The sequence below is a fragment of the Lentzea sp. NPDC051208 genome (assembly GCF_040682435.1).
GTDB classification, from domain to species: Bacteria; Actinomycetota; Actinomycetes; order Mycobacteriales; family Pseudonocardiaceae; genus Lentzea; species Lentzea kristufekii.
On sequence record NZ_JBFBAW010000009.1, the window covers coordinates 109737 to 165273 of the forward strand.

At 69.5% G+C, this 55537-nt stretch carries 55 protein-coding genes and 1 tRNA gene (1 of these 56 running past the window's edge); 38 read left to right on the forward strand and 18 right to left on the reverse strand.

The window, feature by feature from the left end:
* Window positions 1-202, reverse strand: the 5' end (the start) of a protein-coding gene (locus tag AB0M48_RS22970; RefSeq protein ID WP_319985365.1) for a MurR/RpiR family transcriptional regulator. It extends 719 nt beyond the left edge of the window; 202 of the gene's 921 nt are visible here — the first part of the coding sequence; its start codon is at window positions 200-202; the stop codon falls past the left edge of the window.
* Between the two features lie 70 nt (window positions 203-272).
* Window positions 273-722, reverse strand: a complete 450-nt coding sequence (locus AB0M48_RS22975; RefSeq protein ID WP_363845514.1) for a carboxymuconolactone decarboxylase family protein — start codon at window positions 720-722, stop codon at window positions 273-275.
* Window positions 723-771: 49 nt separating this feature from the next.
* Here AB0M48_RS22975 and AB0M48_RS22980 point away from each other — a divergent pair, with 49 nt between their 5' ends.
* Window positions 772-2109, forward strand: a complete 1338-nt coding sequence (locus AB0M48_RS22980) for a PLP-dependent aminotransferase family protein (RefSeq protein WP_363845518.1) — start codon at window positions 772-774, stop codon at window positions 2107-2109.
* A 42-nt stretch (window positions 2110-2151) separates the two neighbouring features.
* Here the strand turns inward: AB0M48_RS22980 and AB0M48_RS22985 are convergent, their stop codons facing one another.
* The 4 genes from AB0M48_RS22985 to AB0M48_RS23000 form a co-directional block, all read right to left on the reverse strand.
* Window positions 2152-3675, reverse strand: a complete 1524-nt coding sequence (locus AB0M48_RS22985; RefSeq protein WP_363845521.1) for a serine hydrolase domain-containing protein — start codon at window positions 3673-3675, stop codon at window positions 2152-2154.
* 7 nt (window positions 3676-3682) lie between these two features.
* Window positions 3683-4888, reverse strand: a complete 1206-nt coding sequence (locus AB0M48_RS22990; RefSeq protein WP_363845524.1) for a DUF1343 domain-containing protein — start codon at window positions 4886-4888, stop codon at window positions 3683-3685.
* Window positions 4885-6540, reverse strand: a complete 1656-nt coding sequence (locus AB0M48_RS22995) for a glycoside hydrolase family 3 N-terminal domain-containing protein (RefSeq protein WP_363845978.1) — start codon at window positions 6538-6540, stop codon at window positions 4885-4887. The genes AB0M48_RS22990 and AB0M48_RS22995 overlap by 4 nt, the downstream gene beginning before the upstream one ends.
* A gap of 629 nt (window positions 6541-7169) precedes the next feature.
* The gene (locus tag AB0M48_RS23000) at window positions 7170-7964 is read right to left on the reverse strand and encodes an HAD-IB family hydrolase (protein WP_363845527.1); all 795 of its coding nucleotides are present in this window, start codon (window positions 7962-7964) and stop codon (window positions 7170-7172) included.
* Window positions 7965-8413: 449 nt separating this feature from the next.
* On the opposite strand from AB0M48_RS23000, the gene ssd reads away from it, so the two are divergent.
* From ssd to AB0M48_RS23045, 9 genes are all read left to right on the forward strand, one after another.
* Window positions 8414-9448: a septum site-determining protein Ssd gene (gene ssd / locus AB0M48_RS23005; RefSeq protein ID WP_363845530.1), complete on the forward strand. Its 1035-nt coding sequence runs from the start codon at window positions 8414-8416 to the stop codon at window positions 9446-9448.
* Complete coding sequence (locus AB0M48_RS23010) at window positions 9445-9681, forward strand: hypothetical protein (RefSeq protein WP_363845533.1); 237 nt, start codon at window positions 9445-9447, stop codon at window positions 9679-9681. Before ssd ends, AB0M48_RS23010 begins: the two co-directional genes overlap by 4 nt.
* Window positions 9682-10306: 625 nt before the next feature.
* A complete protein-coding gene (locus tag AB0M48_RS23015; protein ID WP_363845536.1) occupies window positions 10307-11416 on the forward strand; it encodes a TadA family conjugal transfer-associated ATPase in 1110 nt (369 codons plus the stop codon).
* On the forward strand, window positions 11410-12180 hold the full coding sequence (locus AB0M48_RS23020) for a type II secretion system F family protein (protein WP_363845538.1): 771 nt from the start codon (window positions 11410-11412) through the stop codon (window positions 12178-12180). The genes AB0M48_RS23015 and AB0M48_RS23020 overlap by 7 nt, the downstream gene beginning before the upstream one ends.
* Entirely contained in the window at window positions 12177-12704 is a 528-nt protein-coding gene (locus tag AB0M48_RS23025) for a type II secretion system F family protein (protein WP_363845540.1), read from the forward strand. The genes AB0M48_RS23020 and AB0M48_RS23025 overlap by 4 nt, the downstream gene beginning before the upstream one ends.
* A gap of 9 nt (window positions 12705-12713) precedes the next feature.
* Window positions 12714-12875 carry a DUF4244 domain-containing protein gene (locus AB0M48_RS23030; RefSeq protein ID WP_084402016.1) on the forward strand — a complete coding sequence of 54 codons (162 nt, stop codon included), beginning with the start codon at window positions 12714-12716 and terminating at the stop codon, window positions 12873-12875.
* Between the two features lie 10 nt (window positions 12876-12885).
* On the forward strand, window positions 12886-13185 hold the full coding sequence (locus AB0M48_RS23035; protein WP_363845543.1) for a TadE family type IV pilus minor pilin: 300 nt from the start codon (window positions 12886-12888) through the stop codon (window positions 13183-13185).
* Window positions 13182-13607, forward strand: a complete 426-nt coding sequence (locus tag AB0M48_RS23040; protein ID WP_363845545.1) for an Rv3654c family TadE-like protein — start codon at window positions 13182-13184, stop codon at window positions 13605-13607. The genes AB0M48_RS23035 and AB0M48_RS23040 overlap by 4 nt, the downstream gene beginning before the upstream one ends.
* 197 nt (window positions 13608-13804) lie before the next feature.
* Entirely contained in the window at window positions 13805-14425 is a 621-nt protein-coding gene (locus AB0M48_RS23045; protein WP_090069862.1) for a bifunctional DNA primase/polymerase, read from the forward strand.
* A gap of 456 nt (window positions 14426-14881) precedes the next feature.
* Here AB0M48_RS23045 and AB0M48_RS23050 read toward each other — a convergent pair whose 3' ends face one another.
* Both AB0M48_RS23050 and AB0M48_RS23055 read right to left on the reverse strand, forming a co-directional pair.
* On the reverse strand, window positions 14882-15655 hold the full coding sequence (locus AB0M48_RS23050) for an aminoglycoside adenylyltransferase domain-containing protein (protein ID WP_363845548.1): 774 nt from the start codon (window positions 15653-15655) through the stop codon (window positions 14882-14884).
* Between the two features lie 179 nt (window positions 15656-15834).
* Window positions 15835-18132, reverse strand: coding sequence for a DEAD/DEAH box helicase (locus AB0M48_RS23055; protein WP_363845550.1), 2298 nt, complete (start codon window positions 18130-18132; stop codon window positions 15835-15837).
* A gap of 216 nt (window positions 18133-18348) precedes the next feature.
* Between AB0M48_RS23055 and AB0M48_RS23060 the strand changes: the two genes are divergently transcribed.
* From AB0M48_RS23060 to AB0M48_RS23110, 11 genes are all read left to right on the forward strand, one after another.
* The gene (locus AB0M48_RS23060) at window positions 18349-20658 is read left to right on the forward strand and encodes a sodium-translocating pyrophosphatase (protein WP_363845553.1); all 2310 of its coding nucleotides are present in this window, start codon (window positions 18349-18351) and stop codon (window positions 20656-20658) included.
* Window positions 20659-20720: 62 nt separating this feature from the next.
* Window positions 20721-21293, forward strand: a complete 573-nt coding sequence (locus tag AB0M48_RS23065) for a hypothetical protein (RefSeq protein ID WP_319985350.1) — start codon at window positions 20721-20723, stop codon at window positions 21291-21293.
* Between the two features lie 29 nt (window positions 21294-21322).
* Entirely contained in the window at window positions 21323-21877 is a 555-nt protein-coding gene (locus tag AB0M48_RS23070; protein ID WP_363845555.1) for a hypothetical protein, read from the forward strand.
* 80 nt (window positions 21878-21957) lie between these two features.
* Window positions 21958-22548 (forward strand): hypothetical protein, encoded by a 591-nt coding sequence (locus AB0M48_RS23075; RefSeq protein ID WP_363845557.1) that lies wholly within the window; start codon window positions 21958-21960, stop codon window positions 22546-22548.
* Between the two features lie 5 nt (window positions 22549-22553).
* Window positions 22554-23108 (forward strand): hypothetical protein, encoded by a 555-nt coding sequence (locus AB0M48_RS23080; protein WP_363845559.1) that lies wholly within the window; start codon window positions 22554-22556, stop codon window positions 23106-23108.
* Window positions 23109-23176: 68 nt separating this feature from the next.
* A complete protein-coding gene (locus tag AB0M48_RS23085) occupies window positions 23177-23749 on the forward strand; it encodes a hypothetical protein (RefSeq protein ID WP_319985346.1) in 573 nt (190 codons plus the stop codon).
* A 140-nt stretch (window positions 23750-23889) separates the two neighbouring features.
* Window positions 23890-26655 (forward strand): type I DNA topoisomerase, encoded by a 2766-nt coding sequence (gene topA, locus AB0M48_RS23090; RefSeq protein ID WP_363845562.1) that lies wholly within the window; start codon window positions 23890-23892, stop codon window positions 26653-26655.
* A 13-nt stretch (window positions 26656-26668) separates the two neighbouring features.
* Complete coding sequence (locus AB0M48_RS23095; protein WP_363845564.1) at window positions 26669-27097, forward strand: hypothetical protein; 429 nt, start codon at window positions 26669-26671, stop codon at window positions 27095-27097.
* 141 nt (window positions 27098-27238) lie between these two features.
* Window positions 27239-29206 carry an MFS transporter gene (locus tag AB0M48_RS23100; RefSeq protein WP_363845980.1) on the forward strand — a complete coding sequence of 656 codons (1968 nt, stop codon included), beginning with the start codon at window positions 27239-27241 and terminating at the stop codon, window positions 29204-29206.
* Between the two features lie 23 nt (window positions 29207-29229).
* Complete coding sequence (locus AB0M48_RS23105; RefSeq protein WP_363845566.1) at window positions 29230-30426, forward strand: DNA polymerase III subunit delta'; 1197 nt, start codon at window positions 29230-29232, stop codon at window positions 30424-30426.
* 4 nt (window positions 30427-30430) lie between these two features.
* On the forward strand, window positions 30431-30610 hold the full coding sequence (locus tag AB0M48_RS23110; RefSeq protein ID WP_363845569.1) for a hypothetical protein: 180 nt from the start codon (window positions 30431-30433) through the stop codon (window positions 30608-30610).
* Window positions 30611-30629: 19 nt separating this feature from the next.
* Here the strand turns inward: AB0M48_RS23110 and AB0M48_RS23115 are convergent, their stop codons facing one another.
* Window positions 30630-31982 (reverse strand): hypothetical protein, encoded by a 1353-nt coding sequence (locus tag AB0M48_RS23115; protein ID WP_363845571.1) that lies wholly within the window; start codon window positions 31980-31982, stop codon window positions 30630-30632.
* A 108-nt stretch (window positions 31983-32090) separates the two neighbouring features.
* Here AB0M48_RS23115 and AB0M48_RS23120 point away from each other — a divergent pair.
* Window positions 32091-32164 (forward strand) — tRNA-Thr (locus AB0M48_RS23120).
* 64 nt (window positions 32165-32228) lie between these two features.
* Window positions 32229-32573 carry a hypothetical protein gene (locus AB0M48_RS23125; protein ID WP_363845573.1) on the forward strand — a complete coding sequence of 115 codons (345 nt, stop codon included), beginning with the start codon at window positions 32229-32231 and terminating at the stop codon, window positions 32571-32573.
* Here the strand turns inward: AB0M48_RS23125 and AB0M48_RS23130 are convergent.
* Window positions 32557-33216 (reverse strand): HNH endonuclease family protein, encoded by a 660-nt coding sequence (locus AB0M48_RS23130; protein WP_363845575.1) that lies wholly within the window; start codon window positions 33214-33216, stop codon window positions 32557-32559. The genes AB0M48_RS23125 and AB0M48_RS23130 overlap by 17 nt on opposite strands.
* Before the next feature lie 185 nt (window positions 33217-33401).
* Between AB0M48_RS23130 and AB0M48_RS23135 the strand changes: the two genes are divergently transcribed.
* On the forward strand, window positions 33402-34220 hold the full coding sequence (locus tag AB0M48_RS23135; RefSeq protein WP_363845577.1) for an endo alpha-1,4 polygalactosaminidase: 819 nt from the start codon (window positions 33402-33404) through the stop codon (window positions 34218-34220).
* On the opposite strand, the gene AB0M48_RS23140 is transcribed toward AB0M48_RS23135, so the two are convergent.
* Window positions 34193-34933, reverse strand: a complete 741-nt coding sequence (locus tag AB0M48_RS23140; protein WP_363845579.1) for an SRPBCC domain-containing protein — start codon at window positions 34931-34933, stop codon at window positions 34193-34195. The genes AB0M48_RS23135 and AB0M48_RS23140 overlap by 28 nt on opposite strands.
* Entirely contained in the window at window positions 34930-35526 is a 597-nt protein-coding gene (locus AB0M48_RS23145) for a helix-turn-helix domain-containing protein (RefSeq protein ID WP_363845581.1), read from the reverse strand. The genes AB0M48_RS23140 and AB0M48_RS23145 overlap by 4 nt, the downstream gene beginning before the upstream one ends.
* 144 nt (window positions 35527-35670) lie before the next feature.
* Here AB0M48_RS23145 and AB0M48_RS23150 point away from each other — a divergent pair, with 144 nt between their 5' ends.
* On the forward strand, window positions 35671-35844 hold the full coding sequence (locus tag AB0M48_RS23150; RefSeq protein ID WP_363845584.1) for a hypothetical protein: 174 nt from the start codon (window positions 35671-35673) through the stop codon (window positions 35842-35844).
* Here the strand turns inward: AB0M48_RS23150 and AB0M48_RS23155 are convergent.
* The 3 genes from AB0M48_RS23155 to AB0M48_RS23165 all read right to left on the reverse strand — a co-directional run bounded on the left by AB0M48_RS23155 (window position 35826) and on the right by AB0M48_RS23165 (window position 38074).
* On the reverse strand, window positions 35826-36788 hold the full coding sequence (locus AB0M48_RS23155; RefSeq protein WP_363845586.1) for a TIGR03617 family F420-dependent LLM class oxidoreductase: 963 nt from the start codon (window positions 36786-36788) through the stop codon (window positions 35826-35828). The two genes, AB0M48_RS23150 and AB0M48_RS23155, sit on opposite strands and share 19 nt — an antisense overlap.
* A gap of 25 nt (window positions 36789-36813) precedes the next feature.
* Complete coding sequence (locus tag AB0M48_RS23160; RefSeq protein WP_363845588.1) at window positions 36814-37503, reverse strand: excalibur calcium-binding domain-containing protein; 690 nt, start codon at window positions 37501-37503, stop codon at window positions 36814-36816.
* Window positions 37504-37621: 118 nt separating this feature from the next.
* Window positions 37622-38074 (reverse strand): DUF4442 domain-containing protein, encoded by a 453-nt coding sequence (locus tag AB0M48_RS23165; protein WP_363845590.1) that lies wholly within the window; start codon window positions 38072-38074, stop codon window positions 37622-37624.
* Between the two features lie 174 nt (window positions 38075-38248).
* On the opposite strand from AB0M48_RS23165, the gene AB0M48_RS23170 reads away from it, so the two are divergent.
* Window positions 38249-38770, forward strand: coding sequence for a MarR family transcriptional regulator (locus AB0M48_RS23170; RefSeq protein ID WP_363845592.1), 522 nt, complete (start codon window positions 38249-38251; stop codon window positions 38768-38770).
* Window positions 38771-38772: 2 nt separating this feature from the next.
* Window positions 38773-40413, forward strand: a complete 1641-nt coding sequence (locus AB0M48_RS23175; protein WP_363845594.1) for an MDR family MFS transporter — start codon at window positions 38773-38775, stop codon at window positions 40411-40413.
* A gap of 55 nt (window positions 40414-40468) precedes the next feature.
* On the opposite strand, the gene AB0M48_RS23180 is transcribed toward AB0M48_RS23175, so the two are convergent.
* On the reverse strand, window positions 40469-40975 hold the full coding sequence (locus AB0M48_RS23180) for an inorganic diphosphatase (RefSeq protein WP_090070060.1): 507 nt from the start codon (window positions 40973-40975) through the stop codon (window positions 40469-40471).
* Window positions 40976-41099: 124 nt separating this feature from the next.
* Here AB0M48_RS23180 and dacB point away from each other — a divergent pair, with 124 nt between their 5' ends.
* From dacB to hpt, 4 genes are read left to right on the forward strand one after another with little or no spacing between them, the layout of a single operon-like run.
* Window positions 41100-43238, forward strand: coding sequence for a D-alanyl-D-alanine carboxypeptidase/D-alanyl-D-alanine-endopeptidase (dacB, locus tag AB0M48_RS23185; RefSeq protein WP_363845597.1), 2139 nt, complete (start codon window positions 41100-41102; stop codon window positions 43236-43238).
* 28 nt (window positions 43239-43266) lie between these two features.
* Window positions 43267-44310 carry a zinc-dependent metalloprotease gene (locus AB0M48_RS23190; protein ID WP_363845599.1) on the forward strand — a complete coding sequence of 348 codons (1044 nt, stop codon included), beginning with the start codon at window positions 43267-43269 and terminating at the stop codon, window positions 44308-44310.
* A complete protein-coding gene (gene tilS / locus AB0M48_RS23195) occupies window positions 44307-45218 on the forward strand; it encodes a tRNA lysidine(34) synthetase TilS (RefSeq protein ID WP_363845601.1) in 912 nt (303 codons plus the stop codon). The genes AB0M48_RS23190 and tilS overlap by 4 nt, the downstream gene beginning before the upstream one ends.
* 17 nt (window positions 45219-45235) lie before the next feature.
* Window positions 45236-45784: a hypoxanthine phosphoribosyltransferase gene (gene hpt, locus AB0M48_RS23200; RefSeq protein ID WP_319975994.1), complete on the forward strand. Its 549-nt coding sequence runs from the start codon at window positions 45236-45238 to the stop codon at window positions 45782-45784.
* Window positions 45785-45868: 84 nt separating this feature from the next.
* Here hpt and AB0M48_RS23205 read toward each other — a convergent pair whose 3' ends face one another.
* Window positions 45869-47566 (reverse strand): substrate-binding domain-containing protein, encoded by a 1698-nt coding sequence (locus tag AB0M48_RS23205; RefSeq protein ID WP_363845604.1) that lies wholly within the window; start codon window positions 47564-47566, stop codon window positions 45869-45871.
* Window positions 47567-47893: 327 nt separating this feature from the next.
* Here AB0M48_RS23205 and ftsH point away from each other — a divergent pair, with 327 nt between their 5' ends.
* Genes ftsH through AB0M48_RS23240 form a run of 7 tightly spaced genes read left to right on the forward strand, consistent with a single transcriptional unit; the run spans window position 47894 to window position 54435 of the window.
* The gene (ftsH, locus tag AB0M48_RS23210; RefSeq protein WP_363845606.1) at window positions 47894-50086 is read left to right on the forward strand and encodes an ATP-dependent zinc metalloprotease FtsH; all 2193 of its coding nucleotides are present in this window, start codon (window positions 47894-47896) and stop codon (window positions 50084-50086) included.
* Complete coding sequence (gene folE, locus AB0M48_RS23215) at window positions 50083-50730, forward strand: GTP cyclohydrolase I FolE (RefSeq protein ID WP_363845608.1); 648 nt, start codon at window positions 50083-50085, stop codon at window positions 50728-50730. The genes ftsH and folE overlap by 4 nt, the downstream gene beginning before the upstream one ends.
* Window positions 50731-50762: 32 nt before the next feature.
* Window positions 50763-51548 (forward strand): dihydropteroate synthase, encoded by a 786-nt coding sequence (gene folP, locus AB0M48_RS23220; protein WP_363845982.1) that lies wholly within the window; start codon window positions 50763-50765, stop codon window positions 51546-51548.
* Entirely contained in the window at window positions 51541-51933 is a 393-nt protein-coding gene (folB, locus tag AB0M48_RS23225) for a dihydroneopterin aldolase (protein WP_363845610.1), read from the forward strand. Before folP ends, folB begins: the two co-directional genes overlap by 8 nt.
* Window positions 51930-52424 carry a 2-amino-4-hydroxy-6-hydroxymethyldihydropteridine diphosphokinase gene (gene folK / locus AB0M48_RS23230; RefSeq protein ID WP_363845612.1) on the forward strand — a complete coding sequence of 165 codons (495 nt, stop codon included), beginning with the start codon at window positions 51930-51932 and terminating at the stop codon, window positions 52422-52424. The genes folB and folK overlap by 4 nt, the downstream gene beginning before the upstream one ends.
* A complete protein-coding gene (locus tag AB0M48_RS23235; RefSeq protein ID WP_363845614.1) occupies window positions 52421-52873 on the forward strand; it encodes a DUF3180 domain-containing protein in 453 nt (150 codons plus the stop codon). Before folK ends, AB0M48_RS23235 begins: the two co-directional genes overlap by 4 nt.
* Before the next feature lie 50 nt (window positions 52874-52923).
* Window positions 52924-54435: a DUF6779 domain-containing protein gene (locus tag AB0M48_RS23240; protein ID WP_363845616.1), complete on the forward strand. Its 1512-nt coding sequence runs from the start codon at window positions 52924-52926 to the stop codon at window positions 54433-54435.
* A 3-nt stretch (window positions 54436-54438) separates the two neighbouring features.
* On the opposite strand, the gene AB0M48_RS23245 is transcribed toward AB0M48_RS23240, so the two are convergent.
* On the reverse strand, window positions 54439-55524 hold the full coding sequence (locus tag AB0M48_RS23245; protein ID WP_363845618.1) for an NADH-quinone oxidoreductase subunit D: 1086 nt from the start codon (window positions 55522-55524) through the stop codon (window positions 54439-54441).
* Window positions 55525-55537 lie beyond the last annotated feature (13 nt).

The following is a 55537-nucleotide window of genomic DNA, read 5'->3' on the forward strand; positions in this document are numbered from 1 at the left end:
CGCCGATCGCCTTGCAGAACCGCGTCACCGTCGTCTCGCTGGTGCCCGCCTGCTCGGCGACCTCGGTGATGCTGCGGTGAGCGACGGTTCCGGGGTTCTCCAGCACCACCTTCGCGACGCGCTGCTCGGCGCGCGCGAGACCGGGCAGCAGCGACCGGATCTTCACCAGTGGACTGGACTCGGCAGTGCTTTCAGTGGACACGTGGGAAACTTACTAACCGCCACTGCGAGGGTCAACGGAGTGTGTCCGAAAGTCACTCTGTCGGCAGGTTCTAGTGGACGTCAGGCGCCTTCCGGGTGGAGACCGCGATCCGGTTCCACGCGTTGATGGTGAAGATCAACGCGATGAGCTGCGCGAGCTCCTCCTCGCCGAAGTGCTTCGCGGCCTGCTCGTAGACCTCGTCGCTGACGTACTCGTGGCTGCTCAGGACCGTGATGGCCTCGGTGAGCCGCAGCGCCGCCCGCTCCTTCTCGGTGTAGAGGTCGCCGGCCTCCTCCCACGCGTTGAGCAGGTAGATGCGGGCCTCGGACTCACCAGCCTTCCGGGCGTCGACCGTGTGCATGTTGAGGCAGTAGGCGCAGTGGTTGAGCTGGGAGGCGCGGATGCGCACGAGCTCGGCGAGCTGCTCGTCGAGGCCCTCGCGGGCGGCGGCGTCGAGAGCGATCATGGCGCGGTAGACCTTCGGCGCCTTCTTGGCGAGGTCGATGCGGTTCGTCGTCATGGCTAAAACCTATGGCGCTGATTGGACCTGTGCATGGTGCAATCTGATCGTGGAATCGTGGGCCAATCTCGACTTCCACCTGGACCTGTCCGGGCCGGGTGGTCTGCGGCACCGGTTGACGGCGTCGTTGCGGGAGGCGGTCCGGTCGGCGCGGTTGCCACCCGGCACCCGCCTGCCGGCCTCGCGCTCGCTCGCGCTCGACCTCGGGATCGCGCGCAACACCGTCGCCGAGGCCTACGCGGAACTGGTGGCCGAAGGCTGGCTGACGGCGCGTCAAGGGTCGGGAACCGTTGTCGCGCAACGAGTCGCGCCTCCTCCTCCGGTCACCCGACGGGCCGTGGACGCCGAGGTGCGGTTCGACCTCAGGGTTTCCACGCCGGACGTCACCGAGTTCCCGCGCGCGGAGTGGATCCGCTCGACGCGACGGGCGCTGACGGCGGCGCCCTCGGAGGCGTTCGGGCCAGGGGATCCGCAGGGCCGGATCGAGCTGCGGACGGCACTGGCCGAGTACCTGGCGCGGGCGCGGGGAGTGCGTGCCGATCCCGAGCGGATCGTGGTGTGCTCGGGGTTCGGGGGTGCGGTGCAGATGTTCGACCGGCTGCTGACACCGCCGGTCGTCGTCGAGGAGTACGGGCTGGGCTTCCACCGGTCGCTGTGGACGTCGACGGTGCCGTTGGCGGTGGACGACCACGGCGCGAACACCGAGCAACTGCCGGACGACCTGCGAGCGTGTGTGTTGACTCCTGCGCACCAGTTCCCGTTGGGTGGCCCGTTGCACCCACGGCGGCGTGCATCGGCCGTGGAGTGGGCACGGCGCGTGGACGGCCTTGTGCTGGAAGACGACTACGACGGCGAGTTCCGCTACGACCGGCAGCCCGTCGGCGCTGTGCAGGGGCTCGATCCGGAGCACGTCGTCTACCTGGGCACGTCCAGCAAGGCGTTGTCACCGGCGCTGCGGATCGCGTGGACGGTGCTGCCGGACCGGTTCGTGGACCCCGTGCTGGCGCTGAAGACCGATCGCGAACAGCACATCAGCATGCTCGACCAGCTGACGCTGGCCGACTTCCTGGAGTCCGGGGCGTACGACAGCCACGTGCGCCGGATGCGGTTGAAGTACCAGCGGCGCCGTGACCGGCTGGTGGAGGCTGTCGCGCCGTACGCGCCGGTGTCCGGCATCGCGGCCGGGATGCACGCGGTGCTCGACACGCCTCACGAAGCGGAGATCGTGCGGACCGCGCGTGAACGCGGGATCGAGGTCAGCCCTCTCTCGTGGTTCCGGCACGAGCTGAGCGACGACGACCGCACGGGGATCGTGCTGAGCTTCGGAGCGCCCGCGTTCCCACGGGCGCTCCCGCTGTTCACCGAGGTGCTAGGGCGTGTCCCGTAAGTCCGTTCGATGAGAGTCACGGTCGAGACTTTCGGGACATGCCTAGCGGCGTGCCACTGACCAGCCTTCGGCCGTGACGTCGCCGCGTGCGTGCACGTAGACACCGCGGCCGTTGTACTGGCCCGCCTTGGTGTAGACGAACCTGGTCTTCACGGGTTCCGTTGGCACCCAACGGCGTCCGGTCGTCGTGATGGTGCGCGCGTCCTGCCAGTCCGTGCCGTTCCAGTGCTGGACGGTCAGCTTGTCGCCCTTGTCGACGTCCACGAAGACCTCGACCGGGCGTTCCGCGGTGAGGGTGCCGCCGGAAGTCGTTGCGCGCCACTGCTTTCCGCGTGACTTGACGGCGAGAGCATTGGCCAGGCCGTCGGCGGCGGCGCGGCGGGCCGGGTTGACGCTGCCCCAGTCACGGCTCGGGTGCACGCGGTTGGTCAGCAGGATCGCGATCGAGCGCGAGGCCTTGTCGATCACGAACGACGTGCCGGTGTAGCCGGTGTGCCCCGCGGCTCCCTGGCCGCTCAGGGCGCCCATGTACCAGCGCTGGTCGAGCTCGAAGCCGAGGCCGTGGGCGTTGTCCGGGAACTGCTGGTTGAAGTTCGTGAGCATCAGCTCGACGGAGTGCTCGCTGAGGATCCGGTGGCCTTGGTAGGTGCCGCCGTTGAGGATCGTCTGGCCGAGGACGGCGAGGTCTTTGGCCGTGCCGAACACACCGGCGTGGCCTGCTACTCCTCCGAAGGACCACGCGTTCTCGTCGTGCACCTCGCCGCGGACGATGCCGCGTGGTGGTGTCGACTGGAACTCCGTCGCGGCCGTGCGGTCCTCGGCCTTCGGGTTGTAGCCGGTGTCCTTCATGTTGAGCGGCTTGGTGATGCCGTCGCTCACCGCCTGGTCGAGCTTCTTGCCGCTGACCTTGAAGACCAGCTCGCCGAGCGTGATCAGGTTCAGGTCCGAGTAGACGTACGTGGTGCCGGGCGTGGACTTCGGCTTCACGTCCATCACGGCTTTGAGGCGTGACGGGATGTCCGGGTACCTCTGCCACAACGGGATGAACGGTTCGAGGCCGCTCGTGTGGGTGAGGAGCTGCTTGACGGTGATGTTCTCTTTGCCGTTCACGCCGAACTCGGGCAGGTAGGTGGCGACCTTCTCGTCGATGCTCACCCGGCCCTGCTCGACCTGCTGGATCACCGCGATCGACGTGAACAGCTTGGAGATCGAGGCGAGGTCGAAGATCGTGTCCTTCTTCATCGGGACGCGATCGGCTTCCGGCAACTGGGTCTGCTGGTCTTCGTAGAGGACCGCGTAACCCGTGCGGTCGTGCGTGACGATCTTGCCGTCGTGCACGTACATCGTGACCGCGCCGGCGTACAGCGGCTTGCCGTTGGCCTGCGGCTTCGTGAAGTCGCGGAGCTGGCGCAGGGCCGTGTTGATCGGCTCCGGGTCGAGGCCTGCCCAGAACGGGTTCGACTCGCGCAGCGTCGTCCACTGGTGCGCGAAACCGTCCTGGGGCTGGTCGTAGTGGCCGGGGACCAGGGTCGTCACGAGTGCGGTGGCCAGGGCAGGGATGAGCATGGCGTCCTCACCGGTAGCGCAGGTAGGGCAGGCGGGTGCGGCGGAACTGCTGGAGCTCCTGCTGCCACGCGCCGACGACCTCGGCCAGGGGAGCCTGGGCGTCGATCATCCTGCGCAGCCGGTCGGAGCCGCTGAGCTTGTCGATCCAGTTGTCCGGGCGCCACGCGAACACGGCCGGGTACAACGACTTCGCGGTGATCAGCATGGCCACGGCGGCCCTGATGGCGTCGAACCTCCGCGGGTCGGTGACGTGCAGCGTGACACCGCCGCAGGTCTTGCCCTGGAACTTGTTGAACGTGGGCGAGAAGTAGGTCTCGCGGAACCGGACGCCCTCCAGGTTCAGGGCGTTCAGCGCCTCGGCCCAGCGCCAGTCGACGCCGGGCGCGCCGACGGTCTCGAACGGGCGGGTGGTGCCGCGGCCCTCGGACAGGACAGTGCCCTCGAACAGGCACGTGCCGGGGTAGACCAGCGCGGTGTCCTGGGTCGGCATGTTCGGGCTCGGCGGAACCCACGGCAGGCCCGTGTCGAGCTGGTTGCGGCGCCAGCCCCGGACGTTGACCACGTCGAGCTTCGTGGCCAGGCCGAACTCGCCCTTGAAGTAGCGCGCCAGTTCACCGACCGTCATGCCGTGTTGCTGCACGATCGGTTTCAGCCCGACGAAGGTCGCGTAGGCGGGGTCGAGCTGTGGGCCGTTCGCGGTGCCACCGATGGGGTTCGGGCGGTCCAGGACGATGAAGTCCAGATCCTTGGCCGCTTCCATCGCCTGGTACAGCGACCAGATGTAGGTGTAGAAGCGCGCGCCCACGTCCGCGATGTCGAACACGACCGTGTCGATGCCCGCCTTCGTGAACATCGCCTGGATCTTCGTGGGACTGGCTTGGTACGTGTCGTACACCGGGATACCGGTGCGCGGGTCCGCGTAGTCGCCTTCGGAGCCGCCCGCCTGCGCCGTGCCGCGGAAGCCGTGTTCCGGTCCGAAGACGGCGGTCGGCCTGGCGCCGTGGGCGACCATCGAGTCGGCGATGTGGGTCTGGTCCGCGAGGACGCCCGTCGGGTTCGTCAGCACGCCGACCTTGCGGCCCTTGAGCTTGCGCCAGCCGTCCTGCGCGAGCTGTTCGGCCGCGGTGGCGAGCTTCGGGGCCGCGCCGGCGGTTGCGGTGCTGACGAGGGGGACGGACAGGGCGCCTGCCGCGAGGAAGCTCCGCCTTCTCACCAGGTCACTCCGTGTCCGAACGGGTAGGGGGTCGGGCCTGGCACGTCGACCGGGAGCTTGCCCTGCGGCTTGACCTCGCCGAGCAGGACCTTCGCCAGCGCCTCCATCGAGACCGTGGTGGTCGAGTAGGTGGCGAGCCACGTCTTGGCGCCGCTGTGGGCGACGTCGTACGGGTTGCCGGTGGCGGCCGCGACGACGGGCTTGCCGGTGGCGACGAGCTGGTTGATCAGGTCGACCTGGGCGGGCCTGGTGCTCGCGTTGTTGGTCAGCACCACGATCTTGTCGGCGTTGGCCGCCGCTGCCACCGCCTGCTGGATCTGCGCGGCCGTGGGGCTCGCCGAGGTGACGAACTTGGTGCCCTTGAGCCTGGTCGCGAGCGCTGAGGTGGTCGCGTCGCTGGTGCCGACGACCAGGGGAGCGGTGGCGTTCAGCGGGATCGCCTGGCCGTCGTTGCGGACGACCGTGATGCTGCGGTCGGCGATGGTCTGGGCCTGCCGCGTGCCGGAACCGACGATCTGGTCGACCTTGTTCACGTCGACCTCGGAGGTGAGCATGACACCGCGCAGGAGCTTCATCTTCAGGATGCGCAGGACGCTCTGGTCGATGCGCTGCTCGGTGATCTCACCACTGCGGACGGCCTTGACGACGCTGTCGATCGCGGAACCGAGGTTCGGCGGCATCAGCAGCTGGTCGACGCCCGCCTTGATGGCCAGCACCGGGATCTCGGCGTCGGGGTGCAGCTTGCGGACGCCCGCCATCTCCAGCGAGTCGGTGACGACCACGCCGTCGTACTTCAGCTCGTCGCGCAGCAGCCCGGTGATGATCTTCGGGCTGAGCGTGGCCGGGTTGCCGGACGGGTCGATCTGCGGCACCTGGATGTGCGCGGTCATGATCGAGTCGATCTTGGCGGCGATGGCGGCGGAGAACGGCGGCGCGTCGATCTGCCGCCACTGGTCGAGGCTGCGGTTCGAGACCGGCAGGGCGGTGTGGCTGTCCTCGGACGTGTCGCCGTGGCCGGGGAAGTGCTTGGCGGTCGAGGTCACCGAGGTCATGTCGAACCAGCGGCGGCCCTCGTAGCCCTGCACCTGGGCGGCGACCATGTCGGCGGCGAGCTTCGGGTCGCTCGAGAAGCTGCGGATGCCGATGATGGGGTTCGCCGGGTTGGAGTTGACGTCGGCGTCCGGCGCGAAGTTCTGGTTGATGCCCATCGCGCGAAGCTCCCGGCCCGTGATGCGCGCGGCCTCTTCGGCGTCCTTGGTGCTGCGGCCCGCGCCGAGGGCCATGTTGCCCGGCAGCTGGGTGGCCGGCGGTCCGATTCGCGTGACGACGCCCATCTCCTGGTCGATCGAGATGAGCAGCGGGACCTTGCTGGCCTTCTGCAGGCCGTTGGAGAGCTGCGCGATCTGCTTCGGCGTGTCGATGTTGTCGCGGGTCGAGTTGTTGAAGTAGATGACACCGCCGGGCTGGTACTTGCGCACCATGTCCGCGGCCGTCGCCACTCCGAAGTCGGTCTGGTTCTTGGGGAGCGGGACGTCGGCGGCATGGCCGTTGACGTACGTGACGAAGAGCTGGCCGACCTTCTCTTCCAGCGACATCCCGCGCAGTGTGGTCACCGAGGCGTCCGCTCTCGCCACCGGCGTGAGGGCGACCATGGCTGTGACCAGCGTCAACGCGGCGAACTTCCGCACTGTCAGTGCCTCCCGGTGATGTTCCCACAGGTAACTGGCGTATTTCGCAAGTTACTCACGACCACGTGGTGGGTCAACGGGCGCACATTCTGCCGTTCGGTGCCAACTTTTCACGCACAAGCAGACGGGGCACCCCCGAAAGGGTGCCCCGTCTTCAGCGCGGGCTTGCGAGTTACCAAGCGTGCAACTCCAGTCGTACAACCCTGGCCTCGGCGTCCGGCGTCCCGGTACGCAGGCCCTAGACGACAAGCCTCCCGCGGCGTGCTGCGCGTGGGTACTCGAAGTCCGCGCACGGAGCTTGGCCGGGGTGGATCCTGACTTCTCTTCGTCTGGCCCCTGGCCGACCCTAGGTCCGCACCACCCATTTAAGTGCGTGGGCCCGGTCACAGCAAGGGCTCGGACGGGTGCACCGGTCAAGCCACGTTCAGTAGTGAAAGCCCTGGGGTTTCTGGATTTGTGAGGTTTTCTTCGTGTTCGGGTACCGCCGGGAGGGCGGTGCCGTGCACTCACCTGGGCACCACGTGTGCGGCGCGTTGCCGCTACTCGCCGGTACCCGTCTCTTCTCGGTGCATTGTGGTCGGTGGGGCTTGACTTCAGTCGCGGGACCGCTTGCGGCGCAGGCCGTACCAGGCCGCTCCGGCCGCCGCGACCGCGCCGATGCCGATGGCCGTGACCGCGACCGCCCTGCCCGAGGGGGTGGGGATGCGGGAGCGCAGGCTCACCGGGTCGACGAACTGCTGCACCGGCCAGTCCTTCTCGACGGCGACGCGGCGCAGGCCCCGGTCGGGGTTCACGACCGTGGGGTGGCCGACGACCTCCAGCATCGGCAGGTCCGTGACGCTGTCCGAGTACGCGTAGCTCTTCGTCAGGTCGTAGCCGTGCTCGGCGGCCAGCTGCTTGATGGCGATCGCCTTGTTGTCGGCGGCGCAGTAGAAGTCGACGGTGCCGGTGTAGCGGCCGTCGTGGACCACCATCCTCGTGCCGACGCTGTAGTCCGCCCCGATCATCTGGGCGATGGGGGCGACCAGTTCCTCGCCGGACGCGCTGACGATGACGACGTCGTGGCCCTCCGCCTTGTGGTCGGCGATCAACTGCGTCGCCTCTTTGTAGACGAGTGGATCGACGATGTCGTGCAGCGTCTCGTTGACGATGCCGCGGATCTGCTCGACGTCCCAGCCTGCGGCGAGCGCCGTGATGTGCGCGCGCATGCGGTCCATTTGATCTGCGTCCGCGCCGGCGAGCATGAACACGAATTGCGCATAAGCGCTCTTCAGCACCGCGCGGCGGTTGATCAGCCCTTCCTGGAAGAAGGGCCGGCTGAACGCCAGCGTGCTCGACTTCGCGATCACGGTCTTGTCGAGGTCGAAGAAGGCGGCGATCCGGCTCATGTGGCTCAGCTTAGGTGTACTCATCAGTAGGCCGTTCGGGCGGCATTTCGTTCGTGTACGAAATCCTTGTGCGGCACGGTTACCGAAACTTGGCCCTCAGCTGTTGTGGAAGTTGCGCGCAGCACTGGCGCATGGGGATACAGTAGGAGAGTCCGGTTCGACGGACGGGTTCAGTCCGACCCCCCGGGACTGAACCATTGACGACCCCCGTCCCTCCCCCCTGGCGGGGGTCGTCCCATATCCGGACCCCGTTTCCGCCTGAGTGCGACTGGACCTCTGCCGCTCTTGTCCGAGCGCCGTGTGCCCAACCCTCCAGCGTCGCACACGGGTCCGACAGATCAGGCCCGGCAAGGCGTTCAAGATCGCGACTTGTCCACAGCCGCTGGTCTGTCCACAGATGGATCTTCACCCCGTTGTGTCGTTCATCACGACCGGCCACGGTCAATCCCATGACCCACCCCATCGCCCTGCTCAGCGACCAGGACCTCCTCGACGAGGTCCTCCGCGTGGCCGCCGCGGCCGACTGCCCGCTCTCCTGCGCCCCCGACATCACGTCGTTGCGCTCGCAGTGGCACACCGCCCCCTTGGTCCTGCTCGACCCCGCCGCGGTCTCCGCCTGCCTGGACGCGGGCTTCCCCCGCCGCACCGGCGTCCTCGTGGTCCACGGAGGCGACCCGCCCTGGGCCCCGGCCGTGGCCCTGGGCGCGGACGGCGTCCTGGAACTGCCGGTGGAGGGCCGCTCCCTGGTGACGGCGCTGACCGACCTGGGCGAGGGCCCGCCCTCGGACCGGGGCCGCGTGGTGTCGTTCATCGGCGGCCGAGGAGGCGCGGGAGCCTCGACCCTCGCCATAGCCTGCGGCCGCGAAGCCGTGGCCCTGGGCGGCGAAGCGATGCTCGTCGACTGCGACCCCCTGGGCGGAGGCATAGACCTGGCCCTGGGCACCGAATCCGACCAGGGCGCCCGCTGGCCGGGCGTGCACGCCACCGGCGGCAGGGTCCCGATGTCCGCTCTGCGAGCCGCCCTGCCGGCGACGGGCGACCTGAGCGTCCTGGCCTGCGACCGGTCGGCCCCCGACCCGGAACCGGCAGCGGTGGCGGCGGTCCTGGACGCGGGCCGCAGAGCGGGCTGCACGGTGATCTGCGACCTCCCGCGCTTCCCCACGGCCGCCGCCTCGGCAGCCCTGGACCGCACAGACCTGACGATCCTCGTCGTCCCGGCCGAAGTCCGCGCCACCGCGGCCGCCAGCCGGGTGGCCACCGCCCTCCTGACCCACGGCCGCAACCTCCGCCTGGTGGTCCGCGGCCCGTCCCCGGGCAACCTCCAGCCGGCCGAGATGGCCGACGTGATCGGCGTCCCCCTCCTGACCTCGATGCGCCCGGAACCGGGCCTGGCCGAGGTGCTGGAACGGGGCCGCTTCCCCCGCAACCCCAAGGGCCCCCTCGCCACCACCGCCCGCGTGGTGCTGAAGGAGCTCCGCCCGTGAGCGCCCCGGACGTCACGGCGGACGCCACCGCGGCCGACGAGGCCGAGTACTTCGCGCTTGCCCCAGCAGACGTCGAGATCGCGTCGACGGACTCCTTCGGCTGCGGGTGCATCCCGGTTCTGCGCGGGGACGAGGTGAAGGTCCCGCAACCCCGTCCTCCCGGCTACTTCTTTGCAGCAGAGAGGGCTCTGGCTCAGGTCAGCGTGCCTCCGCCACCCGTCGTGTCCTTATGAGGCGCGCCGCCTCTGCGGCACCGTCCGCTGTCGTTTCGTAGCTTCCGCTGCACGTTCCTGTTCCTGCGGAGCTCATGGCTTCCGCGTCGCAGTCTCCGCCACCCGCCCTGTCCCACTGAGACATACCGCCTTTGCGGCACCGTCTGCTGCCGTTTAGCAGCTTTCGCTGCACGTTCTGTTCCTGCGGGACTTGCCGCTTCCGCGTCGCAGCCTCCGCCACCCGCCCCTGTCCCATGAGACGCACCGCCTCCGCGCCACCGCCTGCTGACGTTCCGCAGCTTCCACCACCCGCCCGCGGTCGTGCGCGGGTCGCAGGACCACTACGACACTCTCCGCCGCCTCGCAGGCTCCGCCAGGAGACCTCTGCCGGGTGACCGTCCCGCCCCGCTGGCCCCAAGCCCCGGATCTCGTTGCCACCGAAGGAGTTCAGCCGTGACCCTCCTCCGCATCCTCGGCCGGATGCTGCGCAACCTCGTCGTCTACGGCCGCCTCTACCCGCCCCGCTACATCTTCAAGGAGGAGCCGAAGTGAACCGCTTCCTCATCTGGTGCCAGGAGACCTGGCGTCGCCTCACGGGCCGCGAGATCACCTACGGCCGCCACGCCCACCGCCCGGAGGCAGCGACATGACCTCCGCCCTGATCGACCGGGTCCGCCACCGCCTAGCCGGCGCCGACATGGAGATGACCGCGGCCGTCGTGGCCCACGCCGTCCGCTCCGAGGCCGGCGGCGTCCTGGCCGACTCGGACGTCCTCGAAGCACTCCAGGTGCTCCGCCAGGAGTTCAGCGGTGCCGGGCCGCTCGACCCGCTGCTGGACGATCCCGGCACCACCGACGTCCTCGTCACCGCGCCGGACCAGGTGTGGGTCGACGGCACGACGGGCCTGCGCCGGACCGGCGTCACCTTTGCCGACGAGGACTCCGTGCGGCGCCTCGCCCAACGGCTGGCGGTGGCGGCGGGGCGGCGGCTCGACGACGCCTCGCCGTGCGTCGACGGGTGGTTGCCGGGCAGCGGGGTCCGGTTGCACGCGGTGTTGCCGCCCATCGCGGATCGCACGTGCCTGTCGCTGCGCGTCCTCAGGCCTGCGACGCACGATCTGCTGGCCTTGCAGGGGCTCGGGACGTTCGACGCGGAGATCGCGGAGGCGTTGCGGACGGTTGTCCGGCGGCGCCTGGCGTTCCTGGTGATCGGCGGTACCGGGTCGGGCAAGACGTCGTTGTTGTCGGCGCTGCTGGGATGTGTGCCGCCAGCGGAGCGCATCGTGTGCGTTGAAGATGCGAGTGAGCTGAGCCCTGACCATCCGCAGTTCGTGCGGCTCACCGCGCGGCCGGCGAACGTCGAGGGGGCCGGTGAGGTCACCACCAGGGCACTGGTGCGGGAGGCCCTGCGGATGCGGCCCGACCGGATCGTGGTCGGGGAGGTACGTGGCGCCGAGGTGAGGGAGTTGCTGACCTCGCTCAACACCGGGCACGAAGGTGGCGCCGGGACGTTGCACGCCAACTCTCCGGCGGAGGTGCCCGCGCGGCTCGAAGCGCTGGGCGCGTTGGGCGGGCTGTCGCCCGAAGCGTTGCGCAGCCAGGTCGCGGCGGCGGTCCGGGTTGTGCTCCACATGCGCCGGGACGACAACAGCAGGTACCTCAACGAGATCGGGGTGTTCGAGCGGAAACCGGAACTCGCGGTCCGTCCGGTCTGGACGCGCGAGAGCGGGTGGCTGGCGAAGGAGCTGCTGTGCTGAGCCTTCTTCTGCTGGCGACGGCGCTGATCGTCTGGCCGCAGCTCAGGCCGATCCGAAGGCTCCGGCCGCGCGACAAGCGAGAAGTCGTTGTGCCGCCGTACATCTGGCTGGCGGTCGCGGCGGTGGTCACCTACCTCGTTGCGGGCGTCGGCGGACTGGTCGCCGGAGTGGTGCTGGCGGTGACCGGCCGCCGAATCCTCAGGCAGCACAGGCGGAACAAGGCGCTCCGGCAGGCCGCGGAAGCGTTGAGCAACGGCCTGGGCGGCGTGATCGACGAGCTGCGGGCGGGCGCGCACCCGGCCCAGGCGGCCGAGAACGCGGCGGAGGACACCCCGGCGCCGGCGAAGGAAGTGCTGAAGGCGGCGGCCGCCGCGTCGAGGCTGGGTGGCGATGTGGAGCGGACGTTGCGCGAGCTGAAGCAGCCGTTGCTCGGCAATGCCGTGGATCAGCTGGCCAGGGCGTGGCACGTGTCGGCGAAGCACGGTGTGGCGTTGGCGGACGTGCTCGACGCCACCAGGCGCGATCTCGATCAGCGGGCGGCGTTCGCGCGGCAGGTGCACGCGCGGATGGCCGGGCCGCGGGCCAGCGCGATGGTGCTGGCGGTGCTTCCGGTGGTGGGCGTGCTGCTGGGCGAGTTCAGCGGTGCCAGACCGTTCCACGTCCTCACGAACACGACGGCGGGGCAGTTCCTGCTGGCGCTCGGCGCGGTGCTCGGGGCGGCAGGGGTGTGGTGGACGCAGCGGATCACGGAGGTGAAGCCGTGACGTTCCTCCTGCTCGCGCTGGCGGTCCTGCTGGCACCGGCGCCACGACGATCGATCGATCGGTTCAGGCCCAGAGCCCACGCCCCGCCGCACGGCAGGGCGAAGCCGGACGGTCCGTTCGAACGGGCGGCGGCCTGGGATCTGCTGGCCGCGTGCCTGAAAGCCGGGTTGCCGGTGCCCACGGCGATCCAGGCGGTCGAGATGAGGGAACTGAGCCAGGTCGCCGAGCTGCTCAGGCTCGGCGCCGACCCGGTCACGGCGTGGGCGTCCGCGCTCGACCAGCCCGCGACGGCGCAACTGGCCAGGGCTGCCCGGCGGACCGCGCGGTCCGGTGCGGCACTGGCCCGGCAGACCACCGAGCTCGCCGAGCGGACCAGGGCCGAGGCGCGTGACGACGCCGAGGCCAAGGCACAGCGGGCCGCGGTCGCGGTGGCTGCGCCGCTCGCACTGTGTTTCCTCCCGGCGTTCCTGTGCCTCGGCGTCGCGCCGGTGGTGCTGGGGCTGGCCGGCCAATTCCTCAACTAGGAGAAGCAGATGGAACTGCTGAAGGACGACAGCGGCATGAGCACGGTGGAGTACGCGATCGGGACGCTGGCGGCGGCCGCGTTCGGCGGCCTGCTGTACGTGCTGCTCACCAGTGACTTCATGCGGAAACTGATGGAAGGGCTGATACAGCGTGCGCTGTCTTCGGTCTGACGACCGGGGCATGGTCACGGTCGAGGCGGCGATCGCCGTGTCCGCGTTGCTGGTGGCCATGTGGCTGGGGGCGAACGGCCTGACCGCGGTCACCGAACAGATGCGGTGCACCGACGCGGCGAGAGAGGCGGCGCGGCTCACCGCGAGGGGCGAACGGCAGCGCGGCGAAGAAGCGGCCGGGCGGATCGTGGCCGGCGCCGACATCTCGATCGACAGCCAGGACGACGCGATCAAGGTCGTGGTCAGCAAGCGCGGACCGTTGGGCCTGCCGCTCAGCGCACGGGCGTTCGCCGTGCCGGAGCCGCGATGAACGGCGAACGGTCCGGCTGCGAGCGAGGTGCGGCTGCGGTGAGCGGTGTGGTGGCAATGTTGTCGCTGATCATCGTCGTGGTGGCCGGTGCGCGGATCGGATCGGCGGTCGTCGCCCGGCACCGGGTGACCGGTGCGGCCGATCTGGCGGCACTCGCGGCGGCCGCTCGTCTGGTGGACGGTGATGAAAGTGCTTGTGAGCAGGCGAAACGCGTGGCTTCGGAAAACCGGGCCGAGCTGACGGGCTGCACGGTGAACGGCTGGGAGGTGGTGGTGGAGGTGTCCGCGACTACGCCGTTCGGCCCGGCGAGCGCACGAGCCAGGGCAGGTCCGGCCGAAGATCGAGCCGTTTGGAGCACGACGAGCGGTCGGCTCACAGCGGTGAGCGGACTCACACTGCCGCCTGGACATGCTGAACGGTGATCGAACCAAACGCGCGGAGTTCAGTTGCCCGGTCAAGCAATTGACGTTCGCCGTCTCGTAGCTACCAGTTGTCGCGCGGGGGTTACGGAGGCCGGTGCCGGTGTCGTTAGTTGTAGTGGCGGCACCGACACGGTGTCCCTACGAACACCGACACCTTGCCGATGTCGAGTCAGAACCTAGGAAGAAGGCGACGGAAGATGGATTGGTCGGATAGCTGGCGCGGGGCCTTCCGCATCGAACTGCGTGCCGAGGCCGTGAGCCTCGCGTACCGCGGTTGGCCCGTGCTGCCAGGCACCTATCCGGCCGGTACGGAGGACGGCGTCACGAAGTGGGCGGGCCGCAGCGGCCTCGAGCTCCACGGCCCGATCCCGGTGCACCGCGACTGGGTGGACCGCGTCGGGACCAGTCCCGACCAGGTCGCCACGTGGTGGGCGGGCCGCTCGTACAGCCTTCTCGTCGCCACCGGTCACGTCGTGGACGCGATCGAGGTCGGCACCGGCCTCGGCCGCCGCGCGGCCGTCGCACTGCGGTCGATCGGCGTCCCCGTGCCGATCGCCGCGACCCCGTCCGGCCGCTGGATGTTCCTCGTGAAGTCCGGCTCGACGCTCAACGCCGAGCTGGCCAACAACCCGGACGTGCACCTCTACGGCAAAGGCGAGTACATCCCGCTGCCGCCCACCACGATGGCGCACGGTGTCGTGCACTGGCGGGTCAAGCCGCAGGTCTGCGGCTGGAACCTGCCGGACGCACACGTCGTGCAGGACGCGCTCGTCGAGGCCGTGCACGCCCCGGCGCGCTACGAGCTCGAAGCCGTCTGACACAACTGAATCCGAAGCCCGGCCGTGCTGGGTGTCGTCGTGGACTCTCCCCGACAACCCCGAAGGCGATGCCCTGCACGGCCGTTCCACCAAGCCCGATCCGATGATCGGCCTCCGCACCCCGCACGTCGGGGGCCGGCAGAGGAACGGGCGAAAAGCCGAACACGCACCCCGAAGGACAGCCTCCCGCACCAGTGACCGGGCCGAGGAACGTTAGTGGCAGAGCACCAGCTCTGCCGCGGTCGGTGAAGCCGGCTCCTCCCCGGAGTTCGTCAGAAGACAGTCGACACCGTCGCCTCCCGCGTGTCCTGTCGAGACGAACGAACCAGATTCCACCGATGTTCCAAGGGATCCGGTCACGAAGCGGTAGCAGGCGGGAAAACAGTGTTCGGCACGTGGAGAGCGCGGCGGGGGTACCCGTGAGCCCCCGCCGCGCTCCACGGAAAAGTGGTAGACCTAGAGCTGGAGAGTTTCCGCGTAGGAAGCGAAAGCGAAGGTCTCCTCCATGGATCCGGGCCGCGGAACCGCGTCGGCGTGCCAGCCGAGGTTCCGGTCCTGCAAGACCTGCTCGATCAGCGGGTGCCACCGCTGATCGAGCATTTTCTTCGCCCACAGCAAAGCGCCGCGCTTGGACTCCACCTCTCCCGTGTGGATGGTGTAGAGCGTGCGGCAGTAGGTCGAGACGATGTAGCGCTGCGACCACGCGTTGCCCATCGGCGCCCACTCGCGGATGCCGTCGAGCACGTGCGGCAGCTCGGCCAGCATCGACGAGCGCAGTACGGAAGCCGGTACCTCTTCGACGAGCGAGGCGATCGGCGGGCCGTCCAGCACGATGCCGTGGTGGCGCAGGATCCAGCGGGCGTGCGGGTTGTTGCAGTGCAGGTCCCACTCCAAGGTCCGCGAACCGTGGTCGTTGAACAGCCACGGAACCCCGAGGCCCGCTACCGAGCGCAGTGACTCCACGTCGGCGTACGAGCCCTCGATCTCCGTCGACCAGTGGCCGGGGCGCGTCGGGATCTCGTCGTGCAACGCACGAAGCCCGGCTTCGCGATCACCGGACGGCGGCTCGGTGCAGGCGACGATGAAGTCGCAGTCGCTGTGGGTGTCACCGGCACCCAGGGCGAACGAGCCCTGCACGTACGTGCCGACGTAGGTGGGGCCGAGGATTTCGCGCACGGACGCGACGAGGTCGGCGAGAAGGGTGTCGAGGTCGGAAAAGGGCGTGAACAAGGCAGTCTCCAATGAACCCGTGGCCAGAAGGGACGGGCGCGGCGGAGTGATCAGGCCCAGCCGCGCGCGAGGCACGGTGGGCTTCCGGCTCAGCCGCGCCTAGGCGCGACGGGTCCGGTCAGTGGCGTTGCAGCTGCCTGCGTTCACAGCGCCACGGTAGCCAAGGGGCAGTCACCCGGTCAGGCGATTTTGCCCAGCACCACGTCCAGCACGAGCACGGCGCCGGCCTTGTCCAGCGGGTCGTTGCCGTTGCCGCACTTGGGCGACTGCACGCACGACGGGCAACCCATCGGACATCCGCAGGCACTGATCGCGGCCCTGGTCGCCGACAGCCAGGCCCGCAGGGCGGAGTGACCTCGATCAGCGAAGCCCGCCCCGCCGGGATGGCCGTCGTGCACGAACACCGTCGGCATCCCCGTGTCCGGGTGTGCGGCCGTCGACACGCCGCCGATGTCCCACCTGTCGCACGTCGCGAACAGCGGCAGCAGGCCGATCGCCGCGTGCTCGGCGGCGTGCAGGGCGCCGGGGACGCGCTTCGCCTCCACACCGGCGTCGAACAGCAGCGACTCGTCGACGGTGTACCAGACGGCGCGGGTCCGCAGCGACTGTTCCGGCAGGTCGAGCGGGATCTGGTCGAGCACCACGCCGGACGGCAGCCGGCGCAGGTAGCCGACGACCTGGGTCGTCACCTCCACCTCGCCCAGGCAGACCGACACCCCGCCGAAGTCGGTGCGTTCGACCTCGTGCACGACGGTGATGTCCACGCAGTCACGCGGCTGCGTCGTCCACTCCGGGTCTTCGCGGTGCACCATCGCGAGACCGCTGTCCAGGTCGAGCTCGTCGACGACGTACGCCCGGCCCTGGTGCAGGTACACGGCACCGGGATGCACCTGCCAGCAGGCGGATCCCGGGTCGACCGTGCCGAGCATCCGGCCCGAGTCCGCCTCCACGACGGCCACCTGGTCACCGCCGGAACCGCGGATGTCCACCCCGGCGTGCGGCCGGTCGTGCGACGCCCAGTACCACCCGGCAGGCCGCTTGCGCAGCAGTTTCTCCGCCACCAGGTCGGCGAGGACCGCCTCGGCGAGAGGCCCGCCGAAGTCGTCCAGGCAGGCCGGTGTCAACGGCATCTCGGACGCCGCGCACGCCAGCTGCGGACCCAGCACGTACGGGTTCAGCGGGTCCAGCACCGTCGCCTCGACCGGTCTGTCCAGCACCGCGGCCGGGTTGTGCACCAGGTACGTGTCCAACGGGTCGTCGCGCGCGACGAACACGACCAGGGCACTGTCCCCTGACCTGCCCGCACGGCCAGCCTGCTGCCAGAACGACGCCAGGGTGCCGGGGAAACCGGCGACCACCACCGCGTCCAGCCCGGCGATGTCGACGCCGAGCTCCAGCGCGTTCGTGGTCGCGACGCCGAGCAGGTCGCCCGTGGACAGCGCCTTCTCCAGCGCCCGCCGCTCCTCCGGCAGGAACCCGCCCCGGTACGCGGCCACGCGGGGAGGCAGCTCATCGTCCACTTCGGACAGGATCCGCTGGGCGCCCAGCGCCGTCAGCTCGGCACCGCGGCGCGAGCGCACGAAGGCGAGCGACCGTGCGCCCTCGACGACCAGGTCGGCCAGGATGCGCGACGTCTCCGCACCCGCCGAGCGACGGACGGGCGCGCCGTTCTCACCCTCCAGAGAGGTCAGTGGGGGCTCCCACAATGCGACCGTGCGCGACGCACGCGGCGAGAAGTCGTCCACGACAGCGGAAACCGGGACGCCCAGCAATCGCTGTGCGGATCCAGAAGGATCAGCCACAGTGGCCGATGCCAAAACGAAGATCGGATCCGCGCCGTATTTGCGCGCGACCCTCCTCAACCGCCGCATCAACAACGCCACGTGCGAACCGAAAACGCCTCGATAGGAATGGCACTCGTCGATCACCACGTACTTCAGCCGGCGGAAGAACCGCAGCCATTTCGGGTGCTGCGGAAGGATTCCGCGGTGCAGCATGTCCGGGTTGGTGAAGACCCAGTTCGCGTGCGCCTTGACCCAGTCCCGTTCGGCCATCGGGGTGTCACCGTCGTAGGCCGACGCGCGCACCCCCTTGATCCCCAGTTCCCCGAGCGATCGGAGCTGGTCCGCACCAAGGGCTTTGGTCGGCGACAGGTACAGCGCGGTGGCCTTCGTGTCCGCCAAAAGAGTGGAAAGCACGGGCAACTGGTAGGCAAGTGACTTGCCCGACGCCGTGCCCGTCGCGAGGACCACGTGCTGCCCGGACCACGCCAGCTCGGCGGCCTCGGCCTGGTGCCGCCACGGCTCGCGCACACCCGTCCCGGCGAACGCCTCGAGGACCGCGGGCGCCGTCCACGCAGGCCACTCCACGTGATCTGCCTGCCGCAACGGCAAATCGCGCGCGTGCGTGAGGGGTGACTCCCCGGCGGGCACACCCGCCAGCACGCGGTCCAGCAACCGGCGTCCCTGATCCACCACGGCATCGAGCTTCGCATACACCACCGACAGTCCCGGCCGGGCCGTACTCGACTTCCTGCGCAGATAACGGTGTGTGCACGGATCGGGACGTTTCGTTGCCTCGTTGCAAGCAACCCCTAGACTCCCCGCTCATCGCATCCAATGAGGGATGCGTCACGTCGCGCTGGGCGGCTGGTCTGCCTTGGCGCTGCACATGGCAACTCACCAGGAGGACGGATGTCCCGGCATTTCCTCGCGGAGGGCCTCGAGCTCTCCGGGGGTGATCGCGGCGTCGTAGCCGTGGTCGCCGTGGTCGCCCTGGCTGCTCTCGCCGTCGGGTACGTGCTGCTCAAGGAGGTGCTGGCCGCGGGCCAGGGCACCCCCAAGATGCAGGACATCGCCAAGGCGGTTCAGGAGGGCGCAGCGGCCTACCTCAACCGGCAGTTCCGCACGCTCGGCATTTTTGTCGTGATCGTGTTCGTACTGCTGTTCGCGCTACCGGCGGATGATTTGGCCGAACGAATCGGCCGGTCTTTGTTCTTCCTCGTCGGTGCCGCGTTCTCGGCGACTATCGGCTACCTGGGCATGTGGTTGTCCACGCGCGCCAACGTGCGTGTCGCCGCCGCCGCGAACGAAGAAGGCGGTCGCGAAAAGGCGACGCGCATCGCGTTCCGCACCGGTGGCGTGGTCGGCATGACCACCGTCGGTCTCGGTCTCTTCGGTGCGGCGCTCGTCGTGCTCGTCTACGCCGGCCAGGCCCCGAAGGTCCTGGAGGGCTTCGGTTTCGGTGCCGCCCTGCTCGCGATGTTCATGCGCGTCGGTGGTGGCATCTTCACCAAGGCCGCGGACGTCGGTGCCGACCTCGTCGGCAAGGTCGAGCAGGGCATCCCCGAGGACGACCCCCGCAACGCCGCCACCATCGCGGACAACGTGGGCGACAACGTCGGTGACTGCGCCGGCATGGCCGCGGACCTCTTCGAGTCCTACGCGGTCACGCTCGTCGCGTCGCTGATCCTCGGCACCGCCGCGTTCGGCGCGCAGGGCCTGCTGTTCCCGCTGATCGTTCCCGCGATCGGCGTGCTGACCGCGGTCATCGGCGTGTACACGACGAAGGCGAAGGCGGGCGAGAACGGCCTCACGGCCATCAACCGCGCCTTCTACATCTCCGCGCTCATCTCCGCGGTGCTGTGCACCATCGCGGCGTTCACGTTCCTGCCGAGCTCCTTCGCGGACCTCAACGGCATCAGCGACGCGGTCAAGTCCACCAGCGGCAACCCGGCGCTGATCGCGTCCGTCGCGGTGATCATCGGCATCGTGCTGGCCGGCGTCATCCTCTGGCTGACCGGCTACTACACCGGCACCGAGCACAAGCCGGTCAAGGAGGTCGGCCAGACCTCGCTGACCGGTGCGGCCACGGTGATCCTGTCCGGTATCTCGGTCGGTTTCGAGTCGGCCGTCTACACCGCGCTCGTCATCGGTGCCGCCGTGTACGGCGCGTTCCTGCTCTCCGGTTCGGTCGTCGTCGGTCTGTTCGCGATCGCGCTCGCCGGTTGTGGTCTGCTCACGACCGTCGGTGTCATCGTCGCGATGGACACCTTCGGCCCGGTCTCCGACAACGCGCAGGGCATCGCCGAGATGTCCGGTGACGTGCACGGCGAGGGCGCGCAGATCCTCACCGAGCTCGACGCGGTCGGCAACACCACCAAGGCCATCACCAAGGGCATCGCGATCGCGACGGCCGTGCTCGCCGCGACGGCGCTGTTCGGCTCCTACAAGGACGCGATCGACCAGGCCGTGGCCAAGGTCGGCAACCTCGCGGGTGATCTGCCGATCTCGTTCACCAACGTCGTGTTCAGCCCGAACGTGCTCGTCGGCGTCACCATCGGTGCGGCCGTCGTCTTCATGTTCTCGGGCCTCGCGGTCAACGCCGTGACGCGCGCCGCCGGTGCCATCGTGTTCGAGGTGCGCCGTCAGTTCCGCGAGAACCCGGGCATCATGGACTACTCGGTGAAGCCGGAGTACGGCAAGGTCGTCGACATCTGCACCAGGGACTCGCTGCGTGAGCTGGCGACCCCGGGCCTGATGGCCGTGCTCGCCCCGGTCGCCGTCGGCTTCGGCCTCGGCGTCGGCCCGCTGGCCGGGTACCTCGCCGGTGCCATCGCGACCGGCACGCTCATGGCGGTCTTCCTGGCCAACTCCGGTGGTGCCTGGGACAACGCCAAGAAGCTGGTCGAGGACGGCAACCACGGTGGCAAGGGCTCCGACGCCCACGCCGCGACGGTCATCGGCGACACCGTCGGCGACCCGTTCAAGGACACCGCCGGTCCGGCCATCAACCCGCTGATCAAGGTGATGAACCTGGTCTCGGTGCTGATCGCGCCCGCCATCGTCACCTTCACCATCGGTGACAGCGCGTCCGAGCCGATCCGCATCGCGATCGCCGTGGTCGCGACGCTGATCATCATCGGTGCGGTGGTCGTGTCCAAGCGCCGCGGCACCTCGATCGCGGACTCGCCCGCGGAGTCCGTCAGCAACGGCGCCGCGTAGATCCACCTCCGGTCGGGGTACGTTCGGGTCTCCCCGACGTATCCCGACCGAGGAGTTCCGACATGAGGCGCAGCCTCGTCGCCACTGCCGCTGTTGCCGCCCTCGCGCTGGCCGGGTGCACCACCGGCGGCAACTCCGGCACTTCGACGACACCCACCAGCGGCGCGGCCAACCCCCAGGCCGTCGCCTACATGGACAAGGTGTGCGGTGCGGCATCCGAGTTCGCCAAGATCGAGAAGACGGCCCCCAAGCTCGACGCCGGCGACTCCGCCAAGCTCAAGGCCGAGATGGCCGCGTACATGGGCCAGCTCGCCGACGCCTTCACCAAGTCCGCCGAGGGCCTGAAGAACGTCGGCCCGTCGCCCGTCGCGGGCGGTGAGGAGGCCGTCACCAAGATGGCCGAGACGTTCACCTCGCTCGGCGCCGTGTTCGCCGACGCCAAGGTCAAGGTCGAGCAGGCCGACGCCAACAACGCCACCGGAGGCCTCCAGGCCGCCGGAGAGGCCATCGCCAAGCTCTCCGAGCTCGCCGACCCGCTGCGCGACCTCAAGGACGTCCCCGAGCTGCAGAAGGCCACGCAGTCGGCGCAGAAGTGCCAGGAGATGCAGCGCCTCAACGTCACGCCGACGAGTTGAGCAAGGCCGTTCGGAGTAACTTCCGGCCCATGCGTCGCACACTCATCGCAGTCATGACCAGCTGCCTGCTCGCGGTCACCGCGTGCACCGGCGGAGGCTCGCCGACGCCCACCGCCGCCAGCGAGGCGGAGGTCGTGGCGTGGATGGACAAGGTCTGCGGTGCCGTCGACGGCACTGTGAAGACCATGGCCGACGAACCGCCGATCGACATGAGCGACCCGGCGAAGCTCAAGACGGGCCTGTCGGACTGGCTCGGGTCCAAGGTGTCCGCGGTCGACAAGTCGATCGCGGACCTCAAGGGCCTGGAGAACGGCCCGCACCCGAAGGCGAAGGAGCTGGCCGCGGCCGCGCAGGACGGCATGGGCCAGGTCAAGACCCTGCTCTCGGACACCAAGTCGAAGCTGGACTCGTCGACGGACCCGACCCAGGTCGTCACCGCCTTCACCGAGATGGTCGCGAAGGCCGGCGAGCTGGAGAAGGCGGGTGCCGACGTGCAGAAGAAGTTCGACGAGACGGGCCTCGCGGGATCGGCGCAGAAGGCGTCGAGCTGCAAGGGCCTGCAGGCGTCTCCTCCTCCTTCCTGACCCCGCTGAACCTCGTCTGACCAGATCGCCCGAACGTGTACCTTTCGGCGATCTGGTCAGACGTTTCCTGGGGGATTCGCGTGAACGCACGTTCGTCGATCGCTGCTGTGTTCGGCATGGTCGCGCTGGCTGCCTGTGGCACGCCTCCGCCCGCTCCGGTCCAGCAGGCAGCCCCGCCCGCGACCACCACGACGGCGAACGTCCCCGGTGCCGATCCGGTGGCCTGGTTCGAGGCGTACTGCGGCCCGATGGGCGTCGCGGAGATCGCGCGGGCTGACATCCAGGGCAAGGCCACGCAGGGCATGGCCGCGGTGAAGGACGCGGTGGTGCGCTGGGCCTCCACGGCCGCGGCGTCGGATCGCACGATCGCGGATGACCTGGCGAAACTCGGCCCACTCGGTTCCGACGTGCTGAACCCCCACGAACGGCTGGTCAAGTCCCTGCGCGAGTCGGCGGACGGCTTCGACGACGCGTCCGGGCGATTGCGGGCGCTGGCGGCCAATGATGTGTTCCCGGAACGGTACGAGCAGGTCATGGCCAGCAGCCGGGGTGGTGCCCGCGAGAACGCGGCCATGATGTTCAAGCAGATCGTGGAGATCCCCAAGTACGCCGAGACGTTTCGCGCGAGCAGGGTGTGCGCGGACTGGCAGGCGATGGCCCGAGGAAAATAGGACGGATGAGGACACGCCTGCTTGCTGTGCTGACCGGTGCCGTCGTGCTGACCGCCTGCGGTTCGGAGGCGGACAAGCCGATCACCGACGCACAGCGGCAGTGGGTGGACGCGTTCTGCGGCGGAGTCCTCCCGGGCCTGGAAGCGGGCCTTGAGCTGCGCAAACAGGACCCGGCGGACTTCGTCGCGGTCAAGACCGCCTACCTCGGGCTGCTGACGTCCAACGCCACCGCGTTCGCCGGCGCGGAGAAGAAGCTGAAGGAGCTCGGCCCGCCCGAGGACGACCTCGAGAAGGTGCACGAGCAGCTGGTCGAGTTCGTCGCGGAGTCCGCGAAGTCGTACGGAGACGCGCAGGCGCCCGTCCGGGCCCTGGAACCGAACGCGCAGTTCCTGGAGGGCGCCGAGAAGGCGCTGGCCGACACCAACGTCGTGACCACCCCGGAAGACCTCCGCGCGACCTTCCAGGAACTGCAGAAACGGCCTAAGTACTCCGACGCGCTGGGCAAGTCGCAGCCGTGCTCGGAGATCAGGTCGAAGGGGCAGGAGGTCGGGCAGCAGTGATCGCTCGACCGGCGTAGTCACAACTACAACACTGGCCACACTCGAACGTCTGTTCTACCCTGTGGGCCGTGGTGGGGCAGCTGTCCTTCTTCTCGGCCGAGGCGCGCACGCCGGCCAAGGCGGACCTCGCCGGCTTCCTCTGCGGGCCGGGGCAGGCCGTCAGCTTCGCGCGCGGTACTGCCGCCCGCGTGTACACCGAGCTGCGCGACGAGTGGCGGCTGCGTCCCCTCAAGCAGGCCTGCGCCGAGCGCGGCGTCACCACCGAGCTGTGCGTCAACGGGGAAGGCACGCACTTCGTCCGCACGCCGTTCCGCACCGACCTCACCCCTCTGGCCGCCCGCTGGCTGGACGGATCCGTCAAGACCGTGCCGCCGGACTTCGAGCTGAACGGAGCAGTGCTGCGCGTCTGGGCGCTCGCCGCGGGCAGCTGGATGGAGTCCGCGTACCTGCTCGGTTTGGACCCCAACGCACCGCAGACACACGCACCGTTGCAAAATGCGCTGCTCGCATCCGGACTTCCGTGCACCCTGGTAGGGGCTCCGGCGTTGCGGGTAACCGGCCGAAGGAGGCTGGCGCGGCTCGCTGAACTGGTCGGAAGCCCTCCGCAGGGAGTGGCGATGAGCACCTGGCCGGCGGCCTGAGCGGGCCGTCCGGCATGGTTGTGTCACTCTGTCTCGTCGTACGGGCGTCGCGGAGACATGGCCGATGGTGTGCTTTTCGGCCGACGCTGGGCAACACTGGCGGGCCTGGGAACCGGGTTTGGAAGAGAGCGGGACGGCGAGTGGCTGGATCGACACGGACGAAGAAGAGCAGCGGAGGCGAGGGCAGCATCCGACGACTGGTGATCGTCGAGTCGCCCACGAAGGCGCGCAAGATCGCCTCGTACCTCGGCGCCAACTTCGTCGTGGAGTCCTCCAGGGGACACATCCGGGACCTGCCGCGCGGTGCCGCCGACGTTCCGGCGAAGTACAAGGGCCAGGCCTGGGCCAGGCTCGGCGTGGACGTCGACCACGGCTTCGAGCCCCTCTACGTGGTCTCCGCGGACAAGAAGTCGCTGGTCACCGAGCTCAAGGAAGCGTTGAAGGACGTCGACGAGCTCTACCTCGCGACAGACGGTGACCGCGAGGGTGAAGCCATCGCGTGGCACCTGCTCGAGACGCTCAAGCCGAAGGTCCCGGTCCGCCGGATGGTGTTCCACGAGATCACCGAGTCCGCGATCCAGGCCGCCGCGGCCAACCCCCGCGACCTCGACCAGGACCTGGTCGACGCGCAGGAGACCAGGCGCATCCTCGACCGCCTCTACGGCTACGAGGTCAGCCCGGTCCTGTGGAAGAAGGTCATGCCGAAGCTCTCGGCAGGCCGCGTGCAGTCCGTGGCGACGCGTCTGGTCGTGGAGCGCGAACGCGAGCGGATGAAGTTCGTCTCCGCGAGCTACTGGGACATCTCCGCGCAGATGGACGCCGGTGAGCAGGCCACGCCGCGTCAGTTCGGCGCGCGTCTCGTGGCCGTCGACGGCACGCGTCTCGCGACGGGCCGCGACTTCGGCTCGGACGGCAAGCTGACCGGCAAGGCCGACGTCACCGTGCTGGACGAGGCGCAGGCCCGCGCCATCGCCGCCGGACTGCAGAACGCGCCGGTCAAGGTCTCCTCGGTCGAGGAGAAGCCGTACACGCGCAAGCCGTACGCGCCGTTCATGACCTCGACGCTGCAGCAGGAGGCGGGCCGCAAGCTGCGGTTCTCCGCCGACCGCACGATGCGCACGGCGCAGAAGCTGTACGAGAACGGCTACATCACCTACATGCGAACCGACAGCACGACGCTGTCGGAGACCGCGATCAACGCGGCCCGCACACAGGCCACGGACCTCTACGGCGCGCAGTACGTCTCGCCGCAGCCCCGCCAGTACACGCGCAAGGTCAAGAACGCGCAGGAGGCCCACGAGGCGATCAGGCCGGCCGGAGAGGTCTTCCGCACGCCTGGCCAGGTGGCCGCCGAGCTCGACTCGGACGAGTTCAAGCTCTACGAGATGATCTGGCAGCGCACGATCGCCTCCCAGATGGCCGACGCGCGGGGCAACACGACCAGCATCCGCATCCTGGGCCGTGCGGGCACGGGCCAGGAGGTCACGTTCGCCGCGTCCGGCCGCACGATCACGTTCGCCGGCTTCCTCAAGGCCTACGTCGAGACCGTCGACGCCGAGGCCGGCGGCGAGTCGGACGACGCGGAGTCGCGCCTGCCGCTGCTGGTCAAGGACCAGGACCTGACGATCGCGGAGCTGTCCGCGGACGGTCACACCACCTCGCCGCCCTCGCGCTACACCGAGCCGTCGCTGATCAAGACGATGGAGGAGCTCGGCATCGGCCGTCCCTCCACCTACTCGTCGATCATCAGCACCATCCAGGACCGCGGCTACGTGTGGAAGAAGGGCGCGGCGCTGGTCCCGTCCTGGGTCGCGTTCGCCGTGGTCGGGCTGCTGGAGCAGCACTTCGGCCGCCTGGTCGACTACGACTTCACCGCGGCGCTGGAAGACGAGCTGGACGGCATCGCCGCAGGTCGTCAGGGCCGCACGAACTGGCTGTCCGGGTTCTACTTCGGCGGCAGCATCGGCCCGGACGGCTCGATCGGTCGTTCCGGCGGCCTGAAGAAGCTGGTCGGCACGGGTGTCGAGGACATCGACCCGCGCGAGGTCAACTCGATCCCGCTGTTCAGCGACGCCGAGGGCCGCACGGTCGTCGTGCGCGTCGGCCGCTTCGGGCCGTACCTGGAGCGCGAGGTCGACGGGGCCGCGCAGCGCGCGAACGTCCAGGACGACCTGGCGCCGGACGAGTTGTCCGCGGAGATCGCCGAGAAGCTCTTCTCGACGCCGCAGGAGGGCCGCTCGCTGGGCACCGACCCGGTCTCGGGCAACGAGATCGTGGCCAAGGAAGGCCGCTTCGGCCCGTACGTGACCGAGGTGCTGCCCGAGGCGTCCGAGAACGGCTCGTCGTCGAAGGCGAAGGCACCGAAGCCGCGCACGGGCTCGCTGTTCAAGTCGATGTCGCTCGACACGGTGACGCTGGACGACGCGCTGAAGCTGCTCTCGCTGCCGCGCGTGGTCGGCAAGGACCCGGAGACGGGCGCCGAGATCACCGCGCAGAACGGCCGCTACGGCCCGTACCTGAAGAAGGGCACGGACTCGCGGTCGCTGGTCGACGAGTCCCAGATCTTCACCGTCACGCTCGAAGAGGCGCTGAAGATCTACGCGGAGCCGAAGAAGCGCGGCCGCGCCGCCGCCGCTCCGCCGTTGCGCGAGCTGGGCAACGACCCGGTGTCCGGCAAGCCGATGGTGATCAAGGAAGGCCGGTTCGGGCCGTACGTCACCGACGGTGAGGCGAACGCGTCGCTGCGCAAGACGGACAGCGTCGAGTCGATCACCGACGAGCGCGCGGCCGAGTTGCTGGCCGAGAAGCGCGCCAAGGGACCGGTCAAGAAGAAGGCGCCGGCCAAGAAGCCGGCGGCGGCGAAGAAGCCCGCGGCCAAGAAGGCTCCGGCCAAGTCCAAGAGCTGAGCAGGGGGTGGCGGTGCCGATCAACGAGTTCGGACCCGACGGGACTCAGGCCCCGCCGCCTCCCCGGCTGTACCCCGACCCGCTCGCGGGCCTGGTGACCGCCGACAAGTTCGTCGCTCCTCAATGGACGTCGTCCAGGTCACGTGTGGTGGTGCCGACACCTCCTGAGCCGACCGAGGAACTGCGGCAGGCCGTCTGGTCGCAGATGCAGCAGGAGCAGCGGCGGCCGCGCGGCCGGGCGCAGCGAGCGCCTCAGCAGGCGCACCAGTACGCGGTCCAGCAGTTCGCTCCGACGAACCAAATGTCTGCGCCGCAACAACAACAGCAGCAACAGGAGCCCGCCAAGCAGACGAGCGGCGTGGCCGCGTTCATCGGCTGCCTGGTCGTCATCGGGTTCTTCGTGCTGGTCCTGGTCAGCATTCTCGGAGCGATCTTCAGCTAGCTGTGCTGTGAGTCCGGCATCCTGAATCACCACATCCGGTTACGCTGACCGCACGGGAGTGGCGACTTAGGGGTGACTGAAATTCAGGACGCGGACACACCGGCGACCGAGGCAGGCCAGGCAGGGCAGGCCCAGTCCAGCGTGTCCACGGTTCACCGGCTTCGATCGGTACTCGCCATCAGGCCGTTCCGGAGGCTTTGGCTCGTCACCTACCTGTGCAGCGTTGGTGACTGGCTGTCACTGCTCGCGCTGACCGGTCTGGTCTCGGCGATGATGAAGAGCTACGAGTGGCAGTCGTTCGCTCTGCCGCTGGTCGTGCTGACCCAGCTGCTGCCCGGCATCCTCTTCGCGCCCATCGGTGGCGTGCTCGCGGACAAGTTCGACCGCCGCAAGGTGATGGTGGTCTGCGACGTCCTGCGCGGGTCGCTGTTCATCTCGATCGCGCTGGTCGGCTCCCCGATCTGGCTCTTCGTGGCGAACTTCCTGGTCGGCTGCTGCGCGATGCTGTGGATCCCGGCCAAGGAGTCGGCCGTCCCGAACCTGCTGCGCCGCCCCGACCAGGTGGAGTCGGCGAACCAGCTCGGCCTGGTGATGACCTACGGCATCTCGACGATCAGCGGCTTCGGTCTCTACTCGCTGATCTCGGGCATTCCCGCGTACCTGAACCTGCAGGGCGGGAACCTGGAGTTCAACATCGCGACGATCGCGGTGGTGATCAACGGCCTGCTGTACTTCACCTCGGCGATCCTGGTCGCGACCCGCCTGCCGGAGCTCTCCGGCCGCACCGTCTCGACCCGCAAGAGGGAAGACGAGGACAAGCCCGGCTTCGTCGCCATGCTGCGCGACGGGCTGCGGTTCGCCGGCCGGACGCCACTGGTCAGGGGCCTGCTCATCGGCATGATCGGCGCGTTCGCCGCGGCCGGTGTCGTGATCGGGACGGCGAAGAACTACGCGTTGTCGCTGCTGGGCGGTGCCTCGACGTTCGGCCTGCTGTTCGTGGCCGTGTTCATCGGGCTCGCGGTCGGCATGGCGACAGCACCCCGGCTGGCGCAGCGCCTCGCCTACAACCGCCTGTTCGGCGTCACGATCGTCCTCGCCGGCATCTCGCTGGTGCTGGTCGCGCTGGCACCGCACCTGTGGATCGCGTTGCTGGCGGTGGCGCTGGTCGGTGCGTGCGCGGGCGTGGCGTTCCTGACGGGCCTGACGATCGTCGGTTCGCAGGTCCAGGACGACATGCGCGGCCGCACGGTCGCACTGATCCAGACGTTGCTGAAGGTCGTGCTGTTCGGTGCGTCGGGCGGCGCGCCGCTGCTGCTCACGTTGCTGCAGAAGCGGCAGATCAGCGTGTTCGGCCACCCGATGGAGGTCGACGCGAGCCGTCCGGTGATGCTCGGCGGCGCCGCGATCGCGATCCTCCTGGGTCTCGTCGCGTACCGGCAGATGGACGACCGCCGCGAGGAGCCTGTGCTGTCGTCTCTGTTCGCGGCGATCCGCGGTCGCCGGCACACCAAGGGCATGCTGATCGCGGTCGAGGGTGACACCCGCGAGGACACGTCGGTGCAGGCCCGCCGCCTGGCCGCCGCGTTGCGCGCCGAGGGCCTCGACGTGCTGCTGGCCGCCGACCCCGAACACGACGAACGCCGCCTGCGCACGATGCTGTCGTCCGCCGACCTGGCAGGCGTGCGCGCGCAGGCGCTGGTCGCGGCCGCCGTCCGCGCCGATGTCGTCGAACGGCAGGTGCGTCCCGCGCTGGACAACGGCTCCGTCGTCGTGATGGAGCGCTACGTCGACTCGCCGCTGGCGCACTTCACCGCGACGAGCTCGCTGGAACACCAGGAGCTCGAAGGCCTGGTCGACTGGGCCACCGGCCGGCTGCGCCCGGACCTGACGATCCTGCTCGACCGCCCCGGCGCCCACGCCAGGGGCATCGGCCCGGAACACCACTGGCGCGTGCAGCGGCTGCTCAGCGAGATGGCCGCCGCCGATCCGGACCGCTACGTGGTCGTCGAGGCCGAGGGCGACGTCGACGACGTGGCCGACCGGGTCCGCTCCGCCGTGGTCCCGTTGATGGCCGGGCGCAAGCGCGCGGTCCCGCAGGCCGCGGTCTGATCCGTCGCTGGAAGACTGGACCCATGAGCGTGTGGGACGAGGTGGTCGGCCAGCCCGAGGCGGTGGCGATGCTGTCGGCGTCCGCGGAAGCCGCGGCCACGATCGTCGCGGGCGGCACCCCCGCACCCGGCGTGATGACCCACGCCTGGCTCTTCACCGGCCCGCCCGGCTCCGGCCGTTCGTCCACCGCCCGCGCCTTCGCCGGCGCGCTGCAGTGCATCGTGGCGGACGACCGCCCTGGCTGCGGTGAGTGCTCCGGCTGCCGCACGACGTTGCACGGCACACACGCCGACGTGCGCGTGGTGGCGCCCGAAGGCCTGTCGATCTCCGTGGCCGAGATGCGCTCCCTGGTCCAGATCTCCGCGCGCCGTCCCACGTCGGGCCGGTGGCAGGTCGTGATCATCGAGGACGCCGACCGGCTCACCGAGGGCGCGGCCAACGCGCTGCTGAAGGCCGTCGAGGAGCCGCCGGAGCGCACGGTGTTCCTGCTGTGCGCGCCGTCCGACCACCCCGACGACGTGTCGGTGACCATCCGCTCCCGCTGCCGGCTCGTGTCACTCGGTTCGCCGCGGCCCGCCGCCATCGCCTCGGCGCTGGAGGCCGTCGACGGGGTCTCGCCGGAGATGGCCCAGTGGGCGGCGGCGGTGTGCGGCGGGCACGTGGGACGGGCCCGCCGGCTGGCCTCGGACGAGCAGACGCGGGCCCGGCGCGAGGCCGTGCTGCGGATCCCGCTGGCGTTGCGCAAGCCCGCCGACGTCTTCACCTGCGCCGACGAGCTGATCAAGGCCGCCGAGGACGACGCCTCCACCGCCAACGAGTCCCGCAACGAGTCCGAGCGGGAGGCCTTGGAGACCGCGATGGGCGCGGGCGGAACGGGCAAGGGCACCGCCGCCGCCTCCCGCGGCGCCAAGGGTGCGCTGAAGGACCTGGAGAAGCGGCAGAAGTCGCGGGCCACCCGCACCCAGCGCGACTCGCTGGACATGGCCCTGGTCGACCTGGCCGCGTTCTACCGCGACGCGCTCGTGGTCAAGACCGGATCGGAGGCCGCGCTGATGCACCCGGACCGGGCCCAGGACTCCCGGACCGCCGCCGCGACCTGGTCCTCCGAGTCGATCCTGCGGCGGCTGGAGGCCGTGCTGGCCTGCCGGGAGGCCATCGAGGTCAACGTGAAGCCGCGCATCGCCATCGAGGCGATGGTGACCACGCTGCACCGCGGTTGAGTCGATGGCACGGCGCAGTGCCAGGTCCCTGCTGATCGGCGCGGACCGGTTCGTCTGGTCGGTTCGCCACTCGCACGAGAACGGTTGCCGAGAGGTCGTGCGGCTGCGTCGTGAGGGGGAACGCGCCAAGGTTTCCGAACTCGACGGCTGGGAGTTGTTCGACGCCGTGGCCCGCCGCCCGTGACCCAGATGAAAGTGTGCCGCTAGCTGCGCGACCTGCCCCTGGCCGGCAGCGCGGCGAAGATCACCACACCCGCGAGCAGCAGCGCCGTGCCGGTCCAGAACAGCGGGATCGACTGGTACGCCGCGTTCGTGTAGGCCAGCGGCGGCGCACCCCTGGGCGGTGCCGCCACCGGGGCGCCGGGCTGCTGCGGCACGGTCGTCTGGGGCGGCTGCGAGGTCCCGCAGATCACGCCACCCTGCGGTGCCGCGGCCCGCACGATCTGCTCGCCCAGCGAGATCTGCGCGAGCGCTGTCGGCAGGTTCGGCAGCTTCAACTTGTCCGTCGGCAGCACCTGCACGTCGAGCATCCGCGCGGTGGCCCCGAGCTGGAACCCGCTGAAGCCGGTGCCCGTGAAGGCGGCCTTCTTCTCGTTGAGTCCCGCGATCTGCAGCTTGATCACGACCAGGTCCAGCAGCAGCGGGATGTCGAGCGTCGGGTGCGCGGCGTCGAGCGTGCCGAGGTCCTTGCCGTTCTGACTGACCTTCAGCACCGGCGCGGTGTAGGTGATCTTCGAGGTCGCCTCGTCCCCGGTGGCCGTGGCCGTGAGCGTCGGCGGGGTGGCGACGTCGATCTTGATGCCCCCGGCCAGCTCGACGCTGACCGCGCGCATCGTCGACGTCGACTCGACCGCCTTGTTCTTGCTGCCCGGCAGGTCGACGAGCTTGACGACGGAACTCGCCTCGAACGCGTCCGGAATGCTGATCAGGCTGGTCTTCGCCGGCAACGGCACCTCGGCCGGCAACGCGCTCAACACCTCGAGGCCCGCGAGCGACGTCTTCGCCGTGGCCAGCGGGCTGACGCACGGCCCGACCTTCTCGTCCCACCGGGCGTGCACGCTGCCGTTGAGCAGCTTGAGCTTCGCGAGCGGCGTCTCCGGGATCGGCAGCCCGCCGTTCGTCGGCTGCGGGTTGTCCGGGATCGCCGTCTGCACCAGCGTCCCCGGCGACTGCGGCGACCGCCCCGCCACCGCGAACCCGAACGGGTTCGCCTGCGTCACCACCCGCTCGGTGCTCAGGAACGCCTCGGTGTTCACCTGCGCACTCGCGAGCCCCAGCCCGAACTCGGTCACCGACTGCTTCGGCAACTGCTCGCTCAGGCCGGGCAGGATCGTGTTCGTCGGCACCCCCTGCGGCCCGAGTCGGACGACGCTCAGCCCGGTCCCGGCGTCGCCGACGGCGTGCGCGAGGGGCTGCGGCCCGTTCGGCGCCGACGCGGGCGGCTGGTTCGGATCGCGCGGCCCCGGCACCGGAGTGGTCGGAGGCTGCGCGAGCGCGGGAGCCGCGACGAGCGCGAGCAGCAACCCGGCCAGCGGCACGGACAACGAACGGCGCATGAACCTCTCCCCGGCGGTTAGGAGGTGGTGACGTCGGTCACGGTCCGTACAACGATGCCGACCCCCGTGAGTAACGCGGTTGCGGGTCGGTTATAGTTATCGCGTCTCGCCGCCTTAGCTCAGTCGGCCAGAGCAGCTCACTCGTAATGAGCAGGTCATCGGTTCGATTCCGATAGGCGGCTCGGTGGGACGGAAGGGCCAGGTCACTCGCTGACCTGGCCCTTCTGCGTTGTCTAGGCTCGTGCAATGGCTGTGATGCACGTGGAGAACGGCTCCTCGAGATGGCTTGTCGTCTGGCTGGAGCCATTCGGCGAGGACCGCTGGCTCGAGCGCGGCGAGATGGTCTGCATCCGCACCGACAACGTCGGCGAGGAACTCGCGTTCAACGTCGAGACGCATGCGACCGAAGAGGAACGCGCGGCCGGGATCGAGAACATGACGATCTACATCGAGAACTGTTCGTTGTACGCCGACGTCACCGACCGCGACGGCAACGTCGTCGAGTGCGGGCACAAGCGTCCCGAGGAGATCGACCGCGAGTGGGCTGCGCGGCGGGCCGCGGCGGAGGAAGAACTCAGCCGCATGCCGTGAGCGCCTGCTCCAGCGCCGACCGTTCCGCCGGCGCCACCGACAACCCGTAAGCGGCCTTCACCGTCACGTAGATCCGCCCGTAGGAACACGCGTACCCGGCATTGGGCGGCATCCACTCGTCGGGAGTCTTGTCGCTCTTCGACTGGTTCACCTTGCTGGACACCGCCACGAGGTTGCGCAGGTCGTTGGCCGCGGCCAGGCGCTGTTCGGGAGCCCACGCCGAAGCGCCGCTGCGCCACATCTCCGCCAGCGGCACCACGTGGTCGATCTGGATCTTCGAGACGCCGGTGACGCGCGAGCCCGTGTAGGGGTCGTCGAGCGTGCCCGCCTGGACGCCGCAGCGGCCCGGCTTGCGCTCGACGCCGGTCAGGTCGCGGGCCAGGACCTGGCTGCGCTGGTCGCAGCCGTCGCCGTCGGTGTCGAACCACGGCTGACCGAACACGCACGCCTTGCCGTCCGAGCAGTCGCGCACGTACCCGGTCATCCGCCCTGGGGCGGCGACGGGCAGGGCCGCGAGCGACGTGCGCGCGGTGACGGCGTCGAGGGTGCCGGCCGGTACCCGGTCCACCTGTGGACCGGAGGAGGTCGACAGGGGTATCGCGGAACAGCCGGTCAGCAGGACGATCAGCAACAGCCACCGCATGAGAAGGGCATACCCACCACGAACGGCGTGATGGCCGCCCAACGGCGTAATCGAAGCCCGGTGTTCGGCAACGCGTTGCGCGCCAGCGCGTCCACCACATTGGTAGGAAGCCGGATCGCATTCAAGAGCAATGGAGTGCTGTGCTGTTACGCCTGCGCAACCCTGCGAGTGACAGACTGCCGCGCATGAAAACCGCCGCGGTGGTGACCGCCCTGCTCCTGCTGGTCGCCTCCTGTTCGGGCGAGCCGGACCTGCCGCCGCGCGAGTTGCCGCCGGCCGGTGGGCAGCTCGACTACCAGCTCGGCGGCGCCTACCAGCCGGACGTGCCGGTCAAGATCGTCGTGCGCGACCGCAGCAAGATCATCGACGGCAGGCGCTACAACATCTGCTACCTCAACGCTTTGCAGACGCAGCCGAGCTCGATGGACGGCGGGCTGGACTGGTGGCGCAAGAACCACGCCGACCTGCTGGTGAAGAAGCCGAACGGTGAGATCGCGATCGACCAGGAGTGGAACGAGGGCATCCTCGACATCTCCACCGGCGACAAGCGGAACAGGATCCTGGAGATCCAGAAGAAGTGGATCAAGGACTGCAAGACGGCCTTCTTCAAGGGCGTCGAGCCGGACAACCTCGACTCCTACACGAGAGCCGAGGGGGCGTTCGACCTCAACGCCACCAAGGAGTTCATGAAGGCGTTCGTCAAGTACGCGCACGAACAAGGTCTTGCGGTGGCGCAGAAGAACACCGCGGAACTGGGTGACGCGGGCAAGAAGGAGATCGGCTTCGACTTCGCGATCGCCGAGGACTGCCAGGCCCGTGACGAGTGCAGCGCGTACGCCGCCGCGTTCGGCAACGACTTCTTCCAGATCGAGTACACCGAAGAGGGTTTCCGGAAGTCGTGCGCCGATCGCGGCGGACGGGTCTCGGTGATCCGCCGCGATCGGAACGTGGTGCCGTACGGGCACGACGAGTACGTCTACGAGGTCTGCCCGCCGACGGTCTGATTCAGGAACGCCTGCCACTTCTCGGCCTGCCCGGTCGCGTCGCCGAAGAGGTGGTGGCCGACGGCGTTGGTGCCGTGGAACCGGTAGATGCCTTCCGGGCCGCGCACGCCGAGGAAGTTGTGCACGTCGTGCTCGACCACGTAGTCGACGACGCCGTGGACGCCGAACGGTTCGAGGGTGACCTCGTCGCCGACCTGTGCGCCTTGGGGGATGCCGAGCGCGTTGAGCAGCACCGGCCAGTTGTCGGCCCCTTCGGGCTGCGGCGGCCACTGGGCGAACACGTACACGCCGGGCCTGCCCGCGAAGTGCTTCACGTACTCGGCCAGCGTGAACAGGTACATGTCCCAGCCCTTCGACTGCTGGTCGACGAACTCGTCGCCCCAGCCGTCGGCGAGGATGCCGCTGTGCACGAACCGGAGCACGGTCGAGCCCTGCTCGCGGCCCTCGATCAGGTACTCCATCGCGTGGAACGTGCCGTCCTCGCCCTTGTCGCTCTCATAGGCGAGGCGCTTGCCGGGCTCCCACGCGGTGATCGTCGAGGCCTCCTGGAAAAAGCCCATGTCGAGCGACATGCGGCCGCCCAGGCGCCCGTCGACGGTGTGCGGGCCCATGAACCACGAGTCGATGCCCGGCCCGGTCGCGATGGCGTCCCAGACCTGCTCCGGGGTCCCGTCGACCTCGACTTCCTTGCTGATCTCGAACTCGTGGGTCACGACTCTTCCTCCTTGGCGGTCACGCTCGGGTGCAGGGCGACGACGACTCGGTGCGGACGCCCTCCTTCGGCCTGTTCGTCGTGGTACTTGGCGACCAGCTGCGTCATGAACCCGGCGAGCTCCTCGGCGAACGCCGCGCGGTCCGCCGCCGTGGCGAACCTGACCTCGCCGTCCAGCGCGAAGGTCGCGAGCCGCTTCTTCGCCTTGGTCGCCCCCGTGATCAACGTGCCGACGTCGCGCACCAGCCTGGCCGAGACGGCCAGCAGCCACCGGGCGGACAACCGATCGGGCGCCCGCGCCGGGTCCGGCTGCACGGCCGCGAGCGCCGTCGGCGAGATGACGTAGGACGCCGCGGTCGCCTGCATGAGGCGCTCGTTCACGTTGCCCTTGCGCCGTTCCTCGACGAGCTCCACCAGGCCGTGCTGCTCCAGCGTGCGCAGGTGGTAGTTCACCTTCTGCCTGGGGAGCCCGATCTTCGCGGCGAGCATCGTCGCCGATCCGGGCTCCACCAGCTCCGCGAGCAGTCGTGCCCGCACCGGGTCCAGCGACACCTCGGCCGCGGAAGGATCCTCGATCACCGCCACTTCGAACATGGCCCCAGCGTCACACCGAAAACAAAATTAGTCAAGAACTGACTTGCTGTCGGTTACTTTGCTCCACCTGGGTGGCGTTCGAGCCGGTACCGTAAGCGATGTCTCGATTGGTCGTTGCTTGTTCGCAACCCTTGAGGAGACGAGATGATGATGATGCTGGCCCTGACCCTGCTGGCACTGCCCTTCGCTCTGACCGCGGCCAACGTCGGCAGACGCCGGTGGATCCGCAAGAGGGGCGTCTCGAGAGTGCGCGCCGAGCTCGACGCGTTCCACGCCGAGCTCGCCCGTGCCGGGCTCAGTCACTTCTCCGGGCGCTGAAGCACCGCGCTCGACGGAGAGACCCTGGTGACGACATCGCCGTACCGGTCCAGCAGTGCGGCCGTGACGGTCTGCGGGGTGCCGAGAACGCAGAACTCGGCCAGCACCTCGTCCGTGATCAGCTCGCTCATCTCCGTCCACTGCTGCCGCCGTGACATGCGGTGCAGCTCCTCGTGCAGCGCGCCCCAGCCGTGCAGGTCCAGCACCGGCCGGTACGCGGGCGTCGACCCGTAGAACGCGACCTGCCGCTTGACGTCCGCGATCTCCTGCTCGTTCGTCGCGGCGAACACCGGGCCGCTGATCTCGAAGCCCTCGAGCGTCTTGCCGGCCTTCGCGCGGCCGCGTCCGAGCGCCGGCAGCGTGACCTCGCGCAGGTACCGCTCGGTCGTGAAGTTGTGGCACAGGAAGCCGTCCGCGACCTCGCCCGCCACCTCGGTCATCAGCTCGCCGACGCCCGCGAGGTAGATCGGCGGGGTGCCGTGCGGGTTCGGGCCGGGGTCGAAGAACGGCGTCATCAGCGTGTGCTTGTAGAACTCGCCGCGGAACGCCAGCCGCTCGCCGGTCTCCCAGGCGTGCCAGATGGCGCGGATGGCCAGCACGAACTCGCGCATGCGCGCGGCCGGTTTGCTCCACGGCATGGCGAAGCGCTTGGTGATGTGGGCTTCGACCTGCGAGCCCAGCCCGAGGTTGAAGCGGCCCCCGGAGAGCAGCTGGAGGTCGTTCGCCGTGGTCGCGACGGTCATCGGGTTGCGCGCGAACGCCACCGCGATCGCCGTGCCGAGCTCGATCCGCTCGGTCGCCGCGGCGGCGCCGGCCAGCGCGAGGAACGGGTCGTGCTTGGTCTCGGCGAGCCAGAACCCGTCGTAACCCCGGTCCTCCGCTCGTTTCGCGATGGCCCCGGCCTCGCCCGGGGTGTAGTCGACGGCAGCGCTGTCCAGCTTCATGCCGCTGAGGTTATTGCCCCGGCGGTCAGCGGTACCGGGACTCGCACGCGATGCCGTTGCGGTTCGGGTCGAGTTCGATGCGGTAGCCCGGCTGGCCCCAGTAGAGCGGTGCCGCGCCTGCCCGGCGTGCCTCGTCGCAGTTCGCGTAGAAGACGGGCTTCGGCTTGGGCGGTGCGGGCGGCTTCGTCGTCGTGGTCGGGGCCGGCGGTGGTGGCGGAGGCGCGGGAGTGGAGGTCTCCAGGGCGTCCTTGCCGCCGCACGGCGCTCCCCAGAGGCCCATGGGAACGCGCTGCGCGGCCCCTTCGGCTTCCTTCTGCGCCGGTGTCGGGGCACCGGCGGTGCGCCCGGCGCCGTTGCCCAGCGCGAGCAACGCGTAGTCGGTGCCGTCCGCGAGGGTGAGCGCGCCGGTCGTGCGGTCGTAGCGCACCTGCTGGTTCAGCAGCATCGCCTTGGCGAACTTGCCGGCGGCCTCAGCCCAGCACGGCCCAGGCTGCGCGAGGGCGCTGACCTCGGCCTTCGACCCGTCGGAGAGCATCACGGAACGGCCGTCGACGATCGAGGCCACGCTGATGCCCAGCTGGGCGGGCGGGATCGCCGCGGACGACGACGCCGTCACCGGCGCGTCCTCGGCCGGCTTCTCCACGGCGACGGGCCTCGACTGCTGCACCTGCGCGGCACATCCCGCCGTGAGCAGGACCAGCACGACTCCGCCCACACTTCTCCACCCCGACATAGGCCCGAATACTGCCTGCTTGCAGCGGTGTGGCCAAGGTTACGTATTCAAATCGGATCGGTTCATCGCGATTCCGAACCGAAATACGGAGATGCCCAGTTCAGCGTGCGGGCTTCAACGTCCAGACGACGGTCATCTCGCCGGTGGTCACGCCCTCGGCGTTGGTGATCGTGATCGTGACGGGGAACTCGGGCCGCGTGCCGGACTCCAGCTCGGCCAGCACCTCGTCCGCGGAGCGTCCCAGCACGGCCTCCGCGCGCAGCGGGCCCATCGCGATCTTCTTGTAGGCGATCTCCGCGCGGACGGCGAGCGGCGTGGCCTTGCCGAGGTGCGCGGCGAACGCGGCCATCACGACGGCGCCGGACGCGGACTCGCCGAGGCCGAACATCATCGCGGCGTGCGGTCCGCCGATGTGGTTGTGCAGGGCCGGGGTGTCCGGCAGCGACGCGACGATCCGGCTGGCGGAGACCTCCTCGAACTCGATGCCCGTGGCCTTCACATAGGGCACGGCCTGCTTCATGGCATCGGCGACGAACGACACGTCTTGGCTCATGAGGGGGATGTTACCGACGGGTAGCACCAGTGGCTACCCGTCGGTAACCACTACTCGGCGCGCTCGTACCACTCCCCTGTGGAGTGAGACTCGGAACTCACTTGCAATCCGGTGGACCGAGATGGATGCTTGTACCGAGCAACTAGTTGGGTGATACAAGCAACGAGGTGTCAGATGGTCGATCCGGGCAGGTGCCTCGGCACCGGCGTCGATCCCGAGCACGAGCTCGCGGACCGTGTCGGCATGGCAATGGTGCGGCTGAACAAGATGCACGCCCAGGTCACCCATCAGATGGCCAAGCAGGGCATGGACAAGTCCGCCTTCGTGCTCCTCGCGACGCTCTCCGGTCTCGGGGAGTGCCGCTCGAGTGCGCTAGCGGAGGCGGTGCTCTCCGATCCGTCCACGATCAGCCGGCAGGTGGCCGGGCTCGTGAAGGACGGACTCGTGGAGAGGCGTGCTGATCCGGCGGACGGCCGGGCCAGTGTTCTCGCGGTCACTGAAGCGGGCCGTGAGCTGATCTTGAACCGACGCCGGCAGCGCAACGAGGCGATCGAGCAGGTGTTCGCGGACTGGGCCGAAGACGACTTCAAGGGCTTCGCGGACCTGTTCGAACGCTTCGTCCACGACTACGAGCGCACGATTCCGGCGCTTTTGACCGAACGCGGGATGGGGACCCGCGCAGGAGGAGAAAACTAGAGATGTCAACGACAACCGATGCGACACCCACGCCAGGGGTTTCCCTGACGCATCGCCAGATCATGACGATCCTGTCCGGCCTGCTGCTGGGCATGTTCCTCGCGGCGCTGGACCAGATGATCGTCGCCAGCGCCATGAAGACCATCGCGGACCAGCTGCACGGACAGACGCTGCAGGCGTGGGCGACCACCGCCTACCTGATCACCGCGACCATCACGACCCCGTTGTACGGCAAGCTGTCGGACATCTACGGGCGCAAGCCGATGTACCTCGCGGCGATCTCGCTGTTCCTGATCGGCTCGCTGCTCTCGGGCATCGCGACGTCGATGTACGAGCTGGCCGCGTTCCGCGCGGTGCAGGGCCTGGGCGCCGGTGGTCTGATGTCGCTGGCCTTCGCGATCATGGCGGACATCATCTCGCCGCGTGAGCGCAGCAAGTACTCCGCCTACTTCATGGCCGTGTTCGGTTCGGCCAGCGTGCTCGGGCCGGTCATCGGCGGCGTGTTCGCCGGTCTCAACTCGTTCCTCGGTGTCACCGGCTGGCGCTGGGTGTTCCTCGTGAACGTCCCGATCGCGCTGCTCGCGCTGTTCGTCGTGGCCCGCGTGCTGAACATCCCGCACCAGCGGGTGAACCACCGCATCGACTTCGGCGGCGCCATCGCGCTGACCGTCGGCCTGGTGCCGCTGCTGATCGTGGCCGAACAGGGCCGTGAGTGGGGCTGGGCGTCGGCGACGTCGATCGCCATGTACGTGGTCGGTGTGCTCGGCCTGGTGGCGTTCGTGTGGGTCGAGAACCGCATGGGCGACGAGGCGATGCTGCCGATGAGGATGTTCCGCAACCACACGTTCTCGCTCGGCAACGCGATCAACTTCGTGCTCGGCATCGGCATGTTCGGCGGCATGGTGTCCATCCCGCTGTACCTGCAGATCGTCAAGGGCGTCACGCCCACCACGGCGGGCCTGATGCTGCTGCCGATGACGTTCGGCATCATGTCGGCCACCGCGATCGCCGGCAAGGTCACGTCGAAGACCGGGCGCTACCGGATCTTCCCGATCATCGGTGCCGGGCTGATGGCGATCGCGCTGTTCCTGCTCAGCACCATCGGCACGGACACGCCGAGCTGGCTGGTCATGGCCTACATGTTCGTGATGGGTGCCGGGCTGGGCCAGTGCATGCAGACGCTGCTGCTGGCGATCCAGAACGACGCCGAGCCGCGTGACATGGGCGTGGCGACCGCTTCGGCGACGTTCTTCCGCCAGATCGGCGGCACCGTCGGTACCGCGGTGTTCCTGTCGATCCTGTTCAGCACGGTCGGTGACAAGATCGCTTCCGGGCTGCGGTCCGCGTTGCAGACCGACGCGTTCAAGGCCGCTCTGGCGCAGAACCCGGAGTTCGCGAAGATGCTGCAGGGCGGTGGCGGCGCCGGTGTGGACATCAACAACACCGAGTTCCTCAACGGCCTCGACCCGGTGCTGGCCAAGCCGTTCCTCGACGGGTTCTCCAGCGCGATCGACACGGTCTTCCTGACCGGCGGCATCGTGATGATCGTGGCGTTCGTGCTCGTGTGGTTCCTGCGCGAGAAGCCGCTGTCGACCAGGTCCGGCCTGGAGCGAGTGGCGGACGCGGAGTCCATCGCGGTCTAGAGCCGCGAACCAAAAGAGGGGGCCGCTTCGTGCGGCCCCCTCTTCTTCGTCGTTCTCAGTGCAGCGTTTCGCCGCGCGCCTCGGCGTCCTTGAGACGCTGGTAGGAGCGCTTGACCTCGGCCTCGGCCTCGGTGCGGCCCACCCAGCTCGCGCCCTCGACGCTCTTGCCGGGCTCCAGGTCCTTGTAGACCTCGAAGAAGTGCTGGATCTCCAGGCGGTCGAACTCCGCCAGGTGGTGGATGTCGCGCAGGTGCTCGTGCCGCGGGTCGAAGGCCGGGACGCACAGAACCTTGTCGTCGCCGCCCTTCTCGTCGGTCATGCGGAACATGCCGATCGCGCGGGCCGCGATCAGGCAGCCGGGGAACGTCGGTTCCTGGACGAGGACGAGGGCGTCCAGCGGGTCGCCGTCCTCACCCAGGGTGTTCTCGATGAACCCGTAGTCAGCCGGGTACTGCGTCGACGTGAACAACGTGCGGTCGAGGCGGATGCGGCCACTCTTGTGGTCCACCTCGTACTTGTTGCGCACGCCCTTGGGGATCTCGATCAGGACGTCGAATTCCACTGGTCCTCGCTCATGTAGCCCATTCGTGATGCCCACTAGTGTGGACCACGACGCCTTGTCAACCCTCATCGGAGCGGCGGTTGGTGGGTGTGAGATTGCCCGTACCGAGCTGACGGAGGCTCTCTTGCCGGACGACCCCCAGTGGCCGACCGAGGACGACGACGCCGAGTCGGTCGCCGCAGCTTCACAGTCAACGGTGCAGGTCAACCGCCCGTCCGTGGACCAGCCGACGATGCGCCTCCCGCTCGCCGCGGTGCTCTCGCCACCGTCCACTCAGGAGCCGCTGCGCTCGTCGCCGGTCCGTTCCAGCCCGAACGCCGGCGGTCCGGGGCAGGCCGCCTCGGGTGTGCCAACGGCCTCTTCCGGCGGTCCCGGCGGGGCTTCCGGCGAAGCCGCCGGTGGGAAGTCTCACGGGTCGATTGGTCCAGAAGTCGGCCAACCTCGGGCCGTCCCGGTGCGCGTCGAGCCGAAGAACGACCGGACCCGCGTCGTGCCGCGGCTGGAGCAGAGGACCACGGAGCTCTCGGTGCCGCCCGGCAAGACGGCGCGCGTCGACCAGCTGCCGCACCTGGAACAGTCGTGGTTCGACAAGCCGGTCAAGTCGGAGCGGCAACAGCAGCAGCGTCCTGAGCAGACCAAGCGCGTCGACCAGCTCCAGGGCCAGGCACCTCCGCGCCAGGAATCCCCGCGTCAAGAGCCGCAGCGCCAGGAACCGCCGCGTCAAGAGGCGCCCCGTCAGGAACCCCAGCGCCAGGAGCCCCAGCGTCAGGAACCTCAGCGTCAGGAACCGCCGCGTGCCGAGCCGGCCCGCCCGGTGCCGCCGCCTCCGCGCCAGGAGCCTCGGGACCTCCCCGTCACCGGCTACGAGGAGGAACCGGAGGACCGCCTCGCCGAGGAGCCGAAGAAGAGCCGCAAGCCGCTGATCGCGGTCCTGAGCCTGTTCGTCGTCGTGGCACTGGCCGGCGCCACGGTCTACGCGGTCAACGAGTTCGGCGGCACCAAGGCGATCGAGACCCGGCCCCCGGCCGCGCCCGCGAACGTCCAGCCGCTGGTCAAGGCCGCCACCGCGGGCGCACCGGCCCCGACCCCCGCCGGCGTGAAGCAGGCGCTGAGCGGACCGGCGGGCAACAGCGCGCTGGGCACGCTCACCGGCAGCGTCATCGACCCCGCCAGCGGCACCGCGCTGTGGCAGCAGGGCGACACCGCGGCCGCCACCCCGGCGTCGAGCCTGAAGATCCTCACGGCCGCCGCGGCGCTGCTGAGCCTCGAGAAGACCGACCGGCTGTCCACCAAGGTCGTCCAGGGCGCGGAGCCCGGCACCGTGGTGATCGTCGGCGGTGGCGACCCGACGATCTCCGGCGCGCCCGGCAGGTCGGTCTACCCCGGCGCCGCGACGCTCGACGACCTGGCCGGCCAGGTCAAGGCCAAGGGCCCGGTCACCAAGGTCCAGTTCGACCTCAGCCGGTACGCGGGCGAGGCGCTCGGGCCGCAGTGGGAGTCGGTGGACATCGCGGGCGGCTCGCTCGCGCCGATCGTGCCGTTCATGCTCGACGGCGGCCGGATCGACCAGACCAACGTCAACGGCGCGCGCACCGGCAGCCCGGCCCAGGCCGCGGCGGACGTGTTCGCGCAGCGCGTCGGGGCCCCCGGCGCCACGGCGGGAGCGGCTCCGGCGGGCGCGCAGGTGCTCGGCGAGATCAAGTCGGCGTCGATCGAGCAGCTCGTCGACAACATGATGCAGATCTCGGACAACGTGCTGACCGAGGCGATCGCGCGCGAGATCGCGATCAAGACGGGCAACGAGCCGTCGTTCGCGGGCGGCGTGAAGGCCGTGCGGGACGTGCTGACCAAGAACGGCTTCGACCTCACCGGGGCGAACTTCGTGGACGGCAGCGGGCTGTCCGCGACGAACAAGATCCCGGCCAAGCTGCTCACCGACGTGCTCACCGCCGCCGCCAAGCCCACGCTCGACGACGCGCGCACCGCGAAGCTGCGGCCGTTGCTGACGGCGCTGCCGGTCGCGGGCGGCAGCGGCACCCTCGCCGGTCGCTACGGCGGCGCGGCGGCGCCGGGCAAGGGCTGGGTGCGGGCCAAGACCGGCACGCTCACCGGCGTCAACGCGCTCGCCGGCGTGGTCGTCGACGTGGACGGACGCGTGCTCGTGTTCTCGTTCATGTCCGCGAGCAACCGCAACCCGGAGACCGAGGTGCGGCCCGCGCTGGACGTGCTGGCCGCCGCGTTGCGGGGTTGTGGCTGTTCGTAGTGGGCCGGTCGCAGGTAGCGTCGGAAGCGTGAACGGCGCGACGGAGGCAGAGCTCGGCCCGGTGGACTGGGAGCTGGCGGTAACGACCGCCACGCGGCTCGTCCGGCCGGGCCCCGTGATCGGCAAGGACGAGGCCGACCACGTCGTGGGCAGACTTCGTGAGCTCGCCCCTCAGGCGGAGGTGCACGTCCGCGAGCTGACCGGGCTCGGTCAGGGACTGCCGCTGCTGCCGGGCGAGGTCGTGGACAGGCCCGCGTGGGTCGCGGCCGCCGCGCAGGGCCTGGCCGCGCTGACCGCACCCGCCATGCCGCGCCAGACAGGTCCGATGGCGGGCATCCTCGCCGGCACGGCCGGTGTGCAGGCGGGCGTCGTGCTGGCGTTCCTGTCCTCGCGGGTGCTGGGCCAGTACGACCCGTTCAGCCCCAACGAGCAGCTCGCCGGGCGGTTGTTGCTCGTCGCGCCGAACATCGTTGGCGCACAACAGGCCCTGGACGTGCCGGACGACGACTTCCGCATGTGGGTGTGCCTGCACGAGTGCACGCACCGGCTGCAGTTCACCGGCGTGCCGTGGCTGCGCAGGTACTTCTCCGACCAGGTCACGGCGCTGCTGTCCTCAATGGACGAGGAGCGCGCGCCGCTGTCCGACGTGATCCGCGACTTCCGGCACAAGCTGCGCGCCGGCGACGGTCCGATGGGGCTGATCGAGCTCGTCCAGTCGCCGCAGCAGAAAGTGCTGCTGGACCGGCTGATCGCACTGTCCACTCTGCTCGAAGGCCACGCCGACCACGTGATGGACGCGGTGGGGCCGTCCGTGGTGCCGTCGGTGTCGACCATCCGCACCCGCTTCAGCGCGCGGCGCAAGGGCGGCGGCCTGCTCGACCGGATCCTGCGCACGGTGCTCGGCGTCGAGGCGAAGGTGCGGCAGTACGAGGAGGGCGCGGAGTTCACCGAGTACGTGGTGGAGCGCGTCGGCATGGACGGCTTCAACGCGATCTGGACGTCCGCCGACACGTTGCCGACCCGCGCCGAGATCGCCGAGCCCATGAGCTGGCTGCGCCGCGTGTCACCGTGAACGGACCGGTCGCCGAGATCAGGACGGCGGTCCGCCGTTTCCTCGACGAGGTGCAGCCGGAGCACGTGACCGTCGCGGTCTCCGGTGGCGCGGACTCGCTCGCGCTGGCGGCGGCCGTGGCACGGCTGGTGCCCGGCGCGTCGGCGGTCGTCGTGGACCACCAGTTGCAGCCAGGATCGGGCGACGTGGCGCGTCAGGCGGCTCGGCAGTGCTCCGAGTTGGGTCTCGTGGCGCGCGTGGAGCCGGTCGTCGTCGAAGGTCGCGGCGGCCCCGAGGCCGCGGCCCGCAAAGCCCGCTACGCGGCGCTGAAGCCGTCGTCCGGCGTCGTGCTGCTCGGCCACACCCTGGACGACCAGGCGGAGACCGTCCTGCTGGGACTGGGCCGCGGCTCCGGGCCGCGGTCGATCGCCGGCATGCGCGCGTTCGACCCGCCGTGGGGACGTCCACTGCTCGGCGTGTCGCGCGCTGTCACCCGTGCGGCGTGCGCGGAGCAGGGGATCGAGGTGTGGGAGGACCCGCACAACGCCGACCCGTCGTTCACGCGCGTGCGGCTGAGGACCGAGGTCCTGCCGTTGCTGGAAGACGTGCTGCAGGGCGGCGTGGCCTCGTCGTTGGCGCGTACGGCGGCTCAGCTGCGTGAGGACTGTGACGCACTCGACTCTCTCGCGGAAGCCTTCGCCGGCGATTGCTGTGCCGTTGACGACATCGCCGAACTGCCCGCGGCTTTGCGACGCAGAGTGGTCAGGGCGTGGCTGATCGACGAAGGCGTGCCTGAACTGTCCGATTCGCACCTGCGCCGCGTCGACGCACTGGTGAGTGAATGGCGCGGTCAGGGCGGTGTCTGGCTACCTGGCGGCTTTGTCGTGCGGCGCGCGCATGGCAGGCTCGCTGTGGAACCACAGTCTTAAGCAGAGGGGACCTGTCCGTGTACGACGGCGACATCGCATCCGTGCTCATCACCGAGCAGGAGATCAGCGACAAGGTCACCGAACTCGCCAAGCAGGTCGCGGCTGATCACCCAGAAGGTGACTCCGACCTCGTGCTGATCACTGTGCTCAAGGGCGCCGTGATGTTCATGGCCGACCTTGCCCGCGCGCTGCCCGTTCCGGTGCAGCTCGAATTCATGGCCGTTTCGTCCTACGGGTCGTCCACGTCGTCGTCCGGCGTGGTGCGCATCCTGAAGGACCTGGACCGAGACATCGCCGACCGCAACGTGGTGATCGTCGAGGACATCATCGACTCGGGACTGACCCTGTCGTGGCTGCTCAAGAACCTGCAGTCGCGCAAGCCCCGGTCGTTGCAGGTGTGCACGCTGCTGCGCAAGCCCGACGCGGTGAAGGTGGAGGTGCCGGTGAAGTACGTCGGCTTCGACATCCCCAACGAGTTCGTCGTCGGGTACGGGCTGGACTACGCGGAGCGGTACCGGGATCTGCCGTACATCGGCACGCTGGATCCGAAGGTCTACTCCAACTGAGCATCTGATCGGCCTGCTCGAAACGCACGCGGGGCCCTTTCGTACTGCATCAGAGTACGAAAGCGCCCCGCGTGCTTTGCACGGTCAGCAGTTCGGACGGCACCGCCGCTGCGAGACGGCGTCCAGCAGCACGCCGCGGATGTCCTCCGGGTTCGGCGCCTGGTAAGCCTTGCCGCCGGTCGCCGCGGAGATCGCGCGAAGCGCCTCCATGTCCACCTCGTCGCCGAGGCCCACCATGATGACCGGCACGGGCTTCGCGGGGTCGGACTCCCGCTTCAGCGTCTCGATCAGCGCGTTGGTGTCGATCGACGAGACGTCGTCGTTGCGGCCGTCGGTCATCAGGACGACCGAGTTGACCTTCGACGGGTCGTAGCCCTTCAGGACGTGGCGGTACGCGGCCAGCGTCGTGTCGTTCAGGGCCGTGCCACCACCGACGAGGCCCGGGAGCTGGGAGGCGCCTGCCTCCAGTCGCTTGCGGCGGGTCACGCCGGCCAAGGGCTCGCCCAGCGGGCCGATCGGGACCAGTTCGATCCAGTCGTTCGGCGGCTTCTTGTCGGTCGAGAACGCCCAGAGGCCGATCGCCGTGGTGTCCGGGAGCATGGAGAGAGCCGTCATGGACGCCTCGGTGGCGGCTTCCACGCGGGTCTTGCCGTTGCCGCTCTTCTCGATCATCGAGCCGGAGACGTCGATGACCGTCAGCATGCGCATGTCGAGGCTGATGGCGCCCCACGTGCGCAGGAGTTCGGAGACCTGGTCGGCGTTCGGGGTCTCGATCAGCTTGACGTCACCCGCCTGGACGCCCTCCACGTCGGTGCTCCACTTCGCGGGGGCGGCGCCGCCCACCGTGCGGAAGCCCGCCTCGCCGAAGCGCTTGGAGGTCTCGCCGGAGCGGAGGACCTTCTCGAACTCGGCCGCTGCCTCGCCGATGCCCTCCGGCTCGTTCGGGCGGGAGACCCGGACCAGCGGGAAGTCGAACGAGAGCGTGCCCTCCTTGGGCGGGGCGCCCAGGACGGCGTTGTCCTTCGCCGAGCGGTTGTTGGCCACCACCGACTGCTCGGTGGCGGCGAAGAGCGGTGCCTTCTCCGCGTCCGTGGTGACCTTGCCGAACGAGTCGCGGACCGACGGGACGGCGCTGCGGCCCACGCGCAGGAGGGTGCCGACCAGTTCGGGCTTGGGCGTTCCGTCCGGGTTGCCCAGCAGGGTGCGGATCACGAACAGCGAGGCGAGGCCCTCCGACGTCATCGTCGGGTCGCTCATGGAGATCTGGACCTTCGGGTCCACGACCTTCGCCCACGACACGGGGGTGACCGGGAAGCCGATCTTGGACATCGCCTGCTCGGAGCCCGCCATCACCAGCGGGCTGGACGCCAGCGAGGGCTTGATGTCGAGCTTCGGGGCCTCCGGGCCGGTCTCGGCCGCCTGACGCTGGGCTTCGGCCGCCCACATCGAGGAGTCCGGGATCCAGAGGGAGTGCGGGTTGATCTGCGCGGTGGGGAGCTCGTTCGCCACGTCGGCCGCGTTGCGCGACTCGACCTGGACCTGGACGCACCGGCCGCGCACGACCGGTTGTGATCGTTGGTAGTCCTGCGCCGCCGCGTTCACCACATCCAGGGCGGCTGGGGTGACGGCGATCTTCAACGGCAGTGCGCCGGAGCAGTCGGCACCGCTGGTGGCACGCAGTGCCACGACCGTGACGCCCGCCGCCGCGACCACCCCGAGCAGGGCGGCCACGGGGAGGGCCACCCGCCGGAACAATCCGGGGGACGTATGACGTGCTGACATACAGTTACTTACCTTCGGTCACGTGTTCACTCTTTCGAGTGGCGGGAGAACACTCGGGGGATGAATGAGGATGACATGTGACCCGCAAACGTAATGAGATGGCGTGACCTGCGTCACTCGTCTGGACGGCCGTATTTGTTCCGGATGAACCAAACTGCGTGAACATGCGTGGTGGGGGTCACCCGCGGGAACCACAGATGGCCCCCGCCCGTTGGTTGCTCAGTACCCGGCCAGCGAGCGGTAGGCTGGTCGGACGCGGTATGTGGGTCTTCCACTGCCCGACGCGCAAGTCAGGGAGGGTCGAGGCCGCCCGCCGGCCGTAAGTGCATGGACCGCAAGCGCCTGCTTCGCAACCCGCTGCTGTGGATCGCTGCGGTGTTGCTGCTCTACTTCGTCTTCACCGTGCTCTTTGACGACTCACGGGGGTATCACCCGGTCAAGACGTCCCAAGCACTGCAACAGGTCAGGGACGGCAAGGTCAAGGAAGCCACGATCGAGGACAAGGAGCAGCGTCTCCGACTCACCCTCACCGACGGCACCACCTTCGAGGGCAGCAACCGCCTGATCACGCAGTTCCCGGCCAGCTCGACGGACGAGATCTTCACCGTCCTCGACCAGGCCGGCAACAAGCCGACCGTCGAGACCAAGGTCAGCCAGGAGTCCATCCTGATGCAGATCTTGATCTACCTCGTGCCGCTCGGCCTCCTGTTGCTGCTGCTCATGTGGATGATGAACAACGCTCAGGGCGGCGGCAACCGCGTTCTGAACTTCGGCAAGTCCAAGGCCAAGCAGTTGTCCAAGGACATGCCGAAGACGACGTTCGACGACGTCGCCGGTGCCGAAGAGGCCGTCGAGGAACTGGAAGAGATCAAGGACTTCCTCCAGAACCCCGGCCGCTACCAGGCACTGGGCGCGAAGATCCCGAAGGGCGTGCTGCTCTACGGCCCGCCGGGCACCGGTAAGACGCTGCTCGCCCGAGCCGTCGCCGGCGAGGCGGGCGTGCCGTTCTACTCGATCTCCGGTTCGGACTTCGTGGAGATGTTCGTCGGTGTCGGTGCCTCGCGTGTGCGTGACCTGTTCGAGCAGGCCAAGCAGAACGCGCCGTGCATCATCTTCGTCGACGAGATCGACGCGGTGGGCCGCCACCGCGGTGCCGGTCTCGGCGGCGGGCACGACGAGCGCGAGCAGACGCTGAACCAGCTGCTCGTCGAGATGGACGGCTTCGACTCGCGCGGCGGGATCATCCTGATCGCGGCGACGAACCGTCCCGACATCCTCGACCCGGCCCTGCTGCGCCCCGGCCGCTTCGACCGTCAGATCCCGGTGTCCGCACCGGACCTGAAGGGCCGCAAGCAGATCCTCCGGGTGCACTCCAAGGGCAAGCCGCTGGCCGCGGACGCCGAGATCGACGGCCTCGCGAAGCGCACCGTCGGGTTCTCCGGCGCCGACCTCGCGAACGTCATCAACGAGGCCGCCCTGCTCACCGCGCGACAGAACGGCACCGTCATCACCGGTGCCGCTCTCGAAGAGGCGGTGGACCGCGTGATCGGCGGTCCGGCCCGCAAGAGCCGGATCATCTCCGAGAAGGAGAAGAAGATCACCGCGTACCACGAGGCGGGGCACGCCCTGGCCGCGTGGGCGATGCCGGACATCGACCCGGTCTACAAGGTCACGATCCTCGCCCGCGGCCGCACGGGTGGTCACACCCTGTCGGTGCCGGAAGAGGACAAGGACCTGATGACCAGGTCCGAGATGATCGCGCGACTGGTGTTCGCACTGGGTGGCCGTTCCGCTGAGGAGCTCGTCTTCCACGAGCCCACGACGGGTGCGTCCAACGACATCGAGCAGGCGACGAAGATCGCCCGCGCGATGGTCACCGAGTACGGCATGAGCGCGAAGCTCGGCGCCGTGAAGTACGGGCAGGAGCAGGGCGAGCCGTTCCTCGGTCGCTCGGCCGGTCGCCAGGCGGACTACTCGCTGGAGGTCGCGCACGAGATCGACGAGGAGGTGCGCAAGCTCATCGAGGCCGCGCACACCGAGGCGTACGAGGTGCTCGTCACCTACCGCGACGTCCTCGACGACCTCACGCTCGAGCTGATCGAGAAGGAGACCCTGCACCAGAAGGAACTGGAGCGGATCTTCGCCCGCGTCGAGAAGCGCCCGCGCATCACCCAGTTCAACGACTTCGGTGACCGCAGGCCGTCCGACATCCCGCCGATCAAGACCCCTGGTGAGCTCGCCAGGGAGCGCGGCGAGCCGTGGCCGCCGGTCGTCGAGGACACCCTCGACGACGAGCCGGAGACGCAGCAGGCGGAGCCCGCCGCGGAACCGGCCACCGAGGCACTGCCGTCGCCCAACGGCTCGAACGGTGCTCACCAGCCCGGTCAGCCTTCGAACCAGGCGGGTCCGCCGAACTACGGCGCTCCGCCCGGATGGACCCCGGCGACGGTGCCCGGCGGCAAGCCGCACAACGTCTGGGAGCCGAAGAAGCCGCAGCCAGAGCAGGACGAGCGGCAGTGACCGAGCAACACCAGCTCGACGGAGACGCCGGCCTCACCCTTGACGGGGAGGCCGGCGTCTCCGCGCGGCGGGCCTTCGACCGGCCGCGCGCCGAGGCTGCGGTGCGCGAACTGTTGATCGCGTGCGGTGAGGATCCGGAGCGAGAAGGCCTGCGCGAGACACCCGGACGAGTGGCGCGCGCCTACGAGGAGTTGTTCGCCGGCCTCCACACCGATCCGGACAGCGTCCTCGCGAAGACGTTCGACGAGAGCCACGAGGAGCTCGTCCTCGTCACGGACATCCCGATGTTCAGCTTCTGCGAGCACCACCTGCTGCCGTTCCACGGCGTCGCGCACGTCGGGTACATCCCGAACGAGCACGGCCGCGTGACGGGGTTGTCGAAGCTCGCGAGGCTCGTCGACCTCTACTCGAAGCGGCCGCAGGTGCAGGAGCGGCTGACGTCGCAGGTCGCGGACGCCCTGGTGCGCAAGCTCGAGCCGCGCGGCGTGATCGTCGTGATGGAGGCCGAGCACCTGTGCATGGGCATGCGCGGTGTGCGCAAGCCCGGTTCCCGCACGACGACGTCGGCGGTGCGGGGGTTGCTGCGCACGTCCGCGTCCTCACGGGCGGAAGCGATCGAACTGATCAGGGGCCGGTCGAGGTGAACGGTCTGCCTCGTCCCGGCCGCTGTGTCGTGATGGGCGTGCTGAACGTGACGCCCGATTCGTTCTCCGACGGCGGCCGCTACATCGACCGGCGGGACGCGGTCGCGCACGGCGTCGAGATGTTCAAGCGCGGTGCGGACGTGATCGACGTCGGCGGTGAGTCGACCCGGCCCGGTGCCGGACGTGTCGAGCCGGCCGAGGAGATCGCCCGCATCGTGCCGGTGATCCGGGCGCTGACCGCCGAGGGCGTGCCGGTCAGCGTGGACACCATGCGTGCTTCTGTGGCCGGCGCGGCGTTGGAGGCGGGCGCGTCGATCGTGAACGACGTGTCCGGTGGCCTGGCCGATCCCGAGATGGCCGCTGTCGTCGCCGCGGCCGGGGTTCCGTACGTGCTCATGCACTGGCGTGGGCACAGCACGGAGATGGACGCGCTGGCGACGTACGACGACGTGGTGACGGACGTTCGCACGGAGTTGCTGGAGCGCGTCGAGGCCGCGCTGGCCGCCGGTGTCGCGGAGTCGTCGATCGTGCTCGACCCAGGGCTGGGGTTCGCGAAGCTGGGCGACCACAACTGGGAGTTGTTGCAGCGCCTGGACGAGCTGGTCGAGCTGGGCTTCCCGGTGCTGGTGGGGGCGTCGCGCAAACGGTTCCTCGGCACGTTGCTCGGCAACCGTCCACCGGACGGCAGGGAGGACGCGACCGCCGCGGTGTCGGCTTTGGCCGCGTTCAACGGAGCGTGGGGTGTGCGGGTGCACGACGTCGACCGGACGCTGGACGCGGTCGCCGTCGCCGGTGCGTGGAGGCGGGGACATGGCTGACCGGATCGCGTTGACGGGCCTGCGGGTGCGCGGCAACCACGGGGTGTTCGAGCACGAGAAGCGCGACGGGCAGGAGTTCGTCGTGGACATCACGCTCTGGCTGGACCTGAGCGCGGCGTCCCGCACCGACGACCTGAAAGAGACCTACCACTACGGCGAACTGGCCGAGATGGCCGCGGGGATCATCGGTGGTGAGCCGTGCGATCTCATCGAGACCGTGGCCGGCCGGATCGCCGACGCCGCGATGACCGACTCACGGCTGCACGCGGTCGAGGTGACGCTGCACAAGCCGTCCGCGCCGATCCCGCTGACGTTCGACGACGTGTCGGTGACGATCCGCCGGTCGCGCCGGCTGGCCGCGCCGCTGCCCAAGGAAGCCCGTTGAGCCGCGCGGTCCTCTCGATCGGCTCGAACCTCGGCGACCGGTTGCGGTTCCTGCAGTCCGTCGTGGACGGGTTGCGGCCGTTCGTCGTCGCCGTCTCGCCGGTGTACGAGACGGCGGCGTGGGGTGTCGAGGACCAGCCGGACTTCCTGAACGCCATCGTGATCGTCTCCTCCGACGACGTGGACGAGTGGGGCTGGCTGCGGCGCGGTCAGGCGCTGGAGAACGCCGCCGGGCGCGTGCGGGAGAAGCGCTGGGGCCCCCGCACGTTGGACGTGGACGTGGTTTCGGTCGACGGGGTGACTTCGGACCACCCGGAGCTGCTTCTGCCGCATCCTGGGGCGTTTGAGCGCGCAACGGTCCTCATCCCGTGGCTCGACGTCGAGCCGGGCGCGGTGCTGCCGGGCCACGGACCGGTTGCGGGCCTGGAGTTCTCCGCCGAGGGCGTGCGGCGGCGCGACGATCTCGTGCTTTCGGGTTGGATGGAAGCGTGAAGTTCACCCGTCCCCGCGACCTGGCGTCCGTTGCGATCGTCGGCGGTCTGCTCGCGCACCTGTTGCTGCGGCTCACGTACGACTCGCTGCCGGCGTTGCCCCTGCTGGCAGGGTCGACGCTGTTCGTCATCGCGGTCGTGGAGACCGTGTTCGCGTTCTCGTTGCGAGCCAGGATCCAGCGCCGGCCGGGCGCTCGTCCGGTGCAGCCGCTGACAGCCGCCCGAGCGGTCGTGCTGGCGAAGGCGTCGTCCGTTCTGGGCGCTTTGATGTTCGGTGCCTGGACCGGCTTGCTGATCTTCGTGCTGCCCGTCCGCGACTCGTTCCCCGCTGCCTCGAACGACCTGGTGGCGGCCGTTGTCGGGATGATCGCGGCCCTCGCGCTGACGGCTGCCGCGCTGTGGCTGGAGCACTGCTGCAAGACGCCGGACGAGAGTTCCGGGACGGATTAGATACCCGGCCGTAGGTCTCAGTCACATAACTACGCGGTACCGTAGTGCGCATGACCGGGCGAGGCGCGTCGACCGACGACGAGCAAGATGATCACGGTCGTGGCTCAGGGCGATTGCTGTTGGTAGCGGCACTGGCGCTCGCCCTCGTGGCCGCGGCGGTGCTCGTGCTGAGCGACAGCGCCCGCATGCTGCGTCTGGCCGTGGTGGCCGCCTTGTGGGCGGCTCTGGTGGGTGCCTTCCTCGCTGCGAGGTACCGCAGGCAGGTCACCGAGCGTGACGACGAGGTGGCCGATCTCCAGTCCGTCTACGAACTGGAACTGGAGCGCGAGGTCGCCGCGCGCCGCGAGTACGAGCTCGAGATCGAGTCGGAGACCCGCAAGCGCATCGAGGAAGAATCGCGCGCGGACATCGAGGCCCTGCGCGCCGATCTGCACGCGCTGCGCGACAACCTCCAAGCCCTGCTCGGTGGTGACGTCCTCGTCGAACGCGTGGCACTGCGCGCCGAGTCGACCCGCCTGCGTTCACTCGGCTCGGAAGCGGCACGGCTGACGGCGGCGCCCGAACAGCGCGTCATCAACGCCAAGCCGGTGATCACCGGGACGTCGTCCGTCACCTCGGAGAAGCCGTCCGAGCGCACCGAACTGATCGAGCGCGTCGCCCACGACGCCAAGATGCAGCCCCCGCGCCGCGAGCAGGCCCGTCCCGAGCCCGTGCGCCCGGATCCGGCCAGGAACTCGCCGCGTCCGCAGCCCGCCGTGGTCCGCCGCGAGCCCGTGAAGGCCCCCAAGCAGCAGGAACCGCCCAGGCCGCAGCCCCGTCCCGCAGCCGCGGCGGCAGCCGTCTCGGCCAGGCTCGGCGGTGCCACCCCCGCTCCCCAGAAGGCCCCGCCGCCCCCCACCGTGAAGGCCCAGCCGGTGCAGGCGCAGGTCCACCGCACCGAGCGGGTGCAGCGCCCGCAGCAGCCTCCGGCCCGACCCGAGCCGATGCAGCGTCCGGAGCAGCCCCCCAAGGCCCCCGCGGCGGTCGCGAAGTCGGTCGAGACCCGCAAGCCCGAACCGCGTTCCCGCGTGGCCGAGCGCACCGAGATGATCGACCCGAAGGCCCTGGCCACCGGCGGAGGCCGCCGCCGGGCGGACGACCGCCCGTCCCAGTCTCAGCAGCAGGCTCCGGCTCCGGTGCAGGACAGCGGCTCGTGGGAGACCCTGAAGCCGGACGCCCCGAGCCCCGGCCGCCGCTCCGACGAGCGGCCGTCCCGCCGCACCGCCTCCGAGGACTCGCTGGTGTCGCTGCCCCCGGTGAGCCGCCGTTCCGCCGCCGAGCAGTCGTCGGCCAGGCTCCCAGCGGTCTCGCCCGGCAGGCGTTCCCCGGCCGACGAGCCCCCGGTCTCCGGCCGCAGGGTCGCCGAGGACTCGTCCACCCGCCTGCCCGCGGTCTCGACGGGCCGCCGCGCCGCGCCGGAAGACCCGTCGGGCGCACACGCGGACGGCAAGTCGGTGAGCGAACTGCTGGCATCGCTGGGCGGAGGCGACGCACCGCGCCGCCGTCGCCGCCGCGACGACTAGGTCCTACTTGTCGATGTCGCCGACGATGACGGCGAACGAGCTCAGCACGGCCGGCAGGTCGTCCACCTTCGTGCCGGGCAACAGCGCGGACAGCGCCTGAACGTTGTTGAACGACGGCGTGCGGAGCTTGAGCCGCCACGGCGTCTTCTCGCCGCGTGACGACAGGTGCACCCCCGAAGTGCCCAACGGCGCCTCGACGCGCGTGTAGACGGACCCCTCGGGCGCCTTGATGGCCTTGGGCAGCCGGAGGTTCACCGGCCCCTGCGGCACCTGCTCCAGGCAAGCGCGCGCCAACTCCACCGACTTCTCGACCTCATCGAGAAGACACCGGACGCGCGCGGCGGCATCACCCTCGATCCGAACCACGGGCGAAAAGCCCAAGGCCTTGTAGGCAGGCAGCGGGTCGTCACGGCGCAGGTCGAAGTCCACCCCGCTGGCCCGGCCGATTGGCCCGGTGACGCCGTACGCCAGTGCGTCCTCGTGAGGCAGCACGCCAAGTCCTTCGAGCGAGCCGAAATCGATGGGCAGCGTTGCGGTGTCCACAGTGGACAGGAACTCGGCGACCCGCTCCGTCCAGCCGGCCGGGACGTCCTCGCGCAGGCCGCCGATCCTGTTGAACATGAAGTGGATGCGCCCGCCCGACGCCTCCTCCATCAGCGCCTGCACGCCCTCGCGGTAGGCGGCGGCGTTGGGGGACAACGGGGTCAGGAAGACCATGTGCGCCATCAGACGGTTCAGCTCGCACAGCAAAGCGCGCAACCACTGGGCGCGGGCCGGGACGTCCATGCCCGTCATGCGTTCCACGGCCAGCGCGACGGCCAGCTCGTTGCAGAACGCCGACAGCCAGTCATGGCGGTTGGCAAGAGTCAGGACCTGCCGGTAGTCACGAACCTCGAAGAGCTTCTCGGCGCCGCGGTGCAGGTGACCCACCAGCGGTTCGGCAGCGGTGATCACGAGTTCCGGCGTGACCGTCAGCCGCAGGCGGTACGCGCCGTGGGCCGACGGGTGCAGTGGGCCCAGGTCGATCACGCGGTCCACACCCAGGTAACGGGCGCCTGCGCCTACGCCGACGGTGATCTGCTCGCTCACCCGAGCATGGTTT

What these genes read in the sequence shown, in the direction of transcription:
- AB0M48_RS22975 (WP_363845514.1), bottom strand. Translation starts at nt 722, where the DNA reads ATGACGACGAACCGCATCGACCTCGCCAAGAAGGCGCCGAAGGTCTAC.
- AB0M48_RS22985 (WP_363845521.1), bottom strand. Translation starts at nt 3,675, where the DNA reads ATGCTCATCCCTGCCCTGGCCACCGCACTCGTGACGACCCTGGTCCCC.
- AB0M48_RS22995 (WP_363845978.1), bottom strand. Translation starts at nt 6,540, where the DNA reads ATGGTCGCCCTCACGCCGGTGGCGAGAGCGGACGCCTCGGTGACCACA.
- AB0M48_RS23000 (WP_363845527.1), bottom strand. Translation starts at nt 7,964, where the DNA reads ATGAGCCGGATCGCCGCCTTCTTCGACCTCGACAAGACCGTGATCGCG.
- ssd (WP_363845530.1), top strand. Translation starts at nt 8,414, where the DNA reads ATGACCCACCCCATCGCCCTGCTCAGCGACCAGGACCTCCTCGACGAG.
- AB0M48_RS23015 (WP_363845536.1), top strand. Translation starts at nt 10,307, where the DNA reads ATGACCTCCGCCCTGATCGACCGGGTCCGCCACCGCCTAGCCGGCGCC.
- AB0M48_RS23030 (WP_084402016.1), top strand. Translation starts at nt 12,714, where the DNA reads ATGGAACTGCTGAAGGACGACAGCGGCATGAGCACGGTGGAGTACGCG.
- AB0M48_RS23035 (WP_363845543.1), top strand. Translation starts at nt 12,886, where the DNA reads ATGGTCACGGTCGAGGCGGCGATCGCCGTGTCCGCGTTGCTGGTGGCC.
- AB0M48_RS23040 (WP_363845545.1), top strand. Translation starts at nt 13,182, where the DNA reads ATGAACGGCGAACGGTCCGGCTGCGAGCGAGGTGCGGCTGCGGTGAGC.
- AB0M48_RS23045 (WP_090069862.1), top strand. Translation starts at nt 13,805, where the DNA reads ATGGATTGGTCGGATAGCTGGCGCGGGGCCTTCCGCATCGAACTGCGT.
- AB0M48_RS23060 (WP_363845553.1), top strand. Translation starts at nt 18,349, where the DNA reads ATGTCCCGGCATTTCCTCGCGGAGGGCCTCGAGCTCTCCGGGGGTGAT.
- AB0M48_RS23065 (WP_319985350.1), top strand. Translation starts at nt 20,721, where the DNA reads ATGAGGCGCAGCCTCGTCGCCACTGCCGCTGTTGCCGCCCTCGCGCTG.
- AB0M48_RS23070 (WP_363845555.1), top strand. Translation starts at nt 21,323, where the DNA reads ATGCGTCGCACACTCATCGCAGTCATGACCAGCTGCCTGCTCGCGGTC.
- AB0M48_RS23080 (WP_363845559.1), top strand. Translation starts at nt 22,554, where the DNA reads ATGAGGACACGCCTGCTTGCTGTGCTGACCGGTGCCGTCGTGCTGACC.
- AB0M48_RS23105 (WP_363845566.1), top strand. Translation starts at nt 29,230, where the DNA reads ATGAGCGTGTGGGACGAGGTGGTCGGCCAGCCCGAGGCGGTGGCGATG.
- AB0M48_RS23110 (WP_363845569.1), top strand. Translation starts at nt 30,431, where the DNA reads ATGGCACGGCGCAGTGCCAGGTCCCTGCTGATCGGCGCGGACCGGTTC.
- AB0M48_RS23115 (WP_363845571.1), bottom strand. Translation starts at nt 31,982, where the DNA reads ATGCGCCGTTCGTTGTCCGTGCCGCTGGCCGGGTTGCTGCTCGCGCTC.
- AB0M48_RS23125 (WP_363845573.1), top strand. Translation starts at nt 32,229, where the DNA reads ATGGCTGTGATGCACGTGGAGAACGGCTCCTCGAGATGGCTTGTCGTC.
- AB0M48_RS23130 (WP_363845575.1), bottom strand. Translation starts at nt 33,216, where the DNA reads ATGCGGTGGCTGTTGCTGATCGTCCTGCTGACCGGCTGTTCCGCGATA.
- AB0M48_RS23135 (WP_363845577.1), top strand. Translation starts at nt 33,402, where the DNA reads ATGAAAACCGCCGCGGTGGTGACCGCCCTGCTCCTGCTGGTCGCCTCC.
- AB0M48_RS23145 (WP_363845581.1), bottom strand. Translation starts at nt 35,526, where the DNA reads ATGTTCGAAGTGGCGGTGATCGAGGATCCTTCCGCGGCCGAGGTGTCG.
- AB0M48_RS23150 (WP_363845584.1), top strand. Translation starts at nt 35,671, where the DNA reads ATGATGATGATGCTGGCCCTGACCCTGCTGGCACTGCCCTTCGCTCTG.
- AB0M48_RS23155 (WP_363845586.1), bottom strand. Translation starts at nt 36,788, where the DNA reads ATGAAGCTGGACAGCGCTGCCGTCGACTACACCCCGGGCGAGGCCGGG.
- AB0M48_RS23165 (WP_363845590.1), bottom strand. Translation starts at nt 38,074, where the DNA reads ATGAGCCAAGACGTGTCGTTCGTCGCCGATGCCATGAAGCAGGCCGTG.
- AB0M48_RS23170 (WP_363845592.1), top strand. Translation starts at nt 38,249, where the DNA reads ATGGTCGATCCGGGCAGGTGCCTCGGCACCGGCGTCGATCCCGAGCAC.
- AB0M48_RS23175 (WP_363845594.1), top strand. Translation starts at nt 38,773, where the DNA reads ATGTCAACGACAACCGATGCGACACCCACGCCAGGGGTTTCCCTGACG.
- AB0M48_RS23205 (WP_363845604.1), bottom strand. Translation starts at nt 47,566, where the DNA reads ATGTCAGCACGTCATACGTCCCCCGGATTGTTCCGGCGGGTGGCCCTC.
- ftsH (WP_363845606.1), top strand. Translation starts at nt 47,894, where the DNA reads ATGGACCGCAAGCGCCTGCTTCGCAACCCGCTGCTGTGGATCGCTGCG.
- folP (WP_363845982.1), top strand. Translation starts at nt 50,763, where the DNA reads ATGGGCGTGCTGAACGTGACGCCCGATTCGTTCTCCGACGGCGGCCGC.
- folB (WP_363845610.1), top strand. Translation starts at nt 51,541, where the DNA reads ATGGCTGACCGGATCGCGTTGACGGGCCTGCGGGTGCGCGGCAACCAC.
- AB0M48_RS23240 (WP_363845616.1), top strand. Translation starts at nt 52,924, where the DNA reads ATGACCGGGCGAGGCGCGTCGACCGACGACGAGCAAGATGATCACGGT.